General features: G+C 72.3%; 48 protein-coding genes and 1 pseudogene (2 of these 49 only partly in view). 25 read left to right on the top strand and 24 right to left on the bottom strand.

Translation table 11 applies throughout. The features are described from left to right. The 8 genes from CBP52_RS14200 to CBP52_RS14170 form a co-directional block, all read left to right on the top strand. On the top strand, nt 1-182 hold the end of the coding sequence (locus CBP52_RS14200) for a pseudouridine synthase (RefSeq protein WP_094181498.1). Its footprint begins 808 nt before the window's first position; 182 of the gene's 990 nt are visible here — the last part of the coding sequence; the start codon falls outside the window, past its left edge; its stop codon occupies nt 180-182. 111 nt (nt 183-293) lie between these two features. After that, a complete protein-coding gene (locus tag CBP52_RS14195; RefSeq protein ID WP_094181497.1) occupies nt 294-2,426 on the top strand; it encodes a family 43 glycosylhydrolase in 2,133 nt (710 codons plus the stop codon). Nucleotides 2,427-2,497: 71 nt separating this feature from the next. Next, nucleotides 2,498-3,988, top strand: a complete 1,491-nt coding sequence (locus CBP52_RS14190) for an endo-1,4-beta-xylanase (RefSeq protein WP_094181496.1) — start codon at nt 2,498-2,500, stop codon at nt 3,986-3,988. A gap of 107 nt (nt 3,989-4,095) precedes the next feature. Next, the gene (locus CBP52_RS14185) at nt 4,096-4,962 is read left to right on the top strand and encodes an N-acetyltransferase (protein ID WP_094181495.1); all 867 of its coding nucleotides are present in this window, start codon (nt 4,096-4,098) and stop codon (nt 4,960-4,962) included. An 80-nt stretch (nt 4,963-5,042) separates the two neighbouring features. Then, a complete protein-coding gene (locus CBP52_RS14180) occupies nt 5,043-5,678 on the top strand; it encodes an HAD-IA family hydrolase (RefSeq protein WP_232514512.1) in 636 nt (211 codons plus the stop codon). 69 nt (nt 5,679-5,747) lie between these two features. Further along, complete coding sequence (locus tag CBP52_RS17665; RefSeq protein ID WP_157732646.1) at nt 5,748-5,897, top strand: hypothetical protein; 150 nt, start codon at nt 5,748-5,750, stop codon at nt 5,895-5,897. A gap of 83 nt (nt 5,898-5,980) precedes the next feature. After that, the gene (locus CBP52_RS14175; protein ID WP_094181494.1) at nt 5,981-7,117 is read left to right on the top strand and encodes a ThiF family adenylyltransferase; all 1,137 of its coding nucleotides are present in this window, start codon (nt 5,981-5,983) and stop codon (nt 7,115-7,117) included. Beyond that, complete coding sequence (locus tag CBP52_RS14170) at nt 7,117-8,343, top strand: hypothetical protein (RefSeq protein ID WP_198303469.1); 1,227 nt, start codon at nt 7,117-7,119, stop codon at nt 8,341-8,343. The genes CBP52_RS14175 and CBP52_RS14170 overlap by 1 nt, the downstream gene beginning before the upstream one ends. A 24-nt stretch (nt 8,344-8,367) precedes the next feature. Here CBP52_RS14170 and CBP52_RS14165 read toward each other — a convergent pair whose 3' ends face one another. Continuing rightward, a complete protein-coding gene (locus CBP52_RS14165; RefSeq protein ID WP_094181492.1) occupies nt 8,368-9,150 on the bottom strand; it encodes a hypothetical protein in 783 nt (260 codons plus the stop codon). A gap of 83 nt (nt 9,151-9,233) precedes the next feature. After that, a complete protein-coding gene (locus CBP52_RS14160) occupies nt 9,234-9,959 on the bottom strand; it encodes an SDR family oxidoreductase (RefSeq protein ID WP_094181491.1) in 726 nt (241 codons plus the stop codon). A 104-nt stretch (nt 9,960-10,063) separates the two neighbouring features. Between CBP52_RS14160 and CBP52_RS14155 the strand changes: the two genes are divergently transcribed. Continuing rightward, nucleotides 10,064-10,912, top strand: a complete 849-nt coding sequence (locus tag CBP52_RS14155; protein WP_094181490.1) for a LysR family transcriptional regulator — start codon at nt 10,064-10,066, stop codon at nt 10,910-10,912. 174 nt (nt 10,913-11,086) lie between these two features. After that, on the top strand, nt 11,087-12,088 hold the full coding sequence (locus CBP52_RS14150; protein WP_094181489.1) for an SMP-30/gluconolactonase/LRE family protein: 1,002 nt from the start codon (nt 11,087-11,089) through the stop codon (nt 12,086-12,088). A gap of 28 nt (nt 12,089-12,116) precedes the next feature. Here CBP52_RS14150 and CBP52_RS14145 read toward each other — a convergent pair whose 3' ends face one another. Then, a complete protein-coding gene (locus CBP52_RS14145; protein WP_141321306.1) occupies nt 12,117-12,932 on the bottom strand; it encodes a DUF4190 domain-containing protein in 816 nt (271 codons plus the stop codon). 157 nt (nt 12,933-13,089) lie between these two features. Then, entirely contained in the window at nt 13,090-13,305 is a 216-nt protein-coding gene (locus CBP52_RS14140; protein WP_094181487.1) for a hypothetical protein, read from the bottom strand. Between the two features lie 62 nt (nt 13,306-13,367). On the opposite strand from CBP52_RS14140, the gene CBP52_RS14135 reads away from it, so the two are divergent. Next, complete coding sequence (locus CBP52_RS14135) at nt 13,368-13,757, top strand: hypothetical protein (protein WP_157732645.1); 390 nt, start codon at nt 13,368-13,370, stop codon at nt 13,755-13,757. A gap of 603 nt (nt 13,758-14,360) precedes the next feature. Here CBP52_RS14135 and CBP52_RS14130 read toward each other — a convergent pair. The 4 genes from CBP52_RS14130 to CBP52_RS14115 all read right to left on the bottom strand — a co-directional run bounded on the left by CBP52_RS14130 (nt 14,361) and on the right by CBP52_RS14115 (nt 22,103). Further along, the gene (locus tag CBP52_RS14130; protein WP_157732644.1) at nt 14,361-15,146 is read right to left on the bottom strand and encodes a hypothetical protein; all 786 of its coding nucleotides are present in this window, start codon (nt 15,144-15,146) and stop codon (nt 14,361-14,363) included. A gap of 84 nt (nt 15,147-15,230) precedes the next feature. After that, nucleotides 15,231-16,070: a PKD domain-containing protein gene (locus tag CBP52_RS14125; RefSeq protein WP_094181484.1), complete on the bottom strand. Its 840-nt coding sequence runs from the start codon at nt 16,068-16,070 to the stop codon at nt 15,231-15,233. Next, complete coding sequence (locus CBP52_RS14120; RefSeq protein ID WP_198303468.1) at nt 16,067-16,678, bottom strand: DUF6318 family protein; 612 nt, start codon at nt 16,676-16,678, stop codon at nt 16,067-16,069. The genes CBP52_RS14125 and CBP52_RS14120 overlap by 4 nt, the downstream gene beginning before the upstream one ends. Before the next feature lie 253 nt (nt 16,679-16,931). Beyond that, nucleotides 16,932-22,103, bottom strand: coding sequence for a nidogen-like domain-containing protein (locus CBP52_RS14115; RefSeq protein ID WP_094181482.1), 5,172 nt, complete (start codon nt 22,101-22,103; stop codon nt 16,932-16,934). Nucleotides 22,104-22,296: 193 nt separating this feature from the next. On the opposite strand from CBP52_RS14115, the gene CBP52_RS14110 reads away from it, so the two are divergent. Then, nucleotides 22,297-22,791, top strand: a complete 495-nt coding sequence (locus CBP52_RS14110) for a hypothetical protein (protein ID WP_157732643.1) — start codon at nt 22,297-22,299, stop codon at nt 22,789-22,791. 71 nt (nt 22,792-22,862) lie between these two features. Here CBP52_RS14110 and CBP52_RS14105 read toward each other — a convergent pair whose 3' ends face one another. The 3 genes from CBP52_RS14105 to CBP52_RS14095 are packed head-to-tail and all read right to left on the bottom strand — an operon-like array spanning nt 22,863 to nt 28,722. Continuing rightward, a complete protein-coding gene (locus CBP52_RS14105; protein ID WP_094181480.1) occupies nt 22,863-25,910 on the bottom strand; it encodes a type I restriction endonuclease subunit R in 3,048 nt (1,015 codons plus the stop codon). Next, nucleotides 25,907-27,151: a restriction endonuclease subunit S gene (locus CBP52_RS14100; protein ID WP_094181479.1), complete on the bottom strand. Its 1,245-nt coding sequence runs from the start codon at nt 27,149-27,151 to the stop codon at nt 25,907-25,909. The genes CBP52_RS14105 and CBP52_RS14100 overlap by 4 nt, the downstream gene beginning before the upstream one ends. Then, on the bottom strand, nt 27,148-28,722 hold the full coding sequence (locus CBP52_RS14095; protein WP_094181478.1) for a type I restriction-modification system subunit M: 1,575 nt from the start codon (nt 28,720-28,722) through the stop codon (nt 27,148-27,150). Before CBP52_RS14095 ends, CBP52_RS14100 begins: the two co-directional genes overlap by 4 nt. 416 nt (nt 28,723-29,138) lie before the next feature. On the opposite strand from CBP52_RS14095, the gene CBP52_RS14090 reads away from it, so the two are divergent. The 4 genes from CBP52_RS14090 (at nt 29,139) to CBP52_RS14075 (ending at nt 32,827) form a co-directional block, all read left to right on the top strand. Continuing rightward, nucleotides 29,139-30,005 (top strand): GNAT family N-acetyltransferase, encoded by an 867-nt coding sequence (locus tag CBP52_RS14090; protein ID WP_094182406.1) that lies wholly within the window; start codon nt 29,139-29,141, stop codon nt 30,003-30,005. Between the two features lie 76 nt (nt 30,006-30,081). After that, nucleotides 30,082-31,083, top strand: coding sequence for a phosphotransferase family protein (locus CBP52_RS14085; protein ID WP_094181477.1), 1,002 nt, complete (start codon nt 30,082-30,084; stop codon nt 31,081-31,083). Nucleotides 31,084-31,121: 38 nt separating this feature from the next. Beyond that, the gene (locus CBP52_RS14080) at nt 31,122-31,562 is read left to right on the top strand and encodes a YciI family protein (protein ID WP_094181476.1); all 441 of its coding nucleotides are present in this window, start codon (nt 31,122-31,124) and stop codon (nt 31,560-31,562) included. Continuing rightward, the gene (locus tag CBP52_RS14075) at nt 31,559-32,827 is read left to right on the top strand and encodes an RNA polymerase sigma factor (protein WP_094181475.1); all 1,269 of its coding nucleotides are present in this window, start codon (nt 31,559-31,561) and stop codon (nt 32,825-32,827) included. Before CBP52_RS14080 ends, CBP52_RS14075 begins: the two co-directional genes overlap by 4 nt. Nucleotides 32,828-32,884: 57 nt before the next feature. Here CBP52_RS14075 and CBP52_RS14070 read toward each other — a convergent pair whose 3' ends face one another. After that, nucleotides 32,885-33,775: an NAD(P)-dependent oxidoreductase gene (locus tag CBP52_RS14070; RefSeq protein ID WP_094181474.1), complete on the bottom strand. Its 891-nt coding sequence runs from the start codon at nt 33,773-33,775 to the stop codon at nt 32,885-32,887. 295 nt (nt 33,776-34,070) lie between these two features. On the opposite strand from CBP52_RS14070, the gene CBP52_RS14065 reads away from it, so the two are divergent. Next, nucleotides 34,071-35,564 carry a non-reducing end alpha-L-arabinofuranosidase family hydrolase gene (locus CBP52_RS14065; RefSeq protein ID WP_198303467.1) on the top strand — a complete coding sequence of 498 codons (1,494 nt, stop codon included), beginning with the start codon at nt 34,071-34,073 and terminating at the stop codon, nt 35,562-35,564. A gap of 172 nt (nt 35,565-35,736) precedes the next feature. Here CBP52_RS14065 and CBP52_RS14060 read toward each other — a convergent pair whose 3' ends face one another. The 3 genes from CBP52_RS14060 to CBP52_RS14050 form a co-directional block, all read right to left on the bottom strand. Further along, a complete protein-coding gene (locus CBP52_RS14060; protein WP_157732642.1) occupies nt 35,737-36,429 on the bottom strand; it encodes an Abi family protein in 693 nt (230 codons plus the stop codon). Nucleotides 36,430-36,690: 261 nt separating this feature from the next. Further along, the gene (locus CBP52_RS14055) at nt 36,691-37,554 is read right to left on the bottom strand and encodes a VanW family protein (protein WP_232514511.1); all 864 of its coding nucleotides are present in this window, start codon (nt 37,552-37,554) and stop codon (nt 36,691-36,693) included. Between the two features lie 150 nt (nt 37,555-37,704). Beyond that, nucleotides 37,705-38,430, bottom strand: a complete 726-nt coding sequence (locus tag CBP52_RS14050; protein ID WP_094181472.1) for a glycosyltransferase family 2 protein — start codon at nt 38,428-38,430, stop codon at nt 37,705-37,707. A gap of 66 nt (nt 38,431-38,496) precedes the next feature. Here CBP52_RS14050 and CBP52_RS14045 point away from each other — a divergent pair. After that, nucleotides 38,497-38,958, top strand: a pseudogene (locus CBP52_RS14045) (hypothetical protein). Here CBP52_RS14045 and CBP52_RS14040 read toward each other — a convergent pair. The 6 genes from CBP52_RS14040 to CBP52_RS14015 form a co-directional block, all read right to left on the bottom strand. Continuing rightward, nucleotides 38,943-40,142, bottom strand: a complete 1,200-nt coding sequence (locus CBP52_RS14040) for a GNAT family N-acetyltransferase (protein WP_094181471.1) — start codon at nt 40,140-40,142, stop codon at nt 38,943-38,945. The pseudogene CBP52_RS14045 and the gene CBP52_RS14040 sit on opposite strands and share 16 nt — an antisense overlap. Before the next feature lie 4 nt (nt 40,143-40,146). Continuing rightward, nucleotides 40,147-41,274, bottom strand: coding sequence for a hypothetical protein (locus CBP52_RS14035; RefSeq protein WP_094181470.1), 1,128 nt, complete (start codon nt 41,272-41,274; stop codon nt 40,147-40,149). Nucleotides 41,275-41,377: 103 nt separating this feature from the next. Then, on the bottom strand, nt 41,378-43,888 hold the full coding sequence (locus tag CBP52_RS14030; RefSeq protein ID WP_094181469.1) for a PQQ-dependent sugar dehydrogenase: 2,511 nt from the start codon (nt 43,886-43,888) through the stop codon (nt 41,378-41,380). 89 nt (nt 43,889-43,977) lie between these two features. Then, nucleotides 43,978-44,481, bottom strand: coding sequence for a GNAT family N-acetyltransferase (locus tag CBP52_RS14025; protein WP_094181468.1), 504 nt, complete (start codon nt 44,479-44,481; stop codon nt 43,978-43,980). A 57-nt stretch (nt 44,482-44,538) separates the two neighbouring features. After that, nucleotides 44,539-45,741, bottom strand: a complete 1,203-nt coding sequence (locus tag CBP52_RS14020) for an IS30 family transposase (protein ID WP_157732641.1) — start codon at nt 45,739-45,741, stop codon at nt 44,539-44,541. A gap of 548 nt (nt 45,742-46,289) precedes the next feature. Next, entirely contained in the window at nt 46,290-46,712 is a 423-nt protein-coding gene (locus CBP52_RS14015) for a low molecular weight phosphatase family protein (protein ID WP_094181466.1), read from the bottom strand. A gap of 18 nt (nt 46,713-46,730) precedes the next feature. On the opposite strand from CBP52_RS14015, the gene trxB reads away from it, so the two are divergent. The 5 genes from trxB to CBP52_RS13990 are packed head-to-tail and all read left to right on the top strand — an operon-like array spanning nt 46,731 to nt 50,670. Continuing rightward, on the top strand, nt 46,731-47,720 hold the full coding sequence (trxB, locus tag CBP52_RS14010) for a thioredoxin-disulfide reductase (protein ID WP_094181465.1): 990 nt from the start codon (nt 46,731-46,733) through the stop codon (nt 47,718-47,720). Further along, the gene (gene trxA / locus CBP52_RS14005; RefSeq protein ID WP_198303466.1) at nt 47,720-48,043 is read left to right on the top strand and encodes a thioredoxin; all 324 of its coding nucleotides are present in this window, start codon (nt 47,720-47,722) and stop codon (nt 48,041-48,043) included. The genes trxB and trxA overlap by 1 nt, the downstream gene beginning before the upstream one ends. Before the next feature lie 31 nt (nt 48,044-48,074). Continuing rightward, nucleotides 48,075-49,181 (top strand): ACR3 family arsenite efflux transporter, encoded by a 1,107-nt coding sequence (gene arsB / locus CBP52_RS14000; RefSeq protein WP_198303465.1) that lies wholly within the window; start codon nt 48,075-48,077, stop codon nt 49,179-49,181. After that, entirely contained in the window at nt 49,178-50,218 is a 1,041-nt protein-coding gene (locus CBP52_RS13995) for a metalloregulator ArsR/SmtB family transcription factor (RefSeq protein ID WP_094181463.1), read from the top strand. Before arsB ends, CBP52_RS13995 begins: the two co-directional genes overlap by 4 nt. Further along, nucleotides 50,218-50,670: an arsenate reductase ArsC gene (locus tag CBP52_RS13990; RefSeq protein WP_094181462.1), complete on the top strand. Its 453-nt coding sequence runs from the start codon at nt 50,218-50,220 to the stop codon at nt 50,668-50,670. The genes CBP52_RS13995 and CBP52_RS13990 overlap by 1 nt, the downstream gene beginning before the upstream one ends. A 53-nt stretch (nt 50,671-50,723) precedes the next feature. On the opposite strand, the gene CBP52_RS13985 is transcribed toward CBP52_RS13990, so the two are convergent. Together CBP52_RS13985 and CBP52_RS13980 are read right to left on the bottom strand one after the other, a co-directional pair. Next, nucleotides 50,724-51,230: a GNAT family N-acetyltransferase gene (locus CBP52_RS13985; RefSeq protein WP_094181461.1), complete on the bottom strand. Its 507-nt coding sequence runs from the start codon at nt 51,228-51,230 to the stop codon at nt 50,724-50,726. Further along, complete coding sequence (locus tag CBP52_RS13980) at nt 51,227-52,633, bottom strand: FAD-dependent oxidoreductase (RefSeq protein ID WP_094181460.1); 1,407 nt, start codon at nt 52,631-52,633, stop codon at nt 51,227-51,229. Before CBP52_RS13980 ends, CBP52_RS13985 begins: the two co-directional genes overlap by 4 nt. A 62-nt stretch (nt 52,634-52,695) precedes the next feature. On the opposite strand from CBP52_RS13980, the gene CBP52_RS13975 reads away from it, so the two are divergent. Beyond that, a complete protein-coding gene (locus tag CBP52_RS13975) occupies nt 52,696-53,079 on the top strand; it encodes a metalloregulator ArsR/SmtB family transcription factor (RefSeq protein ID WP_094181459.1) in 384 nt (127 codons plus the stop codon). 183 nt (nt 53,080-53,262) lie between these two features. Here the strand turns inward: CBP52_RS13975 and dnaB are convergent, their stop codons facing one another. Continuing rightward, nucleotides 53,263-56,844, bottom strand: a complete 3,582-nt coding sequence (gene dnaB / locus CBP52_RS13970; RefSeq protein WP_198303613.1) for a replicative DNA helicase — start codon at nt 56,842-56,844, stop codon at nt 53,263-53,265. A 333-nt stretch (nt 56,845-57,177) separates the two neighbouring features. Here dnaB and CBP52_RS13965 point away from each other — a divergent pair, with 333 nt between their 5' ends. Beyond that, nucleotides 57,178-57,671, top strand: partial view of an MATE family efflux transporter gene (locus tag CBP52_RS13965; protein ID WP_094181457.1) — the 5' end (the start) only. Its footprint extends 868 nt past the window's final position; 494 of the gene's 1,362 nt are visible here — the first part of the coding sequence; it begins with the start codon at nt 57,178-57,180; its stop codon lies off the right edge, out of view.

Here is a 57,671-nt window from a genome sequence, read left to right as displayed (position 1 = left end):
ACGTCCCGGTCGACGACTTCCGCACCCCGCTGCAGCTGCTGGCCGCCGAGATCGCTTTCACCGACCCCGTCGACGGCACCTCCCGACGTTTCCGCAGCGTACGGACGCTGCCGCTCGTGACCGACGCCCTCCCGCACGCGCTGGGGGCGGACGAGAGGTCGACGAGCGGTCGACTCGACTAATCGTTTCCCCCGGATCCGCAGCCCGGGAAGCGCGTGCCACAGTCGGCCCAAGGCGCCATGTGAGCGATAACACGGCGCATGGCTCGAGCATCGCTTTCCGGGAGCGCGCACATGAGCGACATCGTCGTCGTCACGTCCAGTCATGCCTCCACGCGTCCGTCCGGACGTCTCGCGAGGTCCGCACGCCGCCCACGGCGACGACCGTGGACGGCGGTCCTGGCGCTCGCGAGCCTCGCGCTCCCCGCGCTCGTCGCGGTGGCCGCGGCACCCGCCGCCACCGCCGCGACCATCGACACCGGCGCGTCGTACGTGCTGCTGAACCGCCAGTCGGGCAAGGCGCTCGACGTGTACGACCTGGCGACGAACGACGGCGCGCGGATCACGCAGTGGAGCCGCAACGACGGCGCGCAGCAGCAGTGGCAGTTCGTCGACGCCGGCGGCGGCTACTACCGGCTGAAGTCCCGCCTGTCGGGCAAGGTCCTGGACATCACCGGCCGGTCCACGGCCGACGGCGCCGCCGTCATCCAGTGGTCCGAGAACGGCGGGACCAACCAGCAGTTCTCGATCCAGGACGTCGACGGGTACGTCCAGCTCATCGCACGGCACAGCGGCAAGGCCGTCGAGGTGCAGAACGCGTCGACCGCGGACGGCGCGAACGTGGTGCAGTACGCGGACTGGAACGGCGCGAACCAGCAGTGGCAGCTCGTCCGCCTCGGCGGCGGCAGCACCACGCCTCCGCCGCAGACCGGCACGTTCACCAACCCCGTCGTCTGGCAGGACTTCGCCGACGGCGACATCATCCGCGTCGGCGACGCGTACTACTACTCGGCGTCGACCATGCACTACTCGCCGGGCGCACCGATCCTGCGCTCGTACGACCTCGTGAACTGGGAGTACGCGGGTCACTCGGTGCCGCGCCTCGACTTCGACGACGCCGGCTACGACCTGTCCGGCGGCCGCAAGTACGTCAAGGGCATCTGGGCGTCCACGCTCGGCTACCGGCCGAGCAACCGCACGTACTACTGGTACGGCTGCACCGAGTTCAACCGCACGTACGTCTACACGGCGTCGGCCGTCGACGGCACGTGGTCGAAGAAGGCCCGGATCAACAACTGCTACTACGACGCCGGCCTGCTGGTCGACGACAACGACACGATGTACGTGGCGTACGGCAACGGCACGATCAGCGTCGCGCAGCTCAACGCGGACGGCACCGGGCAGGTGCGCGCCCAGCAGGTGTTCCAGACGCCGTCGAACGTCGGCACGCTCGAGGGCGCCCGGTTCTACAAGCGCAACGGGTACTACTACATCTGGCTGACGCGTCCCGCGAACGGCCAGTACGTGCTGCGCTCGAGCTCGCCGTTCGGGCCGTACGAGATGCGCCAGGTGCTGCTCGACCTGCCCGGCCCGATCTCGGGCGGCGGCGTCCCGCACCAGGGCGGCCTCGTCCAGACGCAGGCCGGCGACTGGTGGTACATGGCCTTCACCGACGCGTACCCGGGCGGCCGCGTGCCCACCCTCGCGCCGATCACCTGGACCGCCGACGGCTGGCCCACCCTGCAGACCGTCAACGGCCGCTGGGGCACCACGTACAACCGCCCGAACATCACGACGAGCAAGACGGTCGCCCCGATGATCGGCCGCGACACCTTCGTCGGACCGACCCTGGGCCACCGGTGGGAGTGGAACCACAACCCGGACACGAGCCGGTTCAGCGTCGGCAACGGCCTGCGGCTGCAGACCGCGACCGTCACCAACGACCTCTACAACGCGCGCAACACGCTGACCCACCGCATCCAGGGCCCGTCGTCGACGGCCACGGTCGAGCTCGACTACTCCGCCATGGCGAACGGCGACCGGTCGGGCCTGGCGATGCTGCGGCAGTCGTCGGCATGGATCGGGGTGGTCAAGTCAGGCGGCTCGACGCGCGTCGTCATGACCGACGGGCTGACGATGAACAGCTCGTGGGCGACCACCGGGACCGGGGTCGAGCGCGCGTCGGCGAACGTCTCGGGCGGGCGGATCTGGCTGCGCGCCACCGCGGACATCCGCCCGGGCTCCGGCCGGACCGCCACGTTCTCCTACAGCACCGACGGCACCACGTTCGTGCCGCTCGGTCCCGCGTTCGTCCTGAACAACCAGTGGGAGTTCTTCATGGGCTACCGGTTCGGGATCTTCAACTACGCCACGCAGGCGCTCGGCGGCGCCGTGACGGTCCGCAGCTTCGACCTCACCACGCCCTGAACCTCCCGCACGTCGTCGGCAACCGTCGACCGTGCGACCAGCGCACGGTCCCGACAGAGAGTGAGTCACGCATGCGCACGACAACCCCACGGCAGCACGGCTGGCGGCGACGAGCGGTCGCGCTCGCCGCCACCACCGGGCTGGCCTTCACGACGATGGTCGCGCTCGCCAACCCCGCCCAGGCGGCCTCGACGCTCGGCGCGTCCGCCGCGGAGAAGGGCCGGTACTTCGGCACGGCCATCGCCGCGGGCCGACTGAGCGACTCGACGTACTCGTCGATCGCCAACCGCGAGTTCAACATGATCACCGCCGAGAACGAGATGAAGTGGGACGCGACGGAGCCGTCGCAGAACAGCTTCAACTTCAGCCGCGGCGACCAGATCGCCAACTGGGCGCGCTCCAACGGCAAGCAGGTGCGCGGTCACGCGCTGCTGTGGCACGCGCAGATGCCCGGCTGGGCGCAGAACCTGTCCGGCAGCGCGCTGCGCAGCGCCGCGATCAACCACGTCACGCGCGTCGCGTCGTACTACCGCGGCAAGATCCACTCGTGGGACGTCGTCAACGAGGCGTTCGCCGACGACGGGCGCGGCAGCCGCCGTGACTCGAGCCTGCAGCGAACCGGCAACGACTGGATCGAGGCCGCGTTCCGCGCCGCCCGCGCCGCGGACCCGGGCGCCAAGCTCTGCTACAACGACTACAACACCGACGGCATCAACGCGAAGTCCACGGGCGTCTACAACATGGTCCGCGACTTCAAGGCCCGCGGCGTGCCGATCGACTGCGTCGGGTTCCAGTCCCACCTCGGGACGAGCCTGCCGGGCGACTACCAGGCCAACCTCCAGCGCTTCGCGGACCTGGGCGTCGACGTGCAGATCACCGAGCTCGACATCCAGCAGGGCGGCAACCAGGCGAACATGTACGCCCAGGTGACGAACGCGTGCCTCGCGGTCGCGCGCTGCAACGGCATCACCGTGTGGGGCGTGCGGGACTCCGACTCGTGGCGCACGGGCGCCAACCCGCTGCTGTTCGACGCGTCGGGCAACAAGAAGGCCGCGTACACCTCGGTCCTCAACGCGCTCAACGCGGGCGGCGGCAACCCCGGCAACCCCGGTAACCCGGGCGACTCGTCCATCGACACGAACGCGTGGTACGTGCTGCTGAACCGCAACAGCGGCAAGGCGCTCGACGTGTACAACCTCGCCACCAACGACGGCGCACGGATCACGCAGTGGTCCCGCAACAACGGCAACCAGCAGCAGTGGCAGTTCGTCGCCACGGGTGACGGCTACTACGAGATCCGGTCGCGACTGTCCGGGAAGAACCTCGACGTGTACGCCAAGTCCACGGCCGACGGTGCCGCGATCGTCCAGTGGACCGACAACAACGGGTCCAACCAGCAGTGGCGCGCGACCGTCTCCAACGGGTACGCGACCATCACGAGCCGCCTCAGCGGCAAGGCGCTCGAGGTCCAGGGCGCGTCGACCGCCGACGGCGCGAACATCGTCCAGTACTCCAGCTGGGGCGGCGCCAACCAGCAGTGGCAGCTGGTCCGCGTCGGCTGACCGACGCACTCCCCCGGGGTCGGTCCGGTCCGCGTGACCGGGCCGACCCCGGCCCGTCCGACGCAATTGCCGTGCGCCCCGCGGCCGGCGGGGTGTGGGATCGAGGCATGCCGATCACCTCGTCGACGCCCGCACCGGACCGGCTCGCGCACGTCGTCGCGACCCTGCGCGCGTGGCAGGACGAGGCCGTGCCCCTGCAGCTGCACCCCGGTGACCTGGGCTGGTTCTGGCGGTTCGGCACGGACGCCGTGGCCGCAGCCGTCCGGACGTGGAGCCGGGACGACGAGCTCGTCGCGATCGGCTTCCTCGACGGCCCCGACGCGCTGCGCCTGACGCTCACGCCCGGGGCGTGGCGTTCCGACGAGGTCGCGCGCCAGGTCGTCGCGGACGTCGTCGACCCTCGTCGCGGTGTCCTGCCCGAGGGTGCGGTCGTCGTCGAGTCGCCGAACGCGAGCCGCGTGCACGAGCTGCTCGGTGAGCGCGGCTGGCCCGCGGGCGAGTCCTGGACACCGCTGCGCCGCGACCTGCGCGCACCGGTGCCGGAGCCGGACCTGCACGTCGAGGAGGTCTCCGCCGAGACGTGCGCCGACTTCACCGCCGTCCACCGCTCGGCGTGGGGGAACGAGCGGTTCACCGACGAGGTGTGGCGGACCATGGCGGCCGGGGTGCCGTCCGCCGAGGCGCGCTGCCTGCTCGGCCGTGACGCCTCGGGCGTGCCCGTCGCGGGCGTCACCGTGTGGTCGGCCGGCCCGGGCCGGCCGGGTCTGCTGGAGCCGATGGGCGTGCACGCCGAGCACCGCGGGCGCGGGTACGGCCGGGCGATCTGCCTCGCGGCCGCGTCGACGCTCCGCGCCCTCGGCGCGTCGTCGGCGCAGGTGTGCACCCCCACCTCGCTCACCTCCGCGGTCGCCACGTACCGCTCCGCCGGGTACGAGCCCGGACCCGTCCGGCTGGACCGCACCCGCCCCACGTGACGGGCTCCGCCGGATAGCGTCCGACGAGTGACGACCCACCCGCTCGACGCCGCCGATGCACGAACGCCCCCGCGGACGAGGTGACCGTCGCGGCCGTCCTGCTCGACATGGACGGCACGCTCGTGGACTCCACCGCGGTCGTCGAGGCCGTCTGGGGCGAGTTCGCCGCCGCGCACGGCGTCGACCTCGACGCGGTGCTGAGCGTCTCCCACGGGCGCCGCACGATCGACACGGTCGCCGACTTCCTGCCGGACCCGCACCAGGCACGCGTCGTCGCAGCCGAGATCGAGGCCGCCGAGCTCGTCCGCCTCGACGGGCTCACCGCGATCCCCGGTGCGCGGGACCTGCTCGCCTCGCTGCCCGACGCGCGCGTCGCCGTGGTGACGTCGGCCGAGCGGGAGCTCGCGGTGCGCCGGCTGACGGCGGTCGGCCTGCCGTGCCCCACCGTTCTCGTCGCCGCGGAGGACGTCGCAGCCGGCAAGCCCGCTCCTGACGGGTTCCTGCGTGCGGCATCCGCGCTCGGGGTGCCCGCCGACGACTGCGCGGTCTTCGAGGACGCGGAGGCGGGCCTGCGGGCCGCGAGGGCCGCCGGGGCGTTCACCGTGGTCGTCGGCGGCCACGAGTCGCCCACCACCAGGGGACTGCGGCGAGTCGACGACTTCCGCCAGGTCAGAGCCCGCGTCGAGGGTGACCGCGTGGTGCTCGCACTCCCCTGAGCTCCGGGTGACGTCCGCGCGCGGGCCGGGTGAAGCTCGTCGTCCCCGCGTATCAGCCGCGGCGTCGACGTGTCCTCGTCCGACGTTGCCGCCGCGACGAGTGGCGACAGTCCGACGAGGGATGCAAGGGGGTGCAAGGAGATGACGATCGACATCATGGAGGTCGAGGAGATCACCGCGACGCGGATCCACCTCGACCCGGAGGCCGGCGGCGCCTGATCCCGCCCGCGAGCCGGCCCGGTCACGACGACCGGGCCGGCTCGTCTCGTCCGCCCGCCCATCCGCCTCCCGAGGGACCGACCATGCTGCCCCGTCTCAAGTCGCTCAACTGCCTCGCCGGCGACGGCGAGCTGATCGTCAGCCTCGACCCGAGGGTCCGCACGCGCGTCGCGGACCCCGACGGGCAGGTGCTCGCGCTGCTCACGCTGCTGCGTGACGGCACCCGGGACGTGCCCGCGCTGGCCGCCGCGCTGCGCGAGCGCCACCCCGCCGTCACGCCGGCCGACGTCGCGGCGGCCGTCGCCCAGCTCGACCGGCTCGGCTGGCTCGAGGACGCGGCCGCGCCGCAGACGTCCGACGCGCACGACCGCGAGCGCTACTTCAGCAACCTCGCGTTCTTCGACGCGTTCACCACCCTGTCCGTGCCGCGCGAGCAGCCGCAGTCGCGGCTGCGGGACGCGCACGTGCTGGTGCTCGGCGCGGGCGGGCTGGGCTCGTCGGTGCTGATGAACCTCGCCGGGCTGGGGGTCGGTGCGGTGACGGTCGTCGACCAGGACCGTGTGGAGCTGCGGAACTTCGCGCGGCAGTTCACGTACACCGAGGCGGAGGTCGGGCAGCCGAAGGCCGAGCGCGTCGCCGCGTGGCTGCGGGCGTTCGACCCGACGCTGCGCGTCGAGGCGTTCCGACGACGCGTCGAGTCGCCCGACGACGTCACGGCGCTGCTGCGGGGGTCCGCGCTGTCCGCGCTGCCGTCGCTCGTGGTCTCCGCGATCGACGAGCCCGACGAGGTGGACCGCTGGGTCAACGAGGCGTGCGTGGCTGCCGGCGTGCCGTTCATCCGCGGCGGCCTGGCGTACACGCAGGGGCTGTACTGGTCGGTCGACCCGGGCGTCTCGGCGTGCCGGGAGTGCCTGGAGCGGCACCGCGCGCGGCTCGCGGACGGCATCGACCGGGAGGTCGTCGAGCGTCCGCGGGTGCTCGAGCAGGACCGCGTGAACCGCGCGATCGGGCCCGTGACGAGCGTGCTCGGCGGGCTGGTGTCGCTCGAGGCGATGCGGTTCCTCACCGGGCTGACCGCTCCCGTCTCGCTGGGCCGCTACCAGCTCGTCGACTTCGCGGGCGACGGCGGCACGACGAGCGATGCGTGGCCCGCCGACCCCGACTGCCCGGTCTGCGCGACGGCCCCCGCCCGGGCGGCCGCGCGCGCCGCCGTCGCCTGATGACCGCGGTCTCGCCCGCACCGGTCACGGACCCGCAGCTCGGGCCGACGTCCGTGCTGCGGCTGCACCCGCTGACCCGCACCGCCCAGGGCGACCGTGTGGTCGTCGGGCGTGCCGACACGGGGCGGTTCGTCGCGATCCCCGCCGTCGGCGCCCGCGCCCTGGACCTGCTGGCGGCGGGGCGCACCGTCGCCGACGTCTCGCGCGCCGTCACGCCGCCGGACGCCGACGAGCCCGTGGACGTCCTCGCGTTCGCGGCCGGCCTCGTGCGGCTCGGGTTCGTCGCGGCCGTGGACGACGAGCGCGCGGTCGCGGCCGACGACGACGCACCGGCCGGGCACGGGCTCGTCGTCGCCCCGCGCGCCAGGGCCCGGTGGCTGTTCTCCCGGTGGGGCGCGGCGCTCGCGGGGCTCGGTGCGGTCGTCGTCGTCGGCCTGCTCGTCGTCGTCCCGGACGTGCGTCCTGATGCGCTCGACGTGTTCTTCCTCGGCACGCCCGCGCGCAGCCTCGCCGCGCTCACGCTCATCACCTACGTCCTCGCCGGGCTGCACGAGCTCGCGCACGTCATGGCCGCCGCCGCGCTCGGCGTCCCCGCGCGGCTGCGCATCACGCGCCGCCTGTACTTCCTGACGTTCGAGACGAACCTCACCGGGCTGTGGGCGCTGCCGCCGCGGCGACGCGTCGGGCCGCTGCTCGCGGGCATGGCGTTCGACACCGTCGTCCTGGCCGTGGTGCTCACGCTGCGCGCCGCCGGCCTCGGTCCGGACGCCCTGCTCGCCGCGCTCGCGCTCGTCGAGGTGTCCGCGATCGTCTTGCAGTTCTTCGTGTTCCTGCGCAGCGACGTGTACGCGGTGATGACCGCGCTGCTCGGCTGCACCCACCTGCAGCGCACCACGCGCCTGCTCCTGCGGCGCACCGCCCGGCGCCTGACGCCCGACGAGCGCGCGACGCTCGCCGCCACCTCCCCGCGGGACCTCGCGGTCGCGCGCTGGTACCGGTTCGTGCACCTGGGCGGGATGCTCCTCGCGGCATGGTTCCTCGTCGTGCTGTTCCTGCCGTCGACGTGGCACCTGCTGGTGTGGATGCGCGACTCGCTCGTCACCGCGGGCCCCACCACGTGGGCGTTCTACGAGGCGCTCGTCCTCGGGATCCTGCTGCTGTCCCCCCGCCTGCTGACGGCGGTCGTGGCGCTGCGGGACCTGGCCGAGCGCCGACGGCGCGCCTGACGCGCGGATCGGCGGCCCACCGCGTCAGTGGGGCGGTCGCAGGTCCGCGAACGCCGTGCCCGCGACGCAGCCCAGCTCGCCCGGCTGCAGGTAGACCCCCGGCACGTGCACGTCCCGCACCACGCCGTCCGGGCCGCGCGCCACGAGCACGCACTCGTCCCCGTCGCCCGTCGCGACCGCGACCGACCCGTCCTGGACCGCCGCCGTGACCTCGGCCAGCGGCGTCACGCCGTTGGCGTGCGGCTCGAGCCGGGCGGTGACGTCCGCGACCACGCGGTCCGGTGCGGGGGGCTGGGCCGGCATCTCCTCGAGCACCGACCACACGGCGTCGTGCGCGTTGACGGCGACGCGCGGCAGCCGCGCGGGCGGGACGGGCACCGCGACGAGCCCGCCGTCGGGGCAGTCCACCCCGCGGGTGTCGAGCACACCGCGGCGGTGGAACGTCACCTCGAAGCAGTACGGCCCGGGGTCCTGCTCGTGCCGGGTCTGCTGCCAGTCCTGCTCCACGACGACCTCGGGGACCGTGATCCCGAGCGTGACCGACCCGATCGGCGAGCCGTACCCGCCCGCCGACTCCTCGTGCTCGACCCCCACCATCACGACGCCGGTCCCGCGCGCCGCCTCCACGACGTCCGCGGCGATCTCCGCGATCTCGTCGCCCTCGGTCCCGGACCGGTCGAGCAGCGTCTCGAGCGTGGACCGCGCGGCGTCGCGCCCCCGGGACTCGTCGTCGGCGCACCCGCCCGCCGCGGCCGCCACGAGCGCGACGGCGAGCACGACGACGGTGCGGCAGACGGTCGGGGGCACGCGTCAGGGTAGCGGCGGCGCGGGGCGATCCGTGGCGGTTCCTGCCGGTCCGCACCCGCGCCCGTGCGATCGCGGGCCCCTCCTCACCAGGGGATCGGGCCCGAGTCGCTGAAGAACCCGCCTGTCGGGCCGTCGTCGGGCAGGGTCGCGAGCTGGATCGCGACCTGCGCGCCCTGCTGCGGCGTGCGTGTCCCGCGGAACCCGTTGAGGTCGGTCGCCACGAAGCCCGGGCAGGCCGCGTTCATGAGGATGTTCGTGCCCGCGAGCTCCTTGGCGTACTGGACGACGACCGCGTTGAGGAACGTCTTCGACACGGAGTAGGCGGCGGAGATCGGGCCGGTGTCGGCGCCCGGGGTCGTCTGCAACGTCAGCGACCCCACGCTGCTCGACATCTGCACGACGCGCGGCGAGGGCGAGCGGCGCAGCAGCGGCAGCATCGCGTTGGTGACCCGGACGACGCCGATGACGTTGGTCTCGACCGCCGTTCGGATCGTCTCCGGCGCGACCATGGTCGGCGTCTGCGGCACCCCACCGACGATCCCGGCGTTGTTGACCAGCACGTCGAGGCGGCCCTCCTGGTCCTCGAGCAGCGCGGCGGCGGCCGCGACGCTCTCGTCGTCGGTGACGTCGAGCGGGACGCCGAACGCGTCGACCCCCGCCTCGCGGAGCCGCGCGACGGCCTCGTCGCGGCGCTGCGCGTCGCGCGCACCGACCCCGACCCGCCACCCGAGCGCGCCGAGGCCCGCCGCGATCTCGTACCCGATGCCCTTGTTCGCGCCCGTGACCAGCGCCGTCGTCTTCTGTGTCATGCCCTCGATCCTGCGGGCCCGCCGGGCGGGGGGGTCCAATACCGACTCGGTGCGACCGATACCCGGCAGGTATCGATCGGGCGCGGCGTGGTTAGGCTCGGAGGATGGAGACGCGGGAGCTGCGGTACTTCGTCGCCGTCGCCGAGGAGCTGCACTTCGGCCGAGCGGCCACGCGGCTCGGCATCGCCCAACCCCCGCTGTCCCGCGCGATCAGCCGGCTCGAGCGACGCCTCGGAGTCGAGCTGTTCGAGCGGACCAGCCGCGCGGTCGCGATCACGCAGGCCGGCGAGACGCTCCTGCGCGAGGCACGTGCCGTGCTCGACGCGGTCGAGGCGGCCGAGCGGCGCACCCGGCGCGCCGCCCGCGCGACTCCCGGACAGGCCGCCGTGGTGCTCGCCACCAAGGCCGGCGCGTCCACCGAGCTGCTCGCCAAGCTGCTCGACGCGTACGCCGCGGAGCCCGACTCCGTCCCCGTCGAGGTGCTGCTCAGCGGCATCGGCGAGCAGTCCCGCGTGCTGCGCGACGGCCGCGCCGACGTCGCGCTCCTGCACCTGCCGTTCGACGACGTCGCCGGCTTCGACTCCGAGGAGCTGCACACCGAGGGGCAGGTCGCGCTGCTGCCCGCCGGGCACCCGCTCGCCGCACGGCCGCACGTCGTCGTCGCCGACGTCACCGAGCTGCCCGGCCTCCCCCTGCCACGCTGGCCCGAGCCCGACGGCACCTACCTCGCCGGTCCCGGGCCGCAGGCGCACGACCAGGCCCAGCTGCTCCAGCTCATCGGCCTCGGGCGCGCGTGCGCGATCGTGCCCGAGTCCGGCCGGGTCATCGTGACCGAGGGCGTCGTCGCCGTCCCCGTCCTCGACGCCCCCCGGGTCACGACGGTCATCGCGTGGCCCCCGCACAGCCGGTCCCAGGCGGTCGCCGGGCTCGTCCGGACGGCGACGAGCCTCTAGCCCGGCCGACGACTCGGGCTGGTCGCTGGACGCCGGACGGGTCTGGACCGGGCCGCGACCCGTCCCTACAGTGAACGTCGCGCCGGTTCGTCCGAATCGACCGCGCACTCCGGGGGGCGACGGCGGGGGGCCCACGCCCGGTGAGACGCCCGACCCCGCCGCAGGGGTGCACCGATGCGATCCAGCCTGACGACCTCCCTCGCCACCGCCGTCGTGCTCACGATGCTCGCCGCCGTCCCGGCGTCCGCGCACGGGCCCGGCCCCCACGGACCGGGCCACCCCGGTGGCGTGCACCGCCCGACGACGTACCTGCTGGACCCCGCCGGACCCGCGGCCGACGACGTGTACCCCGAGGGCATCGCCACGCACGGCGACGACTTCTACGTCAGCAGCACCACCGACGGCACGATCTACCGCGGCGACCTCGACGAGCCGACCGCCACACCTTTCCTGCCCGGCGGCGAGGACGGCCGGACCATGGCCGTCGGCCTCAAGGTCGACCGCACCACCCTGCTCGTCGCCGGCGGGTTCACCGGCCGTGTGTGGGCGTACGACCTGCGGACCGGTGACCTGACCGGGGCCTGGGAGGTCGAGCAGGACGGGTCGCCCACGTTCGTCAACGACCTCGCCGTCGGCCCGCGCGGTGACGTCTACGTGACGGACTCGATGCGGCCCGTGCTCTACCGGATCGACGGGCGCGAGCGCCGCACCACCGGCACCGAGCCGCTGACGCCCGTCGTCTCGTTCGAGGGCACCGCTTTCACCTACGACCAGGAGATCAACGCCAACGGCATCGTCGTCTCACGCGACGGCCGGTACGCGATCGTCGCCAAGACGCCCACGTCCGAGCTGTTCCGGGTCGGGCTGACCGACGGGAGCGTCGAGAGCGTCGACCTCGGCGACGACGCCGTCGCCGGCGACGGCCTGCTGCTCGACGGACGCCGGCTGTACGCCGTCGAGTGGACCACCGGCGCACCCGGCATCGCGACCGTGCGCCTCGACCGGGACCTCGGCTCCGGCACCGTGGTGTCCCGCACGCCCGACGCGTCGTTCGACGACCCGACGACGGCCGCGCGCGCCGGGCACAGCCTGCTCGTCGTGAGCAGCCAGTTCGCGACCCGCTCCGCGGGCGGGACCCCCGAGCCGTTCACCGTCACCCGCATCCCCGCGCCCTGAGCCCCGGACCCGCTCGGCCCCGCGGCGACTACCGGCCGGCGTTCTGCAGCGTCCCCGTGACGTCGACCCCGTCCAGCACCACGCACGCCACGTCGCGGTCGCCCGCGTACCAGCCACCCTTCTGCGGGTAGACGTAGAAGACCTGCAGCTGCGAGTCGTCGTACCCCACCCCCACGAACCGCTCGAACCGCTGGAGGCAGAACGACTCCGCATCCTGCTCGACCTCGTCCACACCCGGGTAGGACCCCGCCGGGATCTGCTTCGTCGCGTACACCTCACCGTTGTGCGGCACCGTGCACTCCACACGCGGCAGGGTCGGCGCGTCGCTGCCGTCGAGGTTCGCCGCCGCGCCGGAGCTCACCTGCACGCAGTCGCCCACCATGTACGCCGACGTCGGTTCCTTCGCGTTCTGCATCGACACCACGACGAGCGCGCCGAGCACCCACGCCAGCGAGATCGCCAGCGACGCGATCGCCAGGCCGCGGCCCTTGGTCCGGCCGTCGCGCGTGCGCGTCAGCGCCGCGATCCCGAGGATCAGGGCGAGCAGCGTCCCGCCGATGATGCTGAGCACGAAGGCCGCGATCGCGAGCCGGTCGTACTTGCGCGGACCCTGCTCCATCGCTGCTCCGTACCCGGGCGGCAGCGGGCCCTGCGGGTAGCCCGCGGGCGCAGCCGGGTAGCCGGGAGCTGGCGGGTAGCCCGGGGCGGCAGGCGGGTAGCCCGGTGCCGGCGGGTAGCCGGCCGCCGCAGGCGGGTACCCCGGAGCCGCAGGCGGGTACCCCGCGGGGACGGACGGATAGCCCGGACCGGCCGGTGTCGTCGGGGTCGGCTGGTCGGTGGACACGGGTGCTCCTCGGGCGCGTGGGCCAGACCCCGCGCTCGCGGGGTCATGCTTACGGTCGGCAGCGCGCATCGTCGGGTGAAGCGTTGCCGCGGCACGTCACTCTCTCGCGCGTCACGTCGACCGCGGACCTCGCCCCGGTGCCGCGTGGCGGCGCGGGTCACCCCACCAGGTGGCTGCGGAGCTCGGTCACCTCGAACGGGTCCAGCGTCGTCGTCGTCAGGGCCGTGCCGTCGATGGTCCGCCACTCGTGGTCCGGATCCTCGTCGACCCGGTACCTGCCCTCCCACACCGTGGTGACCGGGTCGACCAGCTCAGAGGCCGGTGACATCGTCGGGGTGGCCAGGATGAGCGCTGCAGTGAGCGCGGGAGTCACGAGAGAACCCCGGCCTAGCCTCACCGTCCACTCCCGACCTCATCGTGCTGCCGGACGGTGCGGTGGCATTCGAGGCACCGAACGCCACGCGCGTGTTCGAGGTCCTGGGCGAGGCCGGGTGGCGCGCGGGCGAGCCGTGGACGCCGCTGCGGCGGGACCTGACCGCGCCGGTGGACGCGCCCGGGCTGCGCGTCGAGGTGGTCGAGGCCGGCCACAGTGCGCAGTTCACGGCGGTCCACCGTGCCGTGTGGGGGAACGACCGGTTCACCGACGAGCGGTGGCGTGCCATGGCGGACGGGCCGGCGTTCGCCCGCGCACGGTGCCTGCTCGGCCGGGACTCGTCGGGGGTCGCGGTGGCGGGCCCCGCCGCCAACGGACCGGCCGTTGCCGCCTACCGTTCGGCCGGGTTCGAGCCGGAGCCCGCGCGCCTGGACCGCTCCCGCCCAGCCTGACGCGCGGCGACACCCACCGGGTCCCGTCCGGTATACGCGCGACCCGCCGGTCTCCCGCCCGCTACCGTCCCGGGATGCGCGACCACTCCTCCCTCCCCCACCGCGCCACCGCGCGGCGCCCGGCGTGGCAGGACCTGCCCGACGGCGTGCGCGCGGCCGTCGAGTCCCGCGCGGGGGCGAGTGTGCTGCGCGCGCACACGCAGGACGGGGGGTTCACCGAGGGCTTCGCGAGCCGGCTCGAGCTGGCGGACGGGACGCGGGTGTTCGTCAAGGCGGCGTCGGCGACCCGCGGGGAGCACGCGCACGCCGCCTACCGGCACGAGGCGCACGTCGCGCGCCTGCTGCCGCCCACCGTGCCGGCGCCCCGGTTCCTGTGGACGTACGACGTCGACGACTGGGTCGTCCTCGCGTTCGAGGACGTGGAGAGCGTCACGCCGCAACGGCCGTGGGTGGCCGACGAGCTCGCCGCGGTGCTCGCGGCTCTCACGCGCACCGCGCAGGCGCTGACCCCCGCGCCCGAGGCGCTGCTCCGTCGTCGACCTCGTCCGCGACGCCGAGCGGTTGGCGCGCATCCGTCCGCGCCCGGTGTGCGGACCTCGTCGGTCAGTGCGGCGGTCGCAGGTCAGCGAACGCGGTGTCCGCGTAGCAGCCCAGCTCGCCCCGCTTCAGGTAGACCGGCGGCACGTACACGTCCCGGACCACGCCGTCCGGGCCCCGCTTGACGAGCACGCAGTCGTCACCGTCACCCGTCGCCACCGCGACGACGCCGTCGTCGATCGCCACCGTCACCTCCGCGAGCGGCGTGACACCGTTGGCGTGCGGTTCGAGCCGCGCGGTCACGTCCGCGACCACCTGGTCCTGCGACGGGACCCGGTCCGGCATCGACTCGAGCACGGACCACACCGCCTCGTGCGCGTTGGGCGCGATGCGCGGCAGGCGCGACGGCGGGGCGGGAACCGCCACCAGCCCACCGTCGGGGCAACCGACGCCCTTGGTCTTGAGCACCCCGCGGCGGTGGAACGTCACCTCGAAGCAGTACGGGCCCGGGTCCCGCGTCTCGTCGTCGCCCCACCAGCTCGGGTCCTCCACGACCTCCGCGACGGTGAGCCCCAGCGTGATCGAGCCGATCGGCGAGCCGTACCCGCCGTCCGACTCCCGGTGCTCGACGCCGATCATCACGATGCCGGCTGCGCGTGCCCTCTCCTCGACGCTCTCGGCGATGTCGGCGATCTCGTCACCCTCCGTCCGCGACCCGGCGAGGAGCGTCTCGACCGCCGACCGCGCGGCGTCGCGGCCCCGGGACCTGTCGCTCGAGCAGCCGCTCAGCCCCGCGACGGCCGCGAGCGCGACGACGAGCACGAGGACGGCACGACGAGGGGCGGCAGACACGCGCGTCAGGGTAGCCCGGTGCGCGGTCGATCCGTGCCGGTTCGTCCCGTCCCGCTCATCTCCCAGGTCGACGCTGAGAACGGCTCAGCCGACGAGGCGGCCGCGGAGCTCGGTGACCTCGAACGGCGCCAGAGTCGTCGTCGTGAGCGCGGTGCCGTCGATGTCACGCCACTCGTGGTCCTCGTCCTCGTCGACCCGGTACTTGCCCTTCCACACCGTGGTAAGAGTGACCGTGAACGTGCCCGTCTGCTCGTAGACGTGCTCGACGTCCTTGTTCGGGTACGGGCCGCCCGGGGACGTCGTCGTCAGCGACTGCCCGTCACCGAAGTCCCACGTGTACTCGACCGGCCGGGTCACCACGTCGATCCCGTAGTCGAACAGGCTCGTGCGGAACGTGCGCTCGTCGGGCTCGACCCACCCGATGATCCCCTTGTTCACCAGGACGGTCCCGCCCTCGCCGGGCTGCCGGTGCGCGACGGTGGGGTCGATCGTCAGCTGGCGGAAGTCCTCCTGCGTGAACGGGGGCAGCAGGTCGTCCGGGCACGCCCACCCGATCCGCATCTCCCAGGTCGACCATGGCGAGCTGATCGTCTCCCGCGTTCGCCGCCACAACGGCATCACCGCCTCGTCCTCGCCGCACCCCGGGATGACGACCGTGCCGTTCGGCGGCGAGCACTCCCCGTCGATGTCCGACTCCAGGTACTGCGAGTCGACGTTGCACAACCGCGCGTACGCGTAGTCCACCAGCGGGTTCTTGCGAGCCTTCCACGAGCGGTACTCCACGTAGTTGGTCAACGTGTCGCCCAAGTTGACGCGGTCCTTCACCGGCTCGATCACGCGCTCGGCAGACGCAGGTGTCGAGACGCCGATCGCCAGCGCAGCTCCGAGCCCGAACGCGACGAGCGACCGGTGAACCCGACTCATCGACCGCTTCCGAACTGCTCGACCTGAACCCCGTCCACAGTCCACCCGTCGGCCCCGTGCGAGAGCTTCATGCTTGCGCGGAGCGTCATGTCGCCGGGAAAGTCCTCGATGACGTTGCCGTCGGAGTCCACGGTCTGCGACCCGTGCTCGACGAGCTGGATGCCGACGAGGAAAGAGCCGTCGCGGTCGGTCGCCACCGTTCCCAGACCGATGTCCATGGCACCGCCGGTCCCGTGGTTACCGGCTTCGTGGATCTTGGCAGCTCGTTCACGGCTGCTGGCGCAGAACTGGCAGTCGGGTCCGCTGAGTGCGTCCCACTCCGCGTAGTCGCCGGTCGCGATGATGAACGGGAAGAGCGACATGAAGTACTTGCCGACGGCGATCGCGTTGTCCTCGGTCGCCGGACCGTCGAGGGCCGCGGGACGGGCCGGGGGCTTGGTCACGTCCTGGTCGGGCCCCGAGGTCGGCGCCGCGCTGGGGCTCGACGACGGCGTGGGCGACGGCGACACAGTTGGGGTCGGCACGGGGGTCGCCGAAGTCGTCGTCGGCTCGGGCCTGGCGGCGCCCTCCGCCGTGCAGCCGGCGAGCGCGAGCGCGCTGACCAGCACGAGACCGTACGTTCGAGCCCCCATCGATCGCATGGCGACGAACCTACACATATCGGCCAGAAGGTGGCCGTGGTTCTCCACACCCTCGGACGACGACGCCGGTCAGGTGCGCGGGAGGAGGTCCGCGGTCGTCGGGCGAAGCCACCGGTCGGGCGCGTCGGGCAGGTCGCAGGCCGGACCGCGACCTGGGCGCCCTGCGTGGGGCTCGTGCGGGCGGCGACGAGCCGGTAGCCCGCCGCCGCCCGCATCGGGCTCAGCCCAGCGGCGCCGCCGACGTGAGCCCGGAGACCCGCACCGACGCGACCCGGGAGGTCCAGGAGCCGTCGCCCACCTGGCCGGAGTCGTTCGCACCCCACGAGCGCAGCGACCCGTCGACCTGCGTCACCGCGTGGGCGCCGCCCGCGCTCACCGCGCCCGCGCCGGTCACGCCGGCGACCCGGACGGGGCGCTTGCGGTCCGTCGTCGTGCCGTCGCCGAGCTGGCCGCGGCTGTTGGCGCCGAACGACCAGACCGTCCCGTCGCGCAGGACGACCGTCGAGAAGTCCGAACCGCCGTCGGCGGACAGGACCGCACCGAGCCCGGTCACCTTCACGGGGGCGAACCGCTGGGTGGTCGAGCCGTCGCCGAGCTGGCCCGCGTAGTTGTCGCCCCAGGTGAGCAGGTCGCCGGACGCGGTGACCGCCAGGGTGTGCACGCCGCCCGCGCCGACGGACACGACGCCCGCCAGGCCCGGGACGACCTGCGCGGCGGTGCGGTGGTCGACGGCCTTCCCGTCGCCGAGCTGACCCGCGTAGCCCGCGCCCCAGGTCACCACGGAGCCGTCGGCCCGCAGCGCGACCGAGTGGTACATCCCGCCCGCGACGGCGGTGACGGTCCCGGTGCCCGCGACGCGCGTCGGGGTGGTGACCCGTGCGGACACGGTCCGCCCGACCTGGCCGAACGTGTTGCCGCCCCAGGCCCACACCGAGCCGTCGATCCCGACCGCGAGGCCGTGGTAGCGCCCGGCGCCGATCGCGGCGACCGGCGGCAGGCCGGTCACGCGCACCGGCTTCGTCCGCCGGGTCGTCGTCCCGTCGCCGAGCTGGCCCTCGCCGTTCTCGCCCCACGCCCACACGGTGCCGTCGCCCCGCAGCGCGAGGGTGAAGTGCCCGCCGGCAGCGACGGCCCGCACGTCCGTCAGGCCGGGGACGGCGACCGGGGCCGACGACGCCGTGGTGCCCCCGGTGCCGAGCTGGCCGTTGCCGCCCGCGCCCCACGCGCGGACCGTGCCGTCCGCGAGCAGCGCGACCGAGTGCGAGTCGCCCGACGCGAGGGTCGCGGTCACCGCAAGCTCCAGGGTCACCAGCTGGGCACAGGTCGCGGCGTTGCCGGACGCGTCGGTCGCCGTCCACGTCACGGTCGTCGTGCCGAGGGCGAAGGCGTCCGGTGCGTCCGACGTGACCAACACGTCGGCGTCCACGACGTCGACCGCCGTGGGCGTGCCGAGCGCCGGGACCGCGACGTACCGAGCGTCGACGTCGGCGGCGCAGGTCAGGACAGGCGCCGTCGTGTCGACGACCGTCACGTGCTGGACCGCGGTCGCCGTGTTGCCCGCCGTGTCCGTCGCCGTCCACGTGACCGTCGTCGTGCCCAGGGGCAGCACCGCGGGCGCGTCGGAGACGAGGGTCACCGCAGCCGGCTCGTCCGTGTCGTCGGCGACGCTCACGCCCGGCAGGTCACCGGACCAGCCGGCGCGCGCGTTGCCCTCGAGCTCCTGGTCCTCGACCGTGACCACCGGAGGCGTCACGTCCACGGTGCCGCAGTGCAGCACCAGGTCGAGGTCGGTGACCGGCGGCGGGATCTCCAGCACGTCGCTCGTCGCGACGAGCTCGCCGTCGGGTGCGGTGCACCCGTCCTTGTGCACCGTGAGCCGGTAGTACCCGGCTACGACGTCCCACCCGTAGTACCCGTCCGCCCCCGTCGTCATCGGGTTGACGCGGTTCGCGGGCGACATCAGGTCGCTGCCGTCCGGCACGACGACGAACGGGCCCTCGGGCTCGTCGCTGCGCTCGAGCGTGACGGTCGCACCATCGACCGGCCGCCCCGCCTGGTCGATCACGTGGCCCGACGGGTCGATGTAGACGTCGAACACGATCTCGCGGCTCGCGCCGGACGGGCACTGCACGTCGATCCGGACCTGCGCGGCGCCGACGTGCGGGTACAGCGGCGGGATCGTCACGGCGAACCACCCGGTGCCGACACCCACGGCCGAGCCCGAGGCCAGGCGCGCACCGTCGTCGGACACGACCGCGAACGTCGCCGTGCCGTCCGGGCACCCGGGGAAGCGCACAGTCGTCTCGGAGTGCCAGTTGAGCATCGGGATGTCACCGCTGCCCACGGTCGGCGAGACCGTCACCCCCACCGGGAGGCCGTTGATCGCCGCGAGGTCGATGCTCACGTCGACCTGCGCGTTCGCGGTGACGGTGACCTCGACCGAGCGGGAACGGCCGCTCACGCCCGACGGCGCGAACGCCGTCACCGTGTACCGCCCCGCCGGGATGCCGACGGCCGCGAACGACCCGTCGCTGCCCGTCCGGGTCTGGAAGACGCAGCGGCCGCCGCCCTGCGGGCACACCTGCACCGGGGCGCCGGCCACGGTCCGGCCGAGGCTCGTCACCTCGCCGACGACACCGGTCGACGAGTTGCCCGCGGTGCCGTTGGTGACCGGGTACACGTACCGCCCCGGCGTCGCCAGGCCCACGTTGGAGTGCGACGAGAGCGCGTGCGGACCGCCGTCGACCAGGGCGCCGCTCTCGAGCGAGCCCGGCAGCTGGAAGAACGCGTTGGCGTCACCCGTGCCGGCCGAGTAGCCGGCCGCGGCGGGCGTGCCGCCGAACCCGTTCGTCCCGCCCGACGCGTCACCGGTCTCCCACTGGACCGAGCCGTAGTTGAAGACGATGTCGAAGTCGCCGGCGGCGCGGTCCGCGCGGTCGACCAGCAGGAGCTGCGCGGAGACCAGCTTGTCGAAGTGCGAGTAGTAGTAGCCGACGTTGATCCAGTTCACGCAGAACGCCTGGCGCCCGTTGAACGTCGTCGTCCCGTAGCTGTACGTCACCGGCGCGGAGCCCGAGCCGCGCGTGTCGATGTCCGCGAAGAACGGCGCGATGATCGGTGGCGTGCTCGCCGTGATGTGGAACGGCGTGAACGTGCCCATCGAGTTCTCGAACGTGACGTTCCCGTTGTTGTTGACGTACAGGTACGTGTAGGTCGTCCCGAAGAAGTTCACCGGGAACGGCAGGTCCACCGCGCCGGTCGAGCCGTCGTCGTTCGGCGGGAGCACGGTCGCCGCACAGCTGCCCGACGTGACGAGCGCGCTCGAGTCGAACGTGACCGGCGTGGCGCAGCCCCAGAACGGGCCCGTGGTCGGGCTGTCGGTCTGCGTGCCGACCACCCGGACGTACACGACGCTGCCGTGACCGACGACGATGCCCGTCCACTGCCTGCCGGTCGGCGTCCACGACGTCCCGGTCACCGTGCCCGAGACGAAGAACGGCTCGACGGACGGCCCTTCGGAGACCTCGACCGTGAACCGGTCGTTCTCGAAGTTGCCCTTGTTCCCGCGCGACCAGGAGATCGTCGGCGGTGTCGACACGTCCGCGGCGGGGACCGTCACCTCGTACGACCTCGCCTGCAGCCTGCCGGCGCCCGGTGCGACGTCCGCCGACGCCAGCAGGCAGCCGAGGTCGTTGACCTGGCTCGACGTCAGGCGCGGGCTCCCCGTGGCGGGGTTCACGTGGCGCAGGAAGTCGCTCAGCCGGTCGGCGTCCGCCGCCTCCAGCAGGCGCGTCATGCGCAGCGCGCCGATCGCCGTGCCGTCCTGGTAGGAGAAGCCCGACCGCCCCGACTGCGTGAGGTTGAACAGGATCGCGGCGACCGCGACCTCGTTGTCCTCGCCGCCCGACCGGTGACCGCCGTCCATCTCGACGCTGAAGCTGGGGTCGTTGCCGTTCGCGTCGCGGGGGATGCCGCCGGTGGACGTCCGCACGAGGTCGTCGTACCGGCCGTCGCCCACGCCCGGGATGGTGGGGTGCGGCGCAAGCTGTCCGGACGCGATCGAGAAGTAGTCGCCGTATCCCTCGGACCACGCGAGCTTGCCGCCCTCGTCCTTGCCGCGTCCCGGGTCGGGCCCGCAGACGTCGGTGGCGAGGTTGTCGGTGAAGCAGTGCGTCCCGCCGGGTCGGTCCGTCAGCCCGTGGTGCGCGTCGAACCAGTGCCCGTACTCGTGCGCGATGACGTCCCAGGCGCTCCACTCCCACTCGCCGATGTGCAGGCCCGAGCTGTTCTGGTACGCCCCGTTGTCGTCCCCGTACGGGTACCTGACCGTGACGCGGGGCACGTCCCCGCCGGACATCTCGCCGAACAGGTACGCGCTCCACAGCGCGTCGTGGACGGCGAACGCCGTCTCGTCGGCCCCGTTGCGTCCGACGGTGATACTCACCGTCTTCGTCGTCCCGGCGGGCACGCCGCCGGGCACGAGCACGGACTGCTGGTGCGGCATCGTCACGAACGGCAGCGGCTGGGAGATGACGCCGCCCGCCTCGCTCGACGCGACGAACGTCACCTGCAGCACGTCGCTCATGCCGACGCTGCGGCTGTACTCGTAGTAGCCCTGGTCGTCGGTCGTGACCGTGTCGAGCAGCCAACCGTTCTCGAGGATCTGGACCTCGATGTGCCGCGCGGGGTGCGTCGCGCCGTTCCAGTCGGTCCAGCGCGCGTAGCCGCGCACGACCGCCGAGCCGGCCGCCGCCGCTGCCGACTGCGAGACGGACTGCGTGACCGAGTCGGCCGGCGCTACGAACACCTGCTCCAGCGCCGTCTCACGCGCCTGCGGAGTGTCGTTGTCGGCGGCGATCGCGTTGCCCAGTGCCGCCATCGAGTTCTCACCGGTGACGACCGAGCCGTCCTCGGTCGGCTGGAGCCACAGCGACGACGAGCGCGACGCGAGCGCGCCGTCGACCTCGCGCATCGTCGTCAGCGAGACCGCGCCCGCCTTGTCGTCCCCGACGACGACCGGCACGGTCACCTCCGCGACGCCGCTCGCGTCCGTGACGACCGTCGTCCCCGCGAGCGCCGGGTCCACGTCGCCCTGGCCCAGGAACGACACGTCGAAGCTCGTGTCCGCCGGGCCGGTGAGGGTGAACACCGCGTCGCCGTCGCGGTAGTCCGCGGAGATGTCGACGGCCTCGTCGTCGTCCCGGGCCGGCGCCGCGTCCTGCGCGGGCTCCTGCCCGGTGCCCGAGAGGCTCTCGACCGCGGCGGAGGGGTCGGCCTTCGCGCCGTCGGTGACGCTCGCTCCGCGCACGTCGGGCTCGACAGCGGTGGCGGCCTGGTTTCCCGTCGCGACCAGCGCGAGGGCGATCGTCGCGACGACGAACGTTCGGGACATACGGCGGGACAGGTGCATGGGGGGTGGTCCTCCGAGCTCCGGCACTGGGCGGAACGCAACGTAGGACGCGGAACGGGACGCCATGGCCGGTCTCGCCAGGTATCACTCGAATGCCGTGGATCTGGACTCTCCCGGCACCGCCACACGGATGACCTGCATCGACGCGGTGGCGAAGCTCTGCGAGGGTGACCCCATGTCACGTCCGGGCCGCCCGCTCGTCGTCGTCGCGTGCGCTCTCGTCGCGCTCGTCGGCTGCCAGGAGCCCGACGGCCCGGGCGCCGCGACACCGGGTGCCTCGACGCCGGACGCGACGACGGCGGCCGCGACCTCCGCGGACGACTGCAACCACCCGCCCGACACGGGCGGGGGCGACGGTGGTCTCGGTGCGGGGTTCGACTACACCGAGGAGCACCACGACTTCGGCGACTCCGCGACGGTGACGCTGTGCATGACCGTGCCCGGGGGTGCGGTGCGCGCCGCGGGGTCGGCCGCGCACGTCGTCGTGACCCCGCAGTCCCTGCCCGGCCCGGGCACGCGGTTCACGTTCACGGTGACGGTGTCGCCCGGGCCATCGGGCGGGCTCGACCTCGAGGTCGTCGACGACGACGGGGATCCGGGCATCACGTTCCACGGGCCGGCGGTCCAGACCGACGACTCCGGCTGGTACCTGGGCGCCGCACGCGGGTGACGCGTCGCCGAGCGCCTGCGGAAGCCCAGCAGGTACGTCCCGGCGGCGACCGGTCCGCAGCCGGGTCACGCTCACGCGAGGTCGAAGAAGCGATCGAAGAAGGCGGTGAGCCTGTCGATCACGGCCTGCTTCTTCGCGCCGTGGTTCGCGCCCTTCGCGAAGCGGGAGACCGGCGGGAGGATCCTCGTGACGGACGTGCCGGTGGTGCGCACCTGCCCGTCGCGGAACGCGCTGTCGACGAAGGCGCGGGTCTCGTCGGGCCGGAGGTTCTCGTCGGTGATGATCCGCTGGAGCTCCTCCTCCCTCTTGGCGGCGACGTAGGCGCGCCACTCCTCGGCGACGTCCTCGTCGATCGACAGGCGGTCGACGAACTCCTCGATGAGGTCCTTCTTGTTGCGCAGGGAAGGGCTCGAGTCGACGGCGCGGTCGATGGTCGCCCTGATCTCCTTGTCCGCGCCGTCGCCCTTGGCGGCCCGGTACTGCTCGACGAGCATGAGGATGTAGTCGACGTTGATCTCGACCTGCTTGATCAGCTCGATCTCGAAGACGACGTCGTCGTTGATGGACTCGCGGTCCGCCGTGTCGGTGCGACGGAACGACTGGTAGAGGTCCAAGTAGACCGACTGGTAGTCCTGCAGGTCGCGGTCGGAGAGGATCTGGTTGCCGGCGAAGTCGTCGAACGACACCAGGATGTTGCGCAGCCGCAGCAGCGCGCCGAACAGGGCGATGAAGTCCTTCTGGGCCCGCTCCCCGACGATCTGCACACCGAGCGGGAACCGCTCGCGCAGCTCGGTGACCTTGTCGGCGTACTCGCCGGCGTACTCCGCGTACGGCTTGAGCAGCACGATGCCGGCGGCGTCCTTGTTACCGAACAGTGCGATCGCGTCGTTGGTCTGCGTCTCCAGGTCGCGGAAGGAGACGATGTTGCCGTACGTCTTGACCGAGTTGAGGATCCGGTTGGTGCGCGAGTACGCCTGGATCAGGCCGTGCGCGCGCAGGTTCTTGTCCACCCACAGCGTGTTGAGGGTGGTCGCGTCGAACCCGGTGAGGAACATGTTGACGACGATGACCAGGTCGACCTCGCGGTTCTTCATCCGCAGCGACAGGTCCTTGTAGTAGTTCTGGAACTGGTCGGCGCTCGTGTCGTACGAGGTGCCGAACATGTCGTTGTAGTCCTGGATCGCGTCCTCGAGGAAGGTGCGCGAGCTCGGATCGAGGTCGTGCGTCTCGAACTGCTCCTCACCGAGCAGCCCGGCTGCTGTCTCGTCCTCGGCCTCGTTGGCGGCGTAGGAGTAGATGAGCGCGATCTTGAGTCGCTTCGCCTCGGGGAGGTCCGCCTGGAGGCGTCCGAACGCGTTGTAGTAGACCTTCGCCGCCGTGATGGAGGCGGTGGCGAACAGGGCGTTGAAGCCGGCGACGCGTCGGTCCTGCAGCGCGTACGTCTGGTTGCGCTTGGTCTTCTGGTCGAAGTGGTCCAGCACGTACTGCGCGACCTTGCGGACGCGGACCGGGTCGAGGAGCGCCTTCTCGGTGTCGATCGCGGAGACCTGCTTGTCCACCACCGCGCCGACCTTGACGGTGTTGACGTAGTCGATGCGGAACGGCAGGACGTTCTTGTCGTTGATCGCGTCGACGATCGTGTACGTGTGCAGCTTGTCGCCGAAGGCCTGCGCCGTGGTGCGCAGCGTCGGGTTGCCGCCGGTGCCGGCGTTGTCCGCGAAGATCGGTGTGCCGGTGAACCCGAACAGGTGGTACCGCTTGAACGCCTTGGTGATCGCGGTGTGCATGTCACCGAACTGGGAGCGGTGGCACTCGTCGAAGATGACGACGACGTGCCCGCCGTAGATGGCGTGCCCCTTGTTCTTGGCGACGAAGGTGGAGAGCTTCTGGATGGTGGTGACGATGATGCGCGCGGACGGGTCCTCGAGCTGCCGCTTGAGCACGGCGGTGGAGGTGTTGGAGTTGGCCGCGCCCTTCTGGAACCGGTCGTACTCCCGCATGGTCTGGTAGTCGAGGTCCTTGCGGTCGACGACGAACAGCACCTTGTCGACGTCGCCGAGCCGTGAGGCGAGCTGTGCGGTCTTGAACGACGTGAGGGTCTTGCCCGAGCCGGTGGTGTGCCAGACGTACCCGCCGGCGGCGGTGGTGCCGTACTGCTTGAGGTGGGTGGACGTCTCGATGCGGTTGAGGATCCGCTCGGTCGCGGCGATCTGGTACGGGCGCATCACGAGCAGCATGCGGTCCGCGGTGAGCACGCAGTACTTGGTCAGCACGTTGAGCAACGAGTGCTTGGCGAAGAACGTCCTGGTGAACCCGACCAGGTCGGTGATGGGCCGGTTGGTGGCGTCGGCCCACCAGGACGTGAACTCGAAGGAGCTGGACGTGCGGCGGCCGCGCTTGGCCTTGCCCTGCTCGTCGAGGTGCAGGGCGCGGGTGGTGTTGGAGTAGTACTTGGTGAGCGTGCCGTTGCTGATGACGAAGAGCTGGACGTACTCGAACAGCCCGGACCCGGACCAGAAGGAGTCGCGCTGGTACCGGTTGATCTGGTTGAACGCCTCGCGGATGTCGACGCCGCGCCGCTTGAGCTCGACGTGCACGAGCGGGAGCCCGTTGACGAGGATCGTCACGTCGTACCGGTTGGCCCGCTGTGCGGGACCGTCCGGGCCTGCCGCCGCCCCGGGGACCTCGTACTGGTTGACGACCTGCAGCCGGTTGTTGTGGACGTGGGTCTTGTCGAGCAGCGTGATGTTCTTCGACGTGCCGTCGTCCCGCTTGAGCAGCTGGACGTGGTCCTCCTGGATGCGGACAGTCTTCTCGACGATGCCGTCCCGCTCCCCGGAGATCTTCTCGGTGAAGAAGCGCTGCCACTCCGCGTCCGTGAACGTGATGTGGTTGAGCGCCTCGAGCTGGGTGCGCAGGTTCGCGACCAGGTCGGCCTCGGAGGTGATCGGCAGGTAGTCGTACGCCTGCTCCACCAGCAGCCGGATCAGCTCGGCCTCGAGCGCCGACTCCGACTGGTAGCGCGTCGCCTCAGCCGGGTCTGCCTGGAACTCCGCGACGACCGTCGACTCCGACGACAACGCGATCGGCTCGAACCGGCTCCCCGACCCCTCGCTCATGCCGTCTTCTCCTTGAACGTCAGCAGGCGATCCCGGTAGTACGCGTACTGCTGACGGCGGGCCTCGATCTCCGCCGGCAGACCGGAGGACAGGTCGTTCACCAGCGCATCGAACTTGCTGAGGACAGCCACGATCCGCTCCTGCTCCCCGAGTGACGGTACTGGCACCACGACCCCACCAAGATCGTTCTGGCTCACCTTCCACACCCCGGAGGACGCCTTTGCGATCTGCTCAATTCTCGCCCGCACCGGGCGGCTCTCCCACACGTGGAACAGGTACTTCTGGGACACCAGTTGCAGGTTCGGTCGCGCACGGATCATCGTGTCGGGGAACGCCACATCCTCACCATGGTCGACCATGCAGGCCCGAGCCAAATAGTCCTTGGAGCCATTACCGCGCGCGAACAGCAGATCACCGGCTTCGATCCTGAACCGCTGCCCGGCCACCGCGTCCCACGCGCCACGCTTCTGCTCACGCACATCGACCACGGACCCATGCAACGCCGTCAGACGTAGAACTGGATACCCGTCCCCGTCCTGAACTGATCGGCCGTTCGCCAGTGGCTCCTTCAACAAGTCGCTCAAAGCTGCCCACCTGACTCTCTCTCTCCCAGCAAACGAGAGGAGCGCGTCCCGATAGTGGGCGTACTGCTGACTGCGGGCCTCCAGCTCCGCCTCCAGCTCCGCCTCCAGCTCCGCCTCCAGCTCCGCGAAGGCATCCAAGACCCTCACAATTTCCCGCTGAACCTCCAGATGCGGCACCGGGACAACGATCTTGGCAAGACTCTCCCCACCAACTCGCTTGACTTTGGCGCGAGCCACGTACCTTTCCTTCTGGGCATGGAAGTCCCCCGACTGCATCACGTACGCCATGTAGGTCGGATCTTCCGCCGAACGGAACGCGTAACAGTCGTCGTGGATTGCGACCTTCTCAGCACCGAGCCAGGCGACCGCCTTTGCGACGTCTTCGACCGTCTCTCCCACGCCCGCGAGGATGACGTCCCCAGGCTCGGCGAACCGCAGAGCTCCGGCGATCTCCTTGCGAACACAGGAAAACGCCTCGGTCGCAGACGTTCCGTAGCGTGTGTAGATCTCGCCATAGTGAACGCACGGAATTCCCACGTTGGTCATGTCGTTCTTGGTGAAGCGTCGCCCTCGAACGAAGGTGCCGACCTCACCGAGTGGCCGTCGGTCGACACCGTTCGGCGCGTACCGCTCGATCAAGTCATCGATCCGGCTCACGCGTCTGCGCCTTCGAGGTCGGCCACGATCGCGTCGATCTGCTCTCGTAACACGGCCTGGCGCTCGACGATCCCCGCAATCCGAGTATTGAGCTCGGTGATGTCGACGACCTCACGGGTGTCCTCGGCCTCCACCCACGACGACACGGAGATGTTGTAGCCGTTCTCGCCGATCGCCTCGTTCTCGACGAGCCGCGCGAAGTGCGCCACGTCCCGACGTGCGGTGAACGCCTCCAGAATCCTCGACTGGTTCACCTCGGCGAGCTTGTTCTTGTTCCCGCCGCGCACAAACTCGGCGCTCGCGTCGATGAACAGCACGGCGTTGTCGGTCTTCGACTTCTTCAGCACGATGATGCAGGTGGCGATCGTGGTACCGAAGAACAGATCGGGCGGAAGCTGGATGACCGTGTCGACGTAGTTGTTGTCGATGAGGTACTTGCGGATCTTCTGCTCCGCACCGCCGCGGTACAGCACGCCGGGGAACTCGACGATCGCCGCGGTGCCGTTGACAGCCAGCCACGACAGCATGTGCATCGTGAACGCCAGGTCCGCCTTGGACTTGGGGGCGAGCACACCGGCCGGCGCGTAGCGCGGGTCGTTGATGAGCAGCGGGTTGGCGTCCCCTTCCCACCGGATCGAGTACGGCGGGTTCGACACGATCGCCTCGAACGGCTCGTCGTCCCAGTGCGCCGGGTCGATCAGGGTGTCGCCGTGGGCGATGTCGAAGTCCTCGTAGTTGACGTCGTGCAGGAACATGTTGATCCGGCACAGGTTGTACGTCGTCAGGTTGATCTCCTGGCCGAAGTACCCGTTGCGCACGCCGTCCTTGCCGAGCACCTTGCGGTACTTCAGCAGCAGCGACCCCGAGCCGCACGCCGGGTCGTAGACCTTGTTGACGCTCGTCTTGCCCACCACGGTGATGCGCGCGAGCAGCTCGGACACCTCCTGCGGCGTGTAGTACTCCCCGCCGGACTTGCCGGCCGACGAGGCATACATCTGCATGAGGTACTCGTAGGCGTCACCGAACGCGTCGATCTTGTTCTCGCTGAACGCCCCGTCGCCGAGGTTCAGGTCGCCGATAGCGTCGAGCAGCTTGACGAGCCGCTCGTTGCGCTTGGCGACCGTCGGCCCGAGCTTGTTCGAGTTGACGTCGAGGTCGTCGAACAGACCCTTGAGGTCGTCCTCCGCGCGGGTCCCCACAGCGGACTGCTCGACGTTGCGGAACACCCGCTCGAGCGTCTCGTTGAGGTTCGCGTCCCGGTGCGCGCGGGAACGCACGTTGACGAACAGCTCCGAGGGGCGGATGAAGAAGCCCTTCTCGGCGACGACGTCCCGCACGAAGTCGGGGTCCTCGACGTCACCGTTCGAGAGCTTCGCGTAGTCGAAGCCCGCGTCGCCTGCGTCGTGCTCATGGGCGTTGAGGTACGCCGTGAGGTTCTCCGAGATGTACCGGTAGAACAGGAACCCGAGCACGTACTGCTTGAAGTCCCAGCCGTCGACGCTGCCGCGCAGGTCGTTCGCGATCCTCCAGATGGTCTTGTGCAGCTCGGCCCTCTGGGTCTCGCGGTTCATGCCCCGGACCCTAGCCGCGCGCGCCGACAGACCCCCGGACGCGCGCCGTCGCCAGCGGCTAGCGTGACCGGGGACGTCGTCGCTACAACGGCGAGCTGAGCAACAGCCCGTTCTCGACCAAGCGGGCCGAGCTCGCCGAGTCCGGCCTCTGGATGAACCAGCCGACCGCGGCCACCGACTCCCGGAGCGTCGAGCAGATCCGTGCGCGCGGCGAGCCACGACCAGCCCTCGGAGATGTCCACGTCGTAGGGAGGCACCGAACGGACGGGTTCGTGGCACTGGATGCCTCCAGATATCTGGTCCAGACATCAAGGACCGCTGCTCGCCACCGAGCGCTCGGCCCCACCACTGGCCGGAATCGTCGACGCTCCGAAATGCGGGTGCGGATCCCGGCGCACCCGGTGTGGGATCGGGCCATGCGCATCGCTGTGTCGACGCCCACGGCCCGGGAGCTCCCGTTCGTCGTCGAGACGCTCCGGACCTGGCAGGACGAGAGCGCACCGCTGCAGCTCCACCCCGGCGACCTCGGGTGGTCCTGGCGGGACGGGACCAGCGCGGTCGCCGCAGCGGTGCGGACGTGGACCCGGGACGGGATGCTCGTCGCCGTCGGGTTCCTCGACGGGCCCGACGCGTTGCGGATGACCGTGGCGCCGGGGCTGTGGCGGGACGACGACGTCGCGCGGCACGTCGTCGAGGACGTGTCCGACCCCCGGCGGGGCGTGCTGCCGGACGGTGCGGTGGCGGTCGAGGCACCGAACGCCACCCGCGTGTTCGAGGTCCTGGGCGAGGCCGGCTGGCGCGCGGGCGAGCCGTGGACGCCGCTGCGGCGGGACCTGGCCGAGCCGGTGGACGCGGCCGGGCTGCGCGTCGAGGTGGTCGAGGCCGGCCGCAGCGCGCAGTTCACGGCGGCCCACCGTGCCGTGTGGGGGAACGACCGGTTCACCGACGAGCGGTGGCGTGCCATGGCGGACGGGCCGGCGTTCGCCCGCGCGAGGTGCCTGCTCGGCCGGGACTCGTCGGGGGTCGCGGTGGCGGGGGTGACCGTGTGGTCGGCCGGGTGCGGGCGGCCGGGACTGATCGAGCCGATGGGCGTGCACCCCGAGCACCGCGGTCGGGGCCACGGCCGGGCCATCTGCCTGGCCGCGGCGGCGGCGCTGCGCGAGGCGGGCTCGTCGTCGGCCCTCGTCTGCACCCCCGCCGCCAACGAACCGGCCGTCGCCGCCTACCGGTCGGCCGGGTTCGTGCCGGAGCCCGTGCGCCTGGACCGCTCCCGCCCTGCCTGACGCGAGCCGACGCCCGCACCGGGCCGCGTCGGGTAATCGCGCGACCCGCCGGCCTCCCGCCCGCTACCGTCCCGGGATGCGCGACCACTCCTCCCTCCCCCACCGCGCCACCGCGCGGCGCCCGGCGTGGCAGGAGCTGCCCGACGGGGTGCGCGCGGCCGTCGAGTCCCGGGCCGGGACGCGTGTGCTGCGCGCGCACACGCAGGACGGGGGGTTCACCGAGGGCTTCGCGAGCCGGCTCGAGCTGGCGGACGGGACGCGGGTGTTCGTCAAGGCGGCGTCGGCGTCCCGCGGTGAGCACGCGCACGCGGCCTACCGGCACGAGGCGCACGTCGCGCGCCTGCTGCCGCCCACCGTGCCGGCGCCCCGGTTCCTGTGGACGTGCGACGTCGACGACTGGGTCGTCCTCGCGTTCGAGGACGTGGAGAGCGTCCCGCCGCAACGGCCGTGGGTGGCCGACGAGCTCGCCGCGGTGCTCGCGGCTCTCACGCGCACCGCGCAGGCGCTGACCCCCGCGCCCGAGGCGCTGCTCCCCTTGGACACCACTGCCGACCTCGACCCCGAGCTCAGCTTCTGGCGGCGCTGCGCCGCGGGCGAGGCCGACCGCGCCCTGGTGCCAGCACCCTGGCGGCACCGGGTCGAGGAACTCGCCGCGATCGAGAGCGGGTGGGCGCAGGCTGCCGCCGGCGACACCGCCGTGCACTTCGACCTGCGCGACGACAACGTGCTGCTCGCCGCGGACGGGCGGGTGCTGGTGTGCGACTGGAACTGGCTCCAGCTCGCCGCGCCCTGGGTGGACCTCGTCGGCCTGCTCGTCGGCGTGCACGGCGACGGGCTGGACGCGGAGCAGGTCCTGGCGACGCACCCGCTGAGCCGGGACGTCGCACGCGCGTCGGTCGACGCCTTCCTCGTCGCGCTCGCCGGGTACTTCGTCGACGCCGCCGGACGGCCGCCCGTCGAGACCTCGCCGTGGCTGCGCGTGCACCAGGCGTGGTACCGCGAGGCGGCGCTGGGCTGGCTGGCCACCCGGCTGTCCGCTGATGTCGAGACCGGCAGGTCGGCTCCGTCCCCCGGGTGAGCGTGCCGTTGTGGGCACCGACCGGAAGGATCACCGCCATGACCACGTACCTGCTGATCGTCGACTTCCAGCCCGGCGTCGACGACACCCCGATGTCCGAGTGGGACCCGGCCGACGTGGACGCCCACCTGGCCTACTACGGCCGGCTCAACGCGGAGCTGGAGGCGAGCGGGGAGCTCGTGGACGGCACCATCCTCACCGGGCCGGACCTCGCGCTCGTCGTCCGGTCGGACGGCACCGCCCCGGTCGTCACGGACGGGCCGTTCCAGGAGTTCAAGGAGTGGGTGGCCGGGTTCCAGGTCATCGACGTCGAGTCCCGCGAGCGCGCGGTCGAGATCGCCGCGCTCGTGTCCGCCGTGCCGGGCCGCGGTGGCGTGCCGCTGCAGCAGCCGATCCAGGTCCGGCGGGTCATGGACGCGGGACCGGCCGACGCCGACGAGATGCGCGAGTGGCTGCGGGACGCGGGTGAGGGCGCCTGACCGGCCCCGCCGCGGGTGACGCGGTCGACGACCTGCTGCGCCGGCACGGGCCGCGGGCCGTCGGCGCGCTCACCCGCCGGTACCGGGACCTCGACGGCGCGGAGGACGCGGTGCAGGAGGCCCTGCTGGCCGCCGCGACGCGCTGGCCGGTGGACGGTGTCCCGGACGACCCGCGCGCGTGGCTCGTCACCGCCGCGAACCGCCGCTACCTCGACGCGCTGCGCAGCGACCAGGCCCGCCGGGCTCGCGAGCAGCGCGTGGCGGGTGAGCCGTCGCCGGGTGCGGCCGCGCAGGAGGACGACAGCCTCGTCGTCCTGTTCCTGTGCTGCCATCCCGCGCTGCGCCCCGCGTCGGCCGTCGCGCTCGCCCTGCGCGCGGTCGGCGGGCTGACGACCGCGGAGATCGCCCGCGCGTACGGCGTGCCCGAGGCGACCATGGCGCAGCGGATCAGCCGCGCGAAGAAGCAGGTCACGCTCTCGGGCAGGCCGTTCGCGCTGCCGGTGGGCGACGAGGGCGCCGCGCGGCTGCGCAGCGTGCTGCACGTCCTCTACCTCATGTTCAACGAGGGGTACACGGCTGCGGCGGGCGACGACCTGGTCCGCGTGGACCTGTGCGACGAGGCGGTGCGGCTCGCACGGATGGTGGTCGCCGCGCTCCCCGACGAGCCCGAGGCGGCGGGTCTGCTCGCGCTCATGCTCCTGCTCGACGCGCGCCGCCCCGCCCGCACGGACGCGGCCGGGAACCTCGTCCCGCTCCCGGTGCAGGACCGGTCACGCTGGGACGCGGCGGCCGTCGCCGAGGGGCTGGCGTCGGTGGACCGGCTGCTGGCCGGCGGCGCGGTGGGCGAGTACCAGCTGCAGGCGGCGATCGCGGCGGAGCACGACCGCGCGCCCACCGCGGACGCGACCGACTGGCCGCGGATCGCGGCGCTGTACGGGCTGCTCGAGGAGCTGACGGGCAGCCTCGTCGTGACCCTGAACCGCGCGGTCGCGGTCGCGATGGTCGACGGGCCGCACGCCGGGCTCGCGGTGCTGGACACCGTGCTGGGTACCGTGCGCGACGGCGTGCGGGACGACGAGGGCCGCGGCCGCGGCGCGTTCGCGGGCGACCCGCACCGCCTCCCGGCGCTGCGCGCCCACCTCCTCGAGCAGGCCGACGACCCCGCCGGCGCCCTCGCGGAGTACCGCCGGGCGCACGGCCTCGCGACCAACCTGGCCGAGCGGCGGCACCTCGCGGCGCAGGTCGCGCGGCTCGAGAGGCGCTGACGACGACGGTCGGGCCCGGCGACGGCGTCCAGGCTCGGTGAGGGCGTGCGGCGAGCCTCAGACCTCGTCGCGCCAGGTGTGCTGCGGGTCGTAGCCGAGGAGTCGGCGTGCCTTGTCGATGGACAGGAGCGTCTCGCGGCCCTCGATCGGGCGCTTCACCGGGACGTCCGGGAAGTACTCGGCGACGAGCTCCGCCGACGGGCGCTCCAGCACCGTGTCGGGCGAGGCGATGACGAACGCCTCGAACCCGCGCAGGTCGCTCTCGAGCGCGAGCCGGACCGCGAGCGCCCCGTCGCGTGCATCGATGTACCCCCACAGGTTCCACATCCGGCTGCGCGGGTCGTCCGCGAAGCCGGGGAACGCGGCGTAGTCCGCGACGTCCATGACGTTGGAGAAGCGCAGCCCGATCAGCTTGAGCTCGGGGTCCCAGCGCGTGAAGTGCCGGGCCATCTCCTCCTCCACCGCCTTGCCGAGGGAGTACGTGCTCTCGGGGCGGACGGCGTACTCCTCGTCGACCGGGACGTACGGCGGCGGCGTCTCGAACGGCAGCCCGAGGACGGTCTCGCTGGACGCCCAGACGACGTTCGTGATGCCGGCGCGGCGCGCGGCGCTGAACACGTGGTGGGTGGCGACGACGTTGTTCGCGAACGTCGCACCGCTCGGGCGCAGCCCCGGCGCCGGGATGGCCGCGAGGTGCACCACGGCATCGACGCCGTCGTACCGGTCGTCGATCCCCGTGAACGCCTCGGTGACCTGGCCCAGGTCGGTGAGGTCGACCCGGGTGAAGAGCGCCTTCTGGCCCGGCGGCGGGGGCGCGGTGTCCACGTTGACGACGTCGTACCCGTGCGTCGCGAGGTGCTCGACGACCGCGCGGCCGAGCTTGCCGCTGCCACCGGTCACGACGACGCGGCTCGTGCGCCGGCCCGGGACGTCACTCGCCACACTCATGCGCTCATCACACCACGGGCCGGGGGTGACCACGGGTTGAAGCGATTCGGGTGGGATCGGGACGCATCGACCTGTGCCAGGTTGGGCCCGAGATCGTGTGAGCGATCACACGACTGATGCCATGGACACGTTGAGACGGTCATGGACGACATGGACGTCGTGCAGCCACGCCTCCCACGCGGACGGCACCCACCGGCGGTGGGAGCACGTCCGCACGCGATGACTGACGGCTCTGAGGGGAGTGGGTTCGTCGACGCGGCGCGCTCGCTCCCGGTCGGACAAGGGAGATGAACAGGTGAGAAGAAACGCAGGAAGCCTGCGGCGACGGTGGTCCGCGATCCTCCTCGCACTGGGCGTCGCGGCGGCCGGCGCGGTCGCGGTCGCGGCAGCGCCCACCGCGACGGCGGCGAGCGTCGACACCTCGGCGTCGTACGTGCTGGTCAACCGCAACAGCGGCAAGGCCCTCGACGTGTACGCCCGGGCCACCACCGACGGTGCCCGCATCACGCAGTGGTCCCGCAACGACGGCACCAACCAGCAGTGGCAGTTCGTCGACTCCGGCGGCGGCTACTACCGGCTCAAGTCCCGCCTGTCCGGCAAGGTCCTCGACGTGACCGGCCGCTCCACCGCCGACGGCGCCGCGATCATCCAGTGGACCGACAACAACTCGTCCAACCAGCAGTTCAGCATCCAGGACGTCGACGGCTACATCCAGCTGATCGCCCGGCACAGCGGCAAGGCCGTCGAGGTGCAGGGCGCGTCCACCGCCGACGGCGGCAACGTCGTCCAGTACGCCGACTGGAACGGCAGCAACCAGCAGTGGCAGATGGTCCGGGTCGGCGGCGACACCAGCACGCCGACGCCCACGCCCACGTCGCCGGGCGGCTGCTCGCTGCCGTCGACCTACCGGTGGGACTCCACCGGGCCCCTCGCCCAGCCGCGGTCGGGCTGGACGTCGCTCAAGGACTTCACCAACGTCGTCCACAACGGCAAGCACATCGTCTACGCGTCGAAGGTCGAGAACGGGAGCTACGGCTCGATGGCCTTCAGCCCGTTCACCAACTGGTCGGACATGGCCACCGCGAGCCAGAACGCCCTGCCCTCGGGCACGGTCGCCCCGACGCTGTTCTACTTCGCACCGAAGAACATCTGGGTCCTGGCCTACCAGTGGGGTCAGTGGCCGTTCATCTACCGGACCTCGAGCGACCCGACGAACGTCAACTCGTGGTCGTCGCCGCAGCCGCTGTTCACGGGCAGCATCGCCAACTCCGGGACCGGTCCGATCGACCAGACGCTCATCGGGGACGGGCAGAACATGTACCTGTTCTTCGCCGGCGACAACGGCAAGATCTACCGCGCGAGCATGCCGATCGGGAACTTCCCGGGCAGCTTCGGCTCGGGCTACACGACGGTCATGAGCGACACCACGGCCAACCTGTTCGAGGGCGTGGAGGTCTACAAGGTCGCGGGTCAGAACCAGTACCTGATGATCGTCGAGGCCATGGGCTCGCAGGGCCGCTACTTCCGCTCGTTCACGTCCTCGAACCTGTCGGGCTCGTGGACGCCGCAGGCCGCGTCGGAGAGCAACCCGTTCGCGGGCAAGGCCAACAGCGGCGCGACGTGGACCAACGACATCAGCCACGGTGACCTGGTCCGCTCCAACCCCGACCAGACCAAGACGATCGACCCCTGCAACCTGCAGCTGCTCTACCAGGGCCGTGACCCGAACGTGAACGCCGACTACAACAACCTGCCGTACCGCCCGGGGCTGCTCACGCTCCGTCGGTGACAGCAGCCGGCAACGAGGAGGGTGGGCTCCACCCGATCGAGCCCACCCTCCTCGCCCGGCGGTCCTTTCTCGACCACCGCACCTCACGCAGGACGGCCTTCCTGCGGGGACCGAGTCGTCGGGAACAGCCTTCGCGCGTCGACGAGCGCCGCGTACCGCCCGACATCCCTGCCTAGCGCGGCGGGCGGGGCCGCGCAGCCAGTACCGCGGGCAGCCTGCTGTGCCGGGTGAGGTGCTGATGCAGGTCGGGCGAGAGATTCCGCGCGACGAAGACGATGTACCGTCGGTGGTTCTCGGGCTGCCTGTCGAAGACCGACTCGTGGTGGGCGACCCGGTTGCGGAAGTCACGAAGGGCACTGAGGGCTGCGTGCAGCCGGGCGCGGTCAGCACCCGGCACGTACGCGGCGTGCAGAGCGGGCACCCACAGCGACTTCTCGTGCAGGTCGTCGGTGAGGTAGGACCAGAAGCCGAACATCAGCTCCGCGACGGCCTTGCCGCGCGGCACCACTCCGAGGTCGTAGCCGGAGTGCCGACGGGCGTCCTTGACGTTAGCCCGCGGGGTGGCGTTCTTGTCCTTGGGGTTGCCGTTCTTGTCTTTCGCGACGTGTGGCGGGAACAACAGTGTGCAGGAGGGGGCGGTCAGCCACTCGCCGTCGTGGATGTCCGGGTGGGTCAGCAGTGCTCGGTCGTACGCGTTGCGCACCGCGACCTCTAGGTGCCCGAGGTCGCGCAGGAATGCCGCTGCGATCTCGCTGTTCCACTCGTACAGCGCGAGAGCGAGCTCCGTGTCCCCGCCGGCTGCCTTCACGTACTTCGCGAACCGACCGGCAGTGAGCCAGTCATCCACCCACTGCGGCGTCGACACCTGCGTCGTTCCCCCTGTAGGCTCGGTGGCACGTGAGAGTTTCAAACGACCGCTGCCCTGCATGTTGTTGAAGCCAAGGCTTTGGGAAGCCCCGGTATCGGCGAGAGCCGACCCGGGGCTTTCTGCTGCATCGCCACCGTACTGGGTGCCTCCTACGCGCCAGTGCAGCGGGACTGCTCGCCCCGGTTGTTGGTATCGCGACCGGGCACCCGATCATCGGGCGAGTCGACGTCGGGACCACCAGCGATCGCATCACCTCCCTCATGAACCCATCCCCGCTACGCCACCGGCGCTTCCGGGGCCCAGAAACGGCTGGTACATGAGACGACCCTGGTTGACCGCGAGGAGCTCGTCGTCCACCTGGTGCCCGGCGAGGTCGAGCACGCGTCGCCGCAGCACGTTGTGGCGCGTGAAGACGCCTGGCAGGTCGTTGCGCATCTCGTGCGCGGCCTCGTACACCTCGTAGGTGTGCAGCGGCGCCCGGTCGCTGGTCCAGGCCCCGACCAGGTGCGTCTTCTCGACCGTCAGCGAGAGCCGGAAAGTCGCGGCCGTGCGGTTCTCGATCTGCAGGTCCAGCACCGGCCACGAGCACGTGGCGCCGCTGCCGAACGGCTGCGTGCGCCCGTTGTCCGGGAAGACGTCGTACGTGTGCCGCCAGCGCTCGACCACGGTCAGCGGTGTGTGCACCGTCATCCAGTACAGGAGGTTGGTCATCTGGCACATGCCGCCGCCGACCCCCTCCTCGACCAGGCCCTGCCGCAGGACCATGCCGTCCCGGAACCCCCGCCGGTGGCTCGGCCTGCCGACGAGCCGCCAGAACGACATCCGCTGACCGGGCCGCAGCGCGCTGCCGTCCAGCCGCCCGGCAGCGATCGTGAGGTTGACCGCCTTGCCCTCCTGCAGCCGACGGTCCACCCCGGCCAGCTCGCGGAAGATCGGGGTGCGGTGCGCCGCCACCTCGTGCTCGAAGCCGTCGGCGGAGACGCGGTCCAGCCGCGCCTCGACGCCCGCCTGCCGCCACTGCCACTCCCGGCGCAGGCGCCGGACGGCCGGCCCCAGCGACTCCCGGGCGCGCTCGCGCACGGAACCGGTGACCCGCGCCGTGCCGCTCGGCCTCGTGCCCACCGCAGCTCCCCCTGCCTGGCGGGGCTCGGGCCCCGCGCCCCCGGGCGCGCCGACGCGCTCGTCGGACGTGATCGTCCCGTTCCGGCGGGGCGGCGGCAAGGGCCGTCCGACCCAACGGTGATGCGCCCCCGGTGCGCGGCCCTGTGGCGGTCAGCGTGCCAGGCGCAGCCGCCAGCGCCGCCACGGCGGGAGCCGGAGCCAGTTGCGCCGGAGCGTGCGCAGCGCGCGGCCGAACCGCCGTCGCAGCTGCGCCGCCCCGCGCAGCGAGCGCGCCGAGACACCCACCCGCAGGTGCCGGTCGAACACGATCCGCCGCAGCGGTCCGAGCGCGAACGCCAGGTCGAGGTCGTCGTGGATCTCCGAGTCCTCCCTGGCCACCGCGCGCCGGACCTCCTGCCACGCGCTGCGGCGCACGGCCATCGACGAGCCCCACAGCGGCGGGTGCCCCAACGCCAGGTGCCCGAGCGCGTAGTACGCGCCCAGGTAGAGCGCGGTCGCGACGACGCCCGGGACGGGGTGCAGGTCGGTGAACCGGCCCGTGCCGCTCAGGGCGTCGAGCCCCGGATCGCCGGCCATCCGTGCCGTGATCCGCTCGACCCACCGCGGACCGGGCAGCGAGTCGGCGTCGAGGCGGGCGATGACGTCCCCGAGCGCGGCGTCGTACCCCGCGGCGGCCGCGGCCGGGATCCCGGGCCGCGGCTCGACGACCACGCGCGCCCCGTGCCGGGCGGCGACCCGGGCCGACCCGTCCGTCGACCCGTTGTCCACGACGACGACCTCCAGCGGACGCACGGTCTGCCGGGCGAGGTGGCGGAGGCACACGTCGAGCGCCTCGGCGTCGTCGCGCACCGGGATCACCACCGAGACGCTGGTCATCCCGCCATCCTCAGGTGAGCGCGCGCATCCCGCGCGGTGACGCCCGGTCCGGGTGACGATGGCGCGATGACGTCACCGCAGAACGGGCCCGACGAAGCCCACACCGTCCCCGAGGGCGTCTCCGACGAGCTGGTCGAGGCGGTCGGGGGCGTCACCGCGGCCTTCGAGGTCATCGAGCACGCGCGCGGGATGCTCTACGCGTTCCACCGGCTCGTCGGCCGCGCGGACTAGGAGCTCGCCGAGGCCCTCGACCAGCTCGAGGCCGCGGGCCGTCCCGACCTCGCCGAGGCGCTGCGGACCGACGTCGTCGGGCGCAACGTCATCGACGGACGCTGGACGTTCCAGCTCGTCGAGGAGTTCGACTCCGGGTACTACCGGGCGTTCGCCGACGCCGAGCGGGCCGTCCGCGACGCGACGATGGGCGGGCGCCGGCACGTCTTCGAGGCCCAGCTCAAGGAGCGGGAACGGACCCCCGGGCTGCCCGGCCACGAGGCACAGCCCGCGGTGACGGGTCACCAGGGGAGATAGTAGGTCAGCAGGTCGGCGGTGAGCGGCGGGAACAGGGCGCCGAAGAGCTCGGCGTCCGGCGCGTACACGTCGGGGTGGAGCCGTCCCAGCCCCTCGATGCCGAGCTGTCCGAGGAGCAGAGCGGGCAGCCGGTCCGGAGCCACGCCGGCGCCCCGCGCGACACCGGGCGCCTGCATCGGGCCGCCGACCTCGACGGGGCCCAGCCCCGCGTCGTCGGACCACGGCAGCCGGTAGTGCCGGCCGAACGTCGAGATCACGACGTCCCGGCCGAGCCCCGCGGCGCGCAGGCGCGCCGTGAGCACCGGCCGCAGCGCGTCCAGCACGATCTCCGGGCGCTCCAGACGCACGTAGTACTGCGTCGCATCCGTCCCCGCGGGCTCGAGGAGCTCCGCCCAGGCGCGCCCCGGCACCGTGAGCGGCCGGTGCACGATCGTCAGCGGTTCGCCGAGCCCGCGCAGCGCGGCCAGGAGGTCGTCCGCCGCCGCTGCGTCCGCCGCGGCGGCCTCCGCGACCAGCAGCCCCTCGTCGGGAACGCCCGTCCGCGCGGACGCGACGACGACGCCGTCACGCTCCAGGACGCGCGTCGTGCTGGCCTCGTGGGCGAGCAGGCACCGCCAACGGTCCGCCGGGTGCGGCATCGCCACGTCGTACGGCGCCTGAGCCGCGTCCTGCAGCGCGACGAGCGCCGGGAGGTCGGCCCTCGTCGCCTCGCGGAGCACCGACGCGGCCGGCGCGTCCTGCGCCGGCAGCGACCCCCGGAGCGCTCGCGCGCGGGGGATGTCGACGGCGTACTCGTAGCCGAACAGCCGGTAGAAGTACGGGATCCCGATCATCACCTGGAGCAGGTGCCCGCGCTCGCGCGAACGCTCGTGCGCCCAGCCCATCAGCGCGCGGACCAGACCCCGCCCCTCGTAGTCGGTGTCGGTCGCCACGAGCTCGACCTGACCCGCCGGCAGCACGACGTCACCGACCCGCACCGTCTCGTCGAGCAGCGTCGCCGTCGAGACCACGCGATCACCGTCCACGACGACTGCGCACGCGTCCCACCCGAGCTCGCCCTCCACGACGAGCCGGTGGTCCAGCGCGTCCGGCTCCTCACCGCGCGCGACGAGCAACGCACCGATCTGTTCCAGGTCCGACGGTCGGGCGGTGCGGAGCTCGAGCCCTCCGGGCAGCGTCGTCATGCGATCACACCAGGTGCTTCTGCCAGACCGCCGCGACACCGTCCGCCACGAAGCCGAGCGCCACGTTGATCGCGAGCATGTGGGCGTTCTCCTGCGCGTTCCACGTGTGGATCCGCTCCACGCCCGGCCGCCACGCCGCGAGCGCACGCACGTTCGTGACCTTGACGAGCGTCCCGAGGCGGTGCCCGCGGTGCTCGCTCAGCACGAGCGTGTCCTCCTGGAAACCGAACGGGACCTCGGGGACGGGGATCTGGAGCACCGTGAACGCGACGAGCTCGCCCGACGCGACGTGCTCCGCCACCGTGAGCAGCACGTGCTGCTGCCGGCCTGCGAGGTCCACCAAGTGGCTGCGCACGCGCTCGGCGTCCCACGTCTCCTCGTCGTAGGCGACCTCGCCGAGCGGCACGTCCGTGCTCATGCGGGTCCACAACCGCGCGAGGTCGTCGAGACGGTCCTCGGGGACCTCGTCGCGCCACGTGAGGACCCGGTAGGCGTCGCCGGCCGCGGCGGTGGCGTCGCCGCCGAGCCGGTCGAGCACCGGCGCCGGGACCGGCAGGTACAGCGTGGAGTGGCGGCCGACCTGCTCGAGCACGTAGCCGCGCTCGCGCGCGACGACCGCCTCGGTCGCGTCGGCCGGCACGCGCCCCGCACCCGTGCGGGGCTCGAGCGCACCCGGCCCCGCGGGCGGCTCCGGGGCGTGCGGTGCCGTGAAGACGACCGTCGTGCAGCCGAGCGCTGCGGCCTCGTCCTCGACCGCGGCGAGCAGCACGTCGTGGACGCCGTCGTGGACGTACGCCGGACGCACGGCCAGCGGCCCGGCCCAGAGCAGGTGCGTGTTGGCCTCGCGCCCGACGACGACGAGCGCGACCCCGACGACGTCAGCCGGCTCCGGCGCGACGCCCTCCGGGTGCGAGGCGCGCACCACCAGGAGCATCTGCTTGCGGTCGTACTCCTGGTGCCGGACCACGCCGTGCATGACCGAGGGCGGCGCCCACTGGTCGGTCCAGCCCCACACGGCGGCCTCGCGCTCGCGCTCGACGTCGCTGAACGCGTGCAGCGCCCACGCGTCGGGGTGGTCGAGGTCGGTGGGTGGTTCGGGGGCGCGCAGGACGCGCCAGCTCCGGTTCGTCACGTGCCGAGTCTGCCGACCCGCCACCTGGGCTGACCAGGTATTTCGGCTGCTCAGCACGCGGCTGCGACGACGACTCTCGTGCAGTGCTGCGGAGTACACCTCGCTACGGGTGCAGGCGGGTCGTCGGGACGATCTCCGCCGCCTGCGACGTGCTCGACCAGCGGAGCTCCGCGACCGCGTGCCGCGTACCGTCGAAGTACTCCACGACGATCGGCACCGCCTGCCCCGCGGTGAGCGCGACCGTCCCGGTGTCGACCCGGCGGGCGTGCCTCGTCCACGCGTCGATCACGAGCCGACCGTCGACCCACAGCCGCACGCCGTCGTCGGACGTCGTCGCGAATGTGTACGTCTGCGAGTACCGCGGCACGACCGACCCGCTCCAGCGCACGGAGAACGTGTCCGCCCCGATGCCGCTCACCGGCGCCGCGAGTCCCCAGTCGAACGCGACGGCCGGGTCGATGCGCGAGACCGAGGTGCCCGTGAGGTCGCTGTTGTCGAAGTAGACCGCGCGCAGGCCGCGCAGCCCGAGCGTCGCCGTCAGCGTCGTCGCCGTCGTCGGGGTCCGCCAGGTGCGGCTCGACGCCGTCGAGCCGTCCGACCACCCGTCGAGCTCGTACGTGCGACCCTGCGCGTCACGTTGCGACGGCACCGCGAGCCGCAGGTCGAAGCCCGCCCACGAGGTCACCGTCGTCGGACCCGTGACCGTCTCGCCGTTGACCGTGAGGGTGCGGCCGGTGGGCGAGGTCGCGAGCGTCACGGCGATCTCCTGCGGCAGGAAGTCGCGGGTGACCGTCGTCGTCGCACCCTGGGAGTCCGTCGCGGTCAACGTGATGCGCAGGTGGCTGTTCGCGGCGGCGGCCAGGTCCTCCGGTCCGGGCGCCTCGAACGACACCGACGTCCCCGTCACCGGCCCGAGGAACGGGTGGGTGTGCTGGTCGTGCACGCGCACGACCGTCCACGACAAGCGCGAGCCGGGCAGCGTGCCGTCCTGCGCGTCGGTCGCCGACCCGCTCAGCGTGTACGACTGCCCGACGACGAACGTCGCCCCCGCGGCAGGCGACGTGATCTGCGCCGTCCGCGCGCTGTTGCCCGAGCTGATCCGCGTCGTCACCGCGGCCGACGTCGCCCCCTGCGGGTCACGCACGCGAAGCGTCGCGGTCCACGTGCCCGCCGCGTACGTGTGCTGGACCGTCGGGCTCGTCGTCGTCGCGTCGGCCGTCCCGTCGCCGAACTGCCACAGGTACGTCAGGGTGCCGCCGTCCGGGTCGCTGCTGCCGCGCCCGTCGAGCGTCGTGGTCAGCGGCGCCGCGCCGCTCGTCGGGGACGCGGTCAGCGACGCCGTCGGCGGGCGGTTCGCCGTGCCCGTGTAGGCGAGCCGGCGGACCTCGCCGCCGTTCGCGTACGTCGTGTAGTACAGCGCCTGGCTCCCGGACCACGGCCCGAACTCCAGGTGCACCGCCGCGCCGAGGCCCGTCGAGACGTCCGTGCGCGTCCCGCCCTTGAGCATCATCAGCTTGCCGCAGTTGTAGTCCGAGAACAGGTACCCGTCCTCGTACGCCGCCGGCCAGACACCGTCAGGGACGAACGCGCCGCCCGTGATCGACCCGCAGCCCGTGCTGCGGCCGTAGTCGTGGATCGGGTTCGTCATCCCGGCCGGGAGCGCGCCACCGCAGCTCGTCGCCGAGCCCGTCTGCGCGCAGTGCCCCTCGCGCACCGGCCACCCGTAGTCCGCTCCCGACGTGCCCTGGTCGATCTCCTCCCACACGTTCTGCCCGACGTCGTTGACGCGGAACACCGTGCCGCTCGCGTTCGGGTCGAACGCGAACCGGAACGGGTTGCGCAGACCCCACGCGAACGTCTCACGGCACACCGTCCCGGACGCCGCCGGTGCGAGCCGGCAGCTCGCCGTCCCCGTACCGAGGAACGGGTTGCCCGGTGCGGGTGCACCCGTGGTCCGGACGACGCGCAGGATCTTGCCGTTCAGCACGTTGCGGTCACGCGACGCGTCGTTGTTGCCGCCGCAGCCGCTGTCGCCCTTGTAGTCGCAACCGCCGTCACCCGTCGAGACGTACAGGTACCCGTCCTTGCCGACGTGCACGTCGCCCGCGTTGTGGTTCCCAGCCGGGGACGCGATCCCGTCGAGCAGGACGGTCTCGCTCGCGGGGTCGACCACGTTGTCCTCGCCGAGCACGAACCGCGACACCCGGTTGACCGGCGCGCCAGCAGGGGTCCCACCCTGGCTCGTCGGGCACGACGAACCCGTGCGCACCGTGTAGAACACGTAGATCGCCCGCGTCGCCGGGTCCGGGTCCGTCGCGACGCCCAGCAGGCCGCGCTCCGAGTTCGTGCAGATGCGGCTCGACAGGTCCAGCGCCGGCGTCGCCAGCAGCGTGCCCGCCGCCGTGCGGACCCGCAGACGCCCCGACTGCTGCGTCACGAGCATCCGTCCGTCCGCCGTGAACGCGATCGCGGACGGGTTCGGCACGCTCGCGACGAGCGAGTCGGTGAACCCCGCCGGGACCGCGGCGGTCGCGGGTGGCGACCCGGCCACGGTCAGACCGGCGGCCACCACGGCCCCCACCGCCACTGCCGCGAGCGTGCGCACGATGCTCATCGAGGGCCCCCGTCCTCGTCGACACGTCAGGCGGCCACCCTCCACCCGTGGCAGCCGGAGCGCAACGCCGCCCGGGACGCCAGCCTCCCTCAGTGACCCGCAGCTGCGAACGCTGCAGCGAACCGCAGCTCACCCCGCGGCGCAGGACCCGAGAAGGTGACCTGCTGGACCAGGGACCGGTCCAGCTCCAGGTGGGAGAGCCCGCCCCCACCGGTGAAGCCCATCCGGCCATAGATGGCCGGATCGCCGATCAACGCGCAACCCCGCGCTCCCTGGCATCGCAGCCGGTCCAGCGCCTCAGCGACCAGTGCGCGACCGACACCCCGCCGTTGCCGGTCGAGGCGGACCGAGATCGGCCCGAGCCCGAACCAGCCGCCGTGCGACCCGTCGACCGTCACCGGCGAGAGCGCGACATGACCGATGACCTCGCCGTCATCCTCCGCCACCAACGAGAGCGTCAGGTCCCCCGACTCCCGCAGCGACCGGATGATCGCCGCCTCGGAACCGTCGCTGAACCACTGCGGCTCGAAGGCGGCGGTGGTCAACCGGTCGATGGCGTCGACATCGTCGGGACGTTCAGGTCGGATCAGCACTCGCGCCTCCGGTTCAGCCGGCGCGCCGCGTGGGCGCGCGTCACACCGTAGGCGGGTTCAACCGGTCGTTGCAACACCGGCCTGTTCGAGGGAGCGTAGTTGCTCTGCGAGGACCTCGGCGGGGGTGCGCCAGCCGAGGACCTTGCGGGGGCGGTTGTTGAGGGTCAGCGCGACGGCTTCGAGGTCGCCCGCGCTCCAGCGCGACAGGTCGGTGCCCTTGGGGAAGTACTGGCGAAGCAGCCCGTTGGTGTTCTCGTTCGTGGGGCGCTGCCAGGGCGAGTGCGGGTCGGCGAAGTAGACCTTCGTGCCCGTGGCGAGCGTCAGGTCGACATGTCCGGACAGCTCCTTGCCGCGGTCCCACGTCAGCGTCTGACGCAGCTGCACGGGCAGGGTGGTGATGGACGCGGTCAGCGCGGCGTTCATCGCGAGGGCCCCGTACCCGCCGAGCGAGGTGCCGTTCTTCACGACGGGCTCCTCTCCCCAGCCCTCCAGGCGTGGCAGGTGCACCAGGATCGTGGCGCGGCTGGCGCGCTCGACGAGCGTGCCGATCGCGGAGCGGCCGGTCCCGATGATCAGGTCGCCTTCCCAGTGCCCGGGCACCGCCCGGTCGGCGGCCTCGGCGGGCCGCTGCGACAACACCACGTCGGCGGTGACGTGCCCCTGCGGCTTGTTGCGGGTGCGGGCGCGCGGTTCGCGCAGCGCCCGTCCGGTGCGCAGGCACGCGACGAGCTCACGCTTGAGCGCACCGCGCCCCTCGATGAACAACGCCTGGTAGATCGCCTCGTGGCTGATCCGCATGGACTCATCATCGGGGAACTCCAGCCGCAGCCGGTTGCTGATCTGCTGCGGGCTCCAGGCCGTCGCCCAACGCCGGTCCGCCCGGCGGGGCTTCATCTTTCGACCCTTCCATCCGGGCGTGTCAGGTCCCGCCACGACCGTCCCGTCGGAGCGTCGCACGGTGCCGTCCAGGCGCTCCTGGACGTACTCGCGCAGCCTGTCGTTGACGGCGAGCTTGGCGACCTTGGGACGCTTGGCGGCCTCCTGCGCCTTCCACTGAGCGACCGTGGCCCGGTACTCCCGTCTCCCGGAACGGGTCGCAGCGTTGCGGCGTAGCTCCCGGGAGATCGTCGACGGGGATCGTCCCAGGTGGGCGGCGGTCTCCCGCACCCCGTAGCCCATCACCTGGCACAGCGCGATCTCCTCACGCTCTTCGAACGTCAGGTAGCGGCCCGTGGGCTCGGCCAGCGAGATCGGCGGCATGCCGCCAGCGTGTCGAAACCAGCGGGTGCCCACCGGCCATGACACGCCGACCGTCAACGACGCCTCCACCGTCGTGACCCCCGTCGCGATCAGCCGCCAGAACTGACGCTGCACCACCCGCGACGGGTCCGGCCGACCGGGCGAGCGCATCGCCGGGCGCAACGCGCGGTCAGCCCGCCACTGCCGGCGCAGGCCCTCGGGAACATCGCTCGTCTTCTTCCGCCAGTCCGCCTTCGCCACGACACACCTCCGGGATCAAGGTGTTGCGACGACCAGTTGAATCCGCCGTAGGCCCGGCGGCGGGTGTGCGGCTGAAGCGAGATGCGTTGGCAGAGCGACCCTCGTCCCGCGCCTGAACGTGCACCGACCGCTGCGGACCCTGCCGTGGTCGACGGGTCAGGTTGCTGTGCTGTGTGGGTGTCGAGATGCACGACAGATTGACTGCCGCTGAGCGTCGTACCTTGCCTGCTGAGGGCTGGCCGCCTCCGCCCGGTCAAGGTACGACCGCCTCCTGCCGTTCGTGCGAATGGCGGTTTTGCTCCGGCATCTCAGGGAACGATCTCTGTCAGCAGGTCCTCGATCCTGTGGTCGAGGTGATTGCGCAGCGGTCGGATGCCCTCGAGGTCCCATCCCTCGGGGTCGGGTAGCGGCCAGGTCTCGACGTGGGGATGCGCGGGCAGGGCCAGGTTCGGCTTGAGAGCGATCACGACGTCGGCCTGGGCGATGAGCTCAGGTGTGACGGGCTGCGGGATCTGGTCGCTGCGGTCGATCCCGAGCTCGGCTAGTGACGCGAGGACCGTTGCGTCGGCCCTCTCGCCCGGATTCGTGCCCGCCGACAGCACCCGGACCGTGTCGCCCGCCCGGGCGGCGGCGAGGCCGGCAGCGAGCTGGGAGCGACCGGCGTTGTGCGCACAGACGAACAGCACCGTTCGCCGGACGTTCGCCTCTGCCTGGTTCCGTGTTGTGTTCACGTCTGTCAATATAGAGACATGTCGATGCAGCGTGAAGTCGTGATCGTCGGATCGGGCCCCGCCGGGTACGCCGCGGGGATCTACGCCGCCCGGGCCGGTTTGTCCCCGCTGATCGTCGCGGGGTCGGTGACCGCCGGCGGTGCGCTGGTGAACACCACGGAGGTGGAGAACTTCCCCGGCTTCCCCGAGGGCATCCAGGGCCCGGAGCTGATGGACAAGCTGCGCGCGCAGGCCGAGAAGTTCGGGGCGCAGGTGCTCCTGGACGACGTAACCGCCCTGGACCTGACCGGGCCGATGAAGCGGGTGACCACGGCCGGCGGTGAGGTGTTCACCGCGCGGGCGGTCGTGCTGGCCACCGGCTCGGCGTACCGCGAGCTGGGCCTGGTCGACGAGAAGCGGCTGTCGGGGCGCGGGGTGTCCTGGTGCGCGACGTGCGACGGGTTCTTCTTCCGCGGGCAGGAGGTCGTGGTGGTCGGCGGTGGGGACTCCGCGGTCGAGGAGGCCACGTTCCTGACCCGGTTCGCCTCGAAGGTGACCCTGGTGCACCGCCGCGACGCGCTGCGGGCCTCGAAGATCATGGCCGACCGCGCCGCGGCGAACCCCAAGATCGCGTTCGCGTGGAACAGCGAGGTCGTCGCGATCCACGGCGAGGACAAGGTCACCGCTCTGAGGCTGCGCGACACCGTCACCGGCGCCACCCGCGAGCACCCGGCCGCCGGGGTGTTCGTCGCGATCGGGCACGTGCCGCGCAGCGAGCTGCTGACCGGGCAGGTCGACCTGGACGAGAACGGGTACGTGCGGGTGCAGGGCCGCACCACCCTGACGAACCTGCCCGGGGTGTTCGCCTGCGGCGACGTCGTCGACCACACCTACCGCCAGGCCATCACCGCCGCCGGGTCCGGCGCGGCCGCGGCCTTGGACGCCCAGCACTACCTGACCGGGCTCGGCGACGTCGGCACCGCCGGCCCCGTCGCCCCCGGCGTCGCCCACCAGCTGCAGGAGGTCTGATGCCCACCACCACCGTCACCGACGCCACCTTCGAGGCCGAGGTGCTGCGCTCCGAGGTCCCGGTGATCGTCGACTTCTGGGCCACCTGGTGCGGCCCGTGCCGCCAGGTCGCCCCAGTGCTCGAGCAGCTGGCCGAGGACTACGCGGGCCGCGTGAAGATCGTCAAGCTCGACGCCGACGCCAACCCGCAGACCGTCACCGCCGCCGGCGTGGTGTCCATCCCGACGCTGAGCTTCTACGTCGACGGGGCACCGGTGAAGTCGCTGATCGGCGCCAAGCCGCGCCAGGTCATCGCCGCCGAGATCGACGACCTGCTCACCTGAGCACGCCCCTCCCAGACGAAGGACCTCGCCCGTGGCTCAGACCTTGCCCGCACCCCAGCAGCTCGCCACCCGGCGCCTGTCCACCCTGGACCGGTGGCTGCCGGCCTGGATCGGGGCGGCGATGCTCGCCGGCCTCGCGCTCGGCCGGTTCGTGCCGTCGCTCGCCGACGCGCTCGCGCACCTGGAGGTCGGCGGGATCTCGCTGCCGATCGGGCTCGGGCTGCTGGTGATGATGTACCCGGTGCTGGCCAAGGTCCGCTACGACCGCGTCAGCGCGGTCACCGGCGACAAGCGGCTGCTGGTCAGCTCGCTCGCGCTGAACTGGGTCCTCGGGCCGGCGCTGATGTTCGCCCTGGCGTGGGTCTTCCTGCCCGACCTGCCCTGGTACCGCACCGGCCTGATCATCGTGGGCCTGGCCCGGTGCATCGCGATGGTCGTGATCTGGAACGACCTGGCCTGCGGGGACCGGGAGGCCGCGGCCGTCCTGGTCGCGATCAACTCCGTCTTCCAGGTCGTGGCGTTCTCCGTGCTCGGCTGGTTCTACCTCAGCGTCCTGCCGGGCTGGCTCGGCCTGGACACCCAGGGCCTGGACGTCTCGGTCGGGCAGATCGCGCTCAACGTGCTGGTCTTCCTCGGCGTCCCGCTGGCCGCCGGGTTCGCCTCGCGCGCGATCGGCGAGCGCACCCGGGGCCGAGACTGGTACGAGTCGCGGTTCGTGCCGCGGATCGGGCCGTGGGCGCTGTACGGGCTGCTGTTCACGATCGTGCTGCTGTTCGCCCTGCAGGGCGACGCCGTGACCCGCAACCCCCTCGACGTCGCCCGCATCGCCCTGCCGCTGCTGGTCTACTTCGCCGTGATGTGGGGCGTCGGCCTGGCCACCGGCAAGGCACTGCGCCTGGGCTACGCCCGCTCGACGACGCTGGCGTTCACCGCCGCCGGCAACAACTTCGAGCTCGCCATCGCGGTCGCGATCGGCACCTTCGGCGCCACCTCCGGGCAGGCGCTGGCCGGTGTCGTCGGACCGCTCATCGAGGTCCCCGTCCTCGTCGGCCTCGTCTACGTCTCCCTGTGGGCGGCACGCCGGTGGTTCGCCACCGACCCCTACGCCACCCCGCACGGCCAGGAGGTCCGCTCGTGAGCACCCTGTCCCCCGAACGGCCGGCGCCGACCGGCTCGGACTGCGCCCCCACACCCGAGGCGCACGCGATGGGCGCGCAGGCCGCCGCCCAGGTCGCGACCATGCTCAAGGCGCTGGCCGACCCGCTGCGGCTGCGGATGCTGTCGTTCATCACCACCAGCTCCACCGGTGAGGCGTGCGTGTGCGACATCGCCACCGTCGCCGACGTCTCCCAGCCGACCGTCTCCCACCACCTCAAGGTCCTCAAGGACGTCGGCGTGCTGACCTCGCAGCGGCGCGGCACCTGGGTCCGGTACCGCGTCGCCCCCGACGTGCGCGGTGCGGTCACCGCCCTGCTGGACTCCTTCGCCCCCGCCGCGCTGGACGCCGCCCACCACCGCGCCCGCCCGCTGACCGGCCTCGGCGACGTCGACGCCACCCTGACCCGGGTCGCGGACGACCTCGCGCCCCGGTTCCCCGACCTGCGCCCGGACCTGGTGCTGCGCACCGTGCGCGAGTCCTACGCCGCGCTGGCCCGCGGCGCCGGCACCACCGCGCACCTGGTGCCCACGGCGCAGCGGTTCGCCGCCCAGCGCCTGGCCGACATCACCCGCGCCGCCACCCCGGGCGGGCACGTGCCGCAGGTGCTGTTCGTCTGCGTCGCCAACGCCGGCCGCTCCCAGCTCGCCGCGGCCCTGCTGCGCCACTACGCCGGCGACACCGTCATCGCCCGCTCCGCCGGGTCCGCCCCGGCTGCGGCCGTGCACGCCACCGTCCGCCCGCTGCTCGCCGAGCTCGGCACCGACGCCGAGGCGGTGTTCCCCAAGCCGCTGACCGACGACGCCGTCCGCGCCGCGGACGTCGTGATCACCATGGGCTGCGGCGACACCTGCCCGATCCTGCCCGGCAAGCGCTACGAGGACTGGGTCGTCGGCGACCCCGCCCTGGCCTCCCCTGAAGGTGTCGCGGCCATCCGCGACGACATCGACGCGCGCGTGCGCGCCCTGCTCGCCGACCTGCTGCCGTCCACCACCGACCGACCCGAGGAGCACGCCTGATGACCGACACCGCCACCGAGACCACGGCCGACGGCGCGACCACCAAGCCCAGCGTGCTGTTCGTCTGCGTGCACAACGCTGGCCGCTCGCAGATGGCCGCCGGGTGGCTGCGGCACCTGTCCGGCGGGGCCGTGGAGGTCCGCTCGGCCGGGTCGATGCCCGCCGACCAGATCAACCCCGCAGCCGTGGAGGCGATGCTCGAGGAGTGCATCGACATCCGCGCGGAGAAGCCGAAGGTCCTGACCACCGAGGCCGTGCAGGCTTCCGACGTCGTGGTCACCATGGGCTGCGGCGACGCGTGCCCGTTCTACCCCGGCAAGCGCTACGAGGACTGGAAGCTCGAGGACCCCGCCGGTCAGGGCGTCGAGGCCGTCCGTCCGATCCGCGACGAGATCCGCACCCGCATCCTGACCCTGCTCACTGAGCTCGGCGTCCAGCCGGTCAACGCCTGACCGCGCCTGCGACGACGGCCCGGACGCTGCGGCGTCCGGGCCGTCGTGGCCGTTCACCCGCCGGCCAGGGTCTTCTGCAGCAGCGTCGTGCCCAGCCACCGGTCGAACTTGCGACCCACCCGCTTCAGGCGCCCCGCCGGGTCGAACCCGGCGCGCCGGTGCAGCGCCAGCGAGGCCGCGGTGTCCCCGTCCGCGACCACCGCGATCACCTCCCGGGCGCCGGCCACCGCGGCCTGCTCGAGGACGGAGGCGAGCAGGCGGGTGCCGATGCCCCGCCCGGTCGCCGCCGGGTCGAGGTAGATCGTGTCCTCGACCGTGTGCGCGTACGCCGGCCGCGGCCGCCACGGACCGACGTACGCGAACCCCGCGACCTGCCCGTCCAGCAGCGCGACCTCGAACGGCCACCCCGCGCCGGTGACGGCGTCGAGCTTGTCCCGCCACACCGGTTCGCCGGGCGGGTCGAGCTCGAACGTCGCGGTCGACGTGGCCACGTAGTGGTCGTAGATCCGCGCGAGCCCTGCGACGTCGCCACTGGTCGCGGCGCGCACCTGCACGTTCACGCGGTGCCGGTCGCCGGCTGGTCGCCCGAGCGGCCGTGCACGACGCCGGTGGCGAAGCCGATGCTCGCCGGCGCCCCGACCCCCAGGGTGACCAGCTGCGGCTCGGGTGCGCTGCCGCAGCACGAGCCGCCGTCGGCGTCGAGGTCGGTCGAGCACACCCCGGTCTCGGGCAGCTCGAGCTCGACCGCGTCCGCGCCGGCGCGGTCGCCGGCCAGGGCCGCGGCGATCGAGCGGACCTGCTCGTACCCGGTGGCGAGCAGGAACGTCGGGGCGCGCCCGTAGGACTTCATCCCGACCAGGTAGAACCCGTCGTCCGGGTGGGACAGCATCGTCTCCCCGTGCGGGGGCACCGTCCCGCAGGAGTGGAAGTTCGGGTCGATCAGCTCGGCCAGCCGGGCCGGGGACTCCACCACCGGGTCCAGGTCGAGGCGCACCTCGCGCAGCATGTCCAGGTCGGGACGGAACCCGGTCGCGTTCACGATCGCGTGCACCTGCAGGTCCAGCGCCTCCTCGCGCGCGTGGCCCAGCACCCGCACGCTGTCCCCGGTCGGCACGAGCTGCTCGATCGACACCCGGGTCACCAGCGTCAGCCGGCCGGCGTCCACGGCGTCCTTCAGCCGGGTGCCGAGCAGCCCGCGGGCGGGCAGCTCGTCGGCCGCGCCCCCGCCGAACAGCCGCCGTGCCGAGCCGGCGCGGATCGCCCACGTGATCGTCGTACCCGGCGCGGACTCGGCCAGCTCGACCAGGCTCAGCAGGGTGTTCGCCGCCGAGTGCCCCATCCCGACCACCAGGGTGTGCCGCCCGGCGAACCGCTCCCGCTGCGCACCGAGCACGTCCGGCAGCGGCCCGGTCACGAAGGCCGCCGCCTCCCGCTCCCCGACCGCCGGCAGGCCGCTGGCACCCAGCGGGTTCGACGTCGCGTACGTGCCGGACGCGTCGATCACCGCGCGCGCCAGCACGTCCTGCACCTGCCCGTCCGGGGTCAGGGCCCGCACCCGGTACCCGCGACGCGCCCGGCCCAGGGTGCGGGTCTTGTCCGCGCCGTCACGCGCCACCGCCAGCACCCGGGTACCCGTGCGCAGCCGCGAGGCGATCGCGCGCGTCGCCGCCAGCGGAGCCAGGTAGTCGCGCGCGAGGTCCGCACCCGTCGGCAGCGCGTCCGCGTCCGGCGCGACCCACCCCGTCGGCTCCAGCAGCCGACGCGCGGCCGCGTCGATGTCATAGCGCCACGGCGAGAACAACCGCACGTGCCCCCACGACGCGACCGCCGCCCCCGCACGCTCGCCCGCCTCGAGCACCAGCGGCTCCAGCCCTCGCTCCAGCAGGTGCGCCGCCGCCGCCAACCCCACCGGCCCGGCACCGATCACGACGACCGGCAGCTCCTCACGCACGACCTCGGCCATGACCACTCCTCGCATTGAAGTACGTCGATAGGTGACGCCGAGCAACGTATCCACAACCGTCGATGCGTGGCAAGATGGCTGCCATGACCGCCACACCGCTGCCGCTCGCCACGCCGCCGTCGACCGGCACGTGCTGCGCACCACCGACCCGGGCAGCGGCCGAGCCCGAGACGGCACGCGAGCTCGCGCGGATGTTCAAGGCGCTCAGCGACCCCACCCGCGTCCAGCTGCTCTCGATCGTCGCCGCGCACCAGGACCGCGAGGCGTGCGTGTGCGACCTGACCGAGCCCGTCGGCCTCGCCCAGCCGACCGTCAGCCACCACCTCAAGATCCTCGTCGACGCCGGCCTGCTCACCCGCGAGCAGCGCGGACGATGGGCGTACTACTCTCTCGTGCCCGGAGCCCTCGACGACGTCGCCGCGAGCCTCCTCGACGCCGCCCGCTGAACCTCCTCGCGACTAACGCCGTCGGGGCTGCAGTGGCAGGTAGCGAACTTGACGCCGAACGTACTTGAAGTATCCGCGCCTCAATCTCAAACCATCTTGCATCTCGACAGTGGGTGTTCGGGGTCGGCCCAGTTGCGGGCGACCTAGGCTGGCGGGAGACACAGCTGGCGGGAGACGCCCGGGTCAGGCCTGCATGTCGACGAAGCGGCTGAAGTGACCCTGGAACGCGACGGTGATGGTGTCGGTCGGGCCGTTTCGGTGCTTGGCGACGATCAGGTCCGCTTCGCCCGCGCGCGGAGACTCCTTCTCGTAGGCGTCCTCACGGTGCAGCAGGATCACCATGTCCGCGTCCTGCTCGATGCTGTTGTGGACGGCGATGCCGTTGGCGATGAAGTTGTGGGTCCCGACGACGGTGGCGTCGAACACCTGCTTGTCCCCCATCGGCTCGATCGCGACGACCTCGTCCCACAGAAGGTCGTTGACGGCGTCGACCTGCATCTCGACGCGGTCGAGAACGTCGACGACCTGGGCGAGCGGCGCACGACCCTCACCCTGTGATCGCACGGCCGCTGCGGTCAGGACGGTGCGGACCTCGTCCCAGAGCCGGACCGGCTCGGTGGCCGTGTCGATGCCTCGCTCCCGGACACGCGTGAGCAGGGTTCGAGCCGCGCCTGCGTGGCGGCCCTCGATCCCGATCTCTTGCAGGAGGCGCCGGAGGTCGTCCTTCTCGACGACCTCCAGCACAACACCGTCCGCGGACCGGCGGACCCGGGTCGAGATGCCGAACCGCAGCAGCAGACGGCTGACGCCGTCGAGGACGGAGCGCCCGCTCGCGCGCAGCGACACGCGGCCGCTCGACCGTTCCAGCTCGACCCGGCCGTTCTCCGTGAGGAGCGTCCGCAGGAAGAGCGCGATCTGCTGCTTGGGCAGGTGGAACAGCGACGCCGGCATCGACTCACCGAGCTGTGCCCACACCTCGTCGGCCCAGGCCGCCGCGTGCGGGGCAGTCCGCCCGGCGATCATGCGCGCGAGCATGACGACGTCGCGGTCGTCCCAGGCTGCAGTGAGCTCCGGACCCGGGACGTGCCGCGGGACGCCGATGCGAGTGCCCGGCTCGAGCTCACCGAGCGGGGTCCAGCCCTCGTAGGTCAGGAAGGGGTGGTTGGCGGTCGCCGTGACCTCCTTACCCGAGGCGAGGCGCAGCCGGTAGGTCGGCTTCACGCCCGTCGGGAACACATGGGTGAGGTGGCGGCGGACGTACTGCAGTCGCTCGTCGAGCGCCCAGACCGGAACGTCCGTCGCGCGCAACGCGTAGAGCTCGCCGAGCGTCGTCTCCGCGCCGGTGTCCGCGCGCAGGACGCGCGTGTCCTCGGTGAGGCAGCCGGACTCGCGCAGGTCGCTCATCTGCGGCTTCTTGTCCGTGCGCTGCTCCGGGCCTCGGTTCAGCTGCGAGATCGCGATGACCGGGACCTCGAGCTCCTTGGCGAGCAGCTTGAGCGCACGCGAGAACTCGGAGACCTCCTGCTGACGCGACTCGACGCGCTTCCCGGACGTCATGAGCTGCAGGTAGTCGATCACGACGAGCTTGAGGTCGTGACGCTGCTTGAGGCGCCGGCACTTGGCGCGGATCTCCATGAGCGACATGTTGGGCGAGTCGTCGATGAACAGCGGCGCGCCCGAGACCTTGCCCATGGTCTGCGCGATCTTCGCCCAGTCGTCCTCACCCATCTGCCCCGTGCGCAGCTTCTGCAGGTGCACGCGCGCCTCGGCGGAGAGCAGTCGCATGACGATCTCGTTGCGACTCATCTCGAGCGAGAACACCACCGCGGCCTGGTTGTGCTTGATCGCAGCCGACCGGACGACGTCGATGCCGAGCGTCGAGTTGTGCGTCGGAACCATCGCCTCGCTCGCGAGGTACAAGTGCGAGGGGTGGGCGATCTCGACGCATCGGACCGGCACGGACTCGACCGGCTCGACCGACACGATGAACCGCTGCCACAGGCGGGGTGTCGAGCGACGACGGCGTTCCTTGTGCACGAGCTTCTTGCGTTCGAGGCCGAAGACCTCGTCGTCGGTCGTGAACGTGATGGTGAAGGCGGTCGACGTCGCTGCGGAGCGTCCGGCCACGGTGCGCGTCGACCACCCCGTGCGGTAGCCGAGCGAGTGCACGAGCTCGCGGACGTCGCACGCGAGGCGCTCGTCGGTCAGCGTGATCTGCGGGCTGCCCGTGGGGTTCACGGTCCCGTCGGTGTCGAGCAGCCCGGCGAGCAGGTCCCGCCGCTGCCGCTCGCTCGCCCTCAGGTAGGCAGCCGGGATGTGCTTGTTGCCGAGCACGCCGAGCGTCCGGAGCCGAGCCTGGACCGTGCCGTGGGCGGAGTGGCACTCCTGGCAGCGCCGCAGGCCGGACGTCTCGCGTCCGCAGTCCGGGCACGTCGGGGCGGGCGCCCCGACGCGCAACACCTTGACCTTCCCCCCGCACGACTTGCCACACGTCCGGACCTGGCGACGCGGGTTCACGTATGTCGTGCCGCAGACCTCGCAGGCGCGGGGCTCGACGTCGTCCTTGGGCAAGGACACGGTGTAGAGGCGGGCGGGGCCGCTCGTCGGCGCCGAGCGCAGCTCGTAGCCGCGGCCCTCGATGTGCATGGCGATCTCGGGGTCGGCGCTGGTGAAGCGCGCGGACGCGGAGTGGCCGTCGCCGAGCCAGACGCCCAGCAGGTAGGGGTCGACGAGGAGGTCGGCGTCCGGGAGGCGCAGCGGGCGCGCGGTCTCGACCGAGTGGTTCGCGCGCCGGTCGGCCGTCGCGCACCGCACCGTGCCGTGGATCTCCTCGGTGGTCCAGATGCTCGGCATCCCGCCGTCCCGCTGGCGTCGGTCGGCCCGCGTGCGGGTCGCCCACTGGTGCTGGGCGTCCGCGACGATCGTCGTCCCGTCGTCGAACGAGACCCGGTAGCAGGGGCGGTCCACCATGACGTCCGTAGCTGCGACGACGGTCGTCGGGGTGCCGTCAGCGGCAAGGAGCTGGTCGCCGACCCGGACCTCCCCCATCGTCGTCCAGCCCGTGGGGGTGGGCAGCGGGGTGTCGAGCGCCAGGGCCTTGCCGATCGCCGGACGGGCGGCGACGACGATCATCTGGCCCGGGTGCAGGCCGTTGGTCAGACGGTCGAGGTCGGAGAAGCCGGTGGGGACGCCGATCATCCCCTCCCCGCGGTGACCGGCGGCCTCGATCTCGTCGACGGTCCCGCCGATGATCTCCGCGAGCGGCAGGTAGTCCTCCGACGAGCGCCGCTCGGTGACGGCGTACACCTCGGCCTGGGCGGTGTTGACGAGCTCGTCGACGTCGCCGCCGTCGGTCCCGTAGCCGAGCTGCACGATGCGGGTGCCGGCCTCGACGAGCTTGCGCAGGATGGCGCGCTCGCGCACGATCCGCGCGTAGTACCCGGCGTTGGCGGCGGTGGGCACGGACGCGATGAGCGTGTGCAGGTAGGGGGCGCCGCCGATGCGCGCGAGCTCGCCGCGCTTGGTGAGCTCGTCGGCGACCGTGATCGCGTCCGCGGGCTCGCCACGGCCGTAGAGGTCGATGATCGCGTCGTAGACGGTCTCGTGCGCGGGGCGGTAGAAGTCGGTGCCGCGGATCTGCTCGATGACGTCGGCGATCGCGTCCTTCGAGATCATCATGCCGCCGAGCACGGACCGCTCGGCCTCGAGGTCCTGCGGCGGGGTGCGGTCGAACTCGCGCCGTCCGGAGTCGGGCTCCGGCGGCATGCCGTACTCGAGCTCGTCGATCGTCACCAGCGCACCTTGTTCTCTGCCTTCGCCTTCTCCGCGTCACGGAGCTCGTCGAACATCCGTTTTACACGCGCCCGCCCACACGTGGCTCGGCCTGCGGGGCGGGGAGGAGTTCTCGCGCGAGACTAGGTGCGGCGCAGCGGGTCGCGCGAATCAGGCGACGAGCCTGTGGAAACGCGACCACCAACCTGTGGACGGGCCTGGGGAAGGCTGTGCGTGACGATGTGCACAGGCGGTGGACAGCCCTGTGGACAGTGAGGGCCGACACGACGACACACCGCTGTGACGAGCACAGATGAAGTTCAACCGGTGTGGACACCGCAGGGAGCGACCGCCATCTCAGCCAACGGACAGCAACCATCCAGCATCGACCGGCAGATCCTCGCGCTCGCCGTCCCGGCGCTCGGCGCGCTCGTCGCCGAGCCCCTGTTCATCCTCGTGGACTCGGCCGTCGTCGGGCACCTCGGCACCGACGCGCTCGCCGGGCTCGCGCTCGCGTCGAGCATCCTGCTCACCGTCGTCGGCCTGTGCGTGTTCCTCGCCTACGCCACCACCGCGTCGGTCTCCCGCCGCCTCGGTGCCGGTGACCACGCGGGTGCGCTGCAGGTCGGCGTCGACGGCATGTGGCTCGCGCTGGGCCTGGGTGTCGTCCTCGCGGCCGGGCTGTGGCTCGCCTCGCCGTGGGTGGTGGGGTTCATGGGCGCCGACGACGAGACCGCGCGGCAGGCCGTCACCTACCTGCGCTGGTCCGCGCCCGGTCTCGTCGGCATGCTCGTCGTCCTGGCCGCCACGGGCACGCTGCG

Source organism: Cellulomonas sp. PSBB021, from assembly GCF_002240455.1.
Taxonomy (GTDB): domain Bacteria; phylum Actinomycetota; class Actinomycetes; order Actinomycetales; family Cellulomonadaceae; genus Cellulomonas; species Cellulomonas uda.
Note: the sequence above shows the minus strand (reverse complement) of the source record. Positions and strands in the feature narration are given on the sequence as shown.

Bases quoted from the DNA above. Each gene is read 5' to 3' on its own strand.
- CBP52_RS14195 (WP_094181497.1), top strand. From the start codon at position 294: ATGAGCGACATCGTCGTCGTCACGTCCAGTCATGCCTCCACGCGTCCG.
- CBP52_RS14190 (WP_094181496.1), top strand. From the start codon at position 2,498: ATGCGCACGACAACCCCACGGCAGCACGGCTGGCGGCGACGAGCGGTC.
- CBP52_RS14185 (WP_094181495.1), top strand. From the start codon at position 4,096: ATGCCGATCACCTCGTCGACGCCCGCACCGGACCGGCTCGCGCACGTC.
- CBP52_RS14175 (WP_094181494.1), top strand. From the start codon at position 5,981: ATGCTGCCCCGTCTCAAGTCGCTCAACTGCCTCGCCGGCGACGGCGAG.
- CBP52_RS14170 (WP_198303469.1), top strand. From the start codon at position 7,117: ATGACCGCGGTCTCGCCCGCACCGGTCACGGACCCGCAGCTCGGGCCG.
- CBP52_RS14160 (WP_094181491.1), bottom strand. From the start codon at position 9,959: ATGACACAGAAGACGACGGCGCTGGTCACGGGCGCGAACAAGGGCATC.
- CBP52_RS14155 (WP_094181490.1), top strand. From the start codon at position 10,064: ATGGAGACGCGGGAGCTGCGGTACTTCGTCGCCGTCGCCGAGGAGCTG.
- CBP52_RS14150 (WP_094181489.1), top strand. From the start codon at position 11,087: ATGCGATCCAGCCTGACGACCTCCCTCGCCACCGCCGTCGTGCTCACG.
- CBP52_RS14125 (WP_094181484.1), bottom strand. From the start codon at position 16,070: ATGAGTCGGGTTCACCGGTCGCTCGTCGCGTTCGGGCTCGGAGCTGCG.
- CBP52_RS14115 (WP_094181482.1), bottom strand. From the start codon at position 22,103: ATGTCCCGAACGTTCGTCGTCGCGACGATCGCCCTCGCGCTGGTCGCG.
- CBP52_RS14110 (WP_157732643.1), top strand. From the start codon at position 22,297: ATGTCACGTCCGGGCCGCCCGCTCGTCGTCGTCGCGTGCGCTCTCGTC.
- CBP52_RS14105 (WP_094181480.1), bottom strand. From the start codon at position 25,910: ATGAGCGAGGGGTCGGGGAGCCGGTTCGAGCCGATCGCGTTGTCGTCG.
- CBP52_RS14095 (WP_094181478.1), bottom strand. From the start codon at position 28,722: ATGAACCGCGAGACCCAGAGGGCCGAGCTGCACAAGACCATCTGGAGG.
- CBP52_RS14090 (WP_094182406.1), top strand. From the start codon at position 29,139: ATGCGCATCGCTGTGTCGACGCCCACGGCCCGGGAGCTCCCGTTCGTC.
- CBP52_RS14085 (WP_094181477.1), top strand. From the start codon at position 30,082: ATGCGCGACCACTCCTCCCTCCCCCACCGCGCCACCGCGCGGCGCCCG.
- CBP52_RS14080 (WP_094181476.1), top strand. From the start codon at position 31,122: ATGACCACGTACCTGCTGATCGTCGACTTCCAGCCCGGCGTCGACGAC.
- CBP52_RS14070 (WP_094181474.1), bottom strand. From the start codon at position 33,775: ATGAGTGTGGCGAGTGACGTCCCGGGCCGGCGCACGAGCCGCGTCGTC.
- CBP52_RS14050 (WP_094181472.1), bottom strand. From the start codon at position 38,430: ATGACCAGCGTCTCGGTGGTGATCCCGGTGCGCGACGACGCCGAGGCG.
- CBP52_RS14040 (WP_094181471.1), bottom strand. From the start codon at position 40,142: ATGACGACGCTGCCCGGAGGGCTCGAGCTCCGCACCGCCCGACCGTCG.
- CBP52_RS14030 (WP_094181469.1), bottom strand. From the start codon at position 43,888: ATGAGCATCGTGCGCACGCTCGCGGCAGTGGCGGTGGGGGCCGTGGTG.
- CBP52_RS14020 (WP_157732641.1), bottom strand. From the start codon at position 45,741: ATGCCGCCGATCTCGCTGGCCGAGCCCACGGGCCGCTACCTGACGTTC.
- trxB (WP_094181465.1), top strand. From the start codon at position 46,731: ATGTCGATGCAGCGTGAAGTCGTGATCGTCGGATCGGGCCCCGCCGGG.
- trxA (WP_198303466.1), top strand. From the start codon at position 47,720: ATGCCCACCACCACCGTCACCGACGCCACCTTCGAGGCCGAGGTGCTG.
- CBP52_RS13990 (WP_094181462.1), top strand. From the start codon at position 50,218: ATGACCGACACCGCCACCGAGACCACGGCCGACGGCGCGACCACCAAG.
- CBP52_RS13980 (WP_094181460.1), bottom strand. From the start codon at position 52,633: ATGGCCGAGGTCGTGCGTGAGGAGCTGCCGGTCGTCGTGATCGGTGCC.
- CBP52_RS13975 (WP_094181459.1), top strand. From the start codon at position 52,696: ATGCGTGGCAAGATGGCTGCCATGACCGCCACACCGCTGCCGCTCGCC.
- dnaB (WP_198303613.1), bottom strand. From the start codon at position 56,844: ATGCCGCCGGAGCCCGACTCCGGACGGCGCGAGTTCGACCGCACCCCG.